Origin of the sequence: Paraprevotella xylaniphila YIT 11841 (assembly GCF_000205165.1) — a bacterium.
GTDB classification, from domain to species: Bacteria; Bacteroidota; Bacteroidia; order Bacteroidales; family Bacteroidaceae; genus Paraprevotella; species Paraprevotella xylaniphila.
The window spans coordinates 1-57,671 of record NZ_GL883883.1 but is presented as its reverse complement, the minus strand read 5'-3'; the positions used below and the strand labels follow the sequence as shown (position 1 = coordinate 57,671).

At 51.2% G+C, this 57,671-nt stretch carries 38 protein-coding genes and 1 tRNA gene (1 of these 39 running past the window's edge); 26 read left to right on the top strand and 13 right to left on the bottom strand.

What is annotated here, in order from left to right; translation table 11 throughout:
- Nucleotides 1-1,932: the 5' portion of a beta-L-arabinofuranosidase domain-containing protein gene (locus tag HMPREF9442_RS13005; RefSeq protein ID WP_008629432.1), read on the bottom strand. The gene continues 54 nt to the left of window position 1, outside the view; only the first 1,932 of its 1,986 coding nucleotides appear in the window; its start codon is at nt 1,930-1,932; its stop codon lies beyond the left edge, outside the window.
- Nucleotides 1,933-2,376: 444 nt separating this feature from the next.
- On the opposite strand from HMPREF9442_RS13005, the gene greA reads away from it, so the two are divergent.
- Both greA and HMPREF9442_RS12995 read left to right on the top strand, forming a co-directional pair.
- Nucleotides 2,377-2,844, top strand: coding sequence for a transcription elongation factor GreA (greA, locus tag HMPREF9442_RS13000; protein WP_008629428.1), 468 nt, complete (start codon nt 2,377-2,379; stop codon nt 2,842-2,844).
- Nucleotides 2,845-2,849: 5 nt separating this feature from the next.
- On the top strand, nt 2,850-3,257 hold the full coding sequence (locus HMPREF9442_RS12995; RefSeq protein WP_008629426.1) for an HIT family protein: 408 nt from the start codon (nt 2,850-2,852) through the stop codon (nt 3,255-3,257).
- Nucleotides 3,258-3,335: 78 nt separating this feature from the next.
- Here the strand turns inward: HMPREF9442_RS12995 and HMPREF9442_RS12990 are convergent, their stop codons facing one another.
- Both HMPREF9442_RS12990 and HMPREF9442_RS12985 read right to left on the bottom strand, forming a co-directional pair.
- A complete protein-coding gene (locus HMPREF9442_RS12990) occupies nt 3,336-4,421 on the bottom strand; it encodes a mannose-1-phosphate guanylyltransferase (protein ID WP_008629418.1) in 1,086 nt (361 codons plus the stop codon).
- Nucleotides 4,422-4,511: 90 nt separating this feature from the next.
- Nucleotides 4,512-5,186: a nitroreductase family protein gene (locus HMPREF9442_RS12985; RefSeq protein ID WP_008629417.1), complete on the bottom strand. Its 675-nt coding sequence runs from the start codon at nt 5,184-5,186 to the stop codon at nt 4,512-4,514.
- 203 nt (nt 5,187-5,389) lie between these two features.
- Between HMPREF9442_RS12985 and HMPREF9442_RS12980 the strand changes: the two genes are divergently transcribed.
- From HMPREF9442_RS12980 to HMPREF9442_RS12970, 3 genes are all read left to right on the top strand, one after another.
- Entirely contained in the window at nt 5,390-7,933 is a 2,544-nt protein-coding gene (locus HMPREF9442_RS12980; protein WP_008629416.1) for a glycoside hydrolase, read from the top strand.
- A gap of 84 nt (nt 7,934-8,017) precedes the next feature.
- Nucleotides 8,018-8,099: transfer RNA gene (locus tag HMPREF9442_RS12975), tRNA-Leu, on the top strand.
- A 170-nt stretch (nt 8,100-8,269) separates the two neighbouring features.
- Nucleotides 8,270-9,022 carry a DUF1349 domain-containing protein gene (locus HMPREF9442_RS12970; protein ID WP_040603151.1) on the top strand — a complete coding sequence of 251 codons (753 nt, stop codon included), beginning with the start codon at nt 8,270-8,272 and terminating at the stop codon, nt 9,020-9,022.
- Between the two features lie 567 nt (nt 9,023-9,589).
- On the opposite strand, the gene HMPREF9442_RS12965 is transcribed toward HMPREF9442_RS12970, so the two are convergent.
- The 5 genes from HMPREF9442_RS12965 to ruvB form a co-directional block, all read right to left on the bottom strand.
- On the bottom strand, nt 9,590-10,372 hold the full coding sequence (locus HMPREF9442_RS12965; protein WP_008629413.1) for a class I SAM-dependent methyltransferase: 783 nt from the start codon (nt 10,370-10,372) through the stop codon (nt 9,590-9,592).
- Between the two features lie 133 nt (nt 10,373-10,505).
- Nucleotides 10,506-11,399 carry a glycerophosphodiester phosphodiesterase family protein gene (locus tag HMPREF9442_RS12960; protein WP_008629412.1) on the bottom strand — a complete coding sequence of 298 codons (894 nt, stop codon included), beginning with the start codon at nt 11,397-11,399 and terminating at the stop codon, nt 10,506-10,508.
- A gap of 102 nt (nt 11,400-11,501) precedes the next feature.
- Nucleotides 11,502-11,879, bottom strand: a complete 378-nt coding sequence (gene crcB, locus HMPREF9442_RS12955; protein ID WP_008629411.1) for a fluoride efflux transporter CrcB — start codon at nt 11,877-11,879, stop codon at nt 11,502-11,504.
- Between the two features lie 13 nt (nt 11,880-11,892).
- On the bottom strand, nt 11,893-12,318 hold the full coding sequence (ybeY, locus tag HMPREF9442_RS12950) for an rRNA maturation RNase YbeY (RefSeq protein ID WP_008629410.1): 426 nt from the start codon (nt 12,316-12,318) through the stop codon (nt 11,893-11,895).
- Nucleotides 12,319-12,332: 14 nt separating this feature from the next.
- Nucleotides 12,333-13,367, bottom strand: a complete 1,035-nt coding sequence (gene ruvB / locus HMPREF9442_RS12945) for a Holliday junction branch migration DNA helicase RuvB (protein ID WP_008629409.1) — start codon at nt 13,365-13,367, stop codon at nt 12,333-12,335.
- A 94-nt stretch (nt 13,368-13,461) separates the two neighbouring features.
- Here ruvB and HMPREF9442_RS12940 point away from each other — a divergent pair, with 94 nt between their 5' ends.
- The 4 genes from HMPREF9442_RS12940 to HMPREF9442_RS12925 are packed head-to-tail and all read left to right on the top strand — an operon-like array spanning nt 13,462 to nt 19,805.
- Complete coding sequence (locus HMPREF9442_RS12940; protein ID WP_008629404.1) at nt 13,462-14,697, top strand: nucleoside recognition domain-containing protein; 1,236 nt, start codon at nt 13,462-13,464, stop codon at nt 14,695-14,697.
- Nucleotides 14,698-14,718: 21 nt separating this feature from the next.
- On the top strand, nt 14,719-16,221 hold the full coding sequence (locus tag HMPREF9442_RS12935; protein ID WP_008629402.1) for a lipopolysaccharide biosynthesis protein: 1,503 nt from the start codon (nt 14,719-14,721) through the stop codon (nt 16,219-16,221).
- A gap of 5 nt (nt 16,222-16,226) precedes the next feature.
- The gene (locus HMPREF9442_RS12930) at nt 16,227-17,621 is read left to right on the top strand and encodes a TIGR00341 family protein (RefSeq protein WP_008629400.1); all 1,395 of its coding nucleotides are present in this window, start codon (nt 16,227-16,229) and stop codon (nt 17,619-17,621) included.
- An 18-nt stretch (nt 17,622-17,639) separates the two neighbouring features.
- A complete protein-coding gene (locus tag HMPREF9442_RS12925) occupies nt 17,640-19,805 on the top strand; it encodes a S46 family peptidase (protein WP_008629399.1) in 2,166 nt (721 codons plus the stop codon).
- Nucleotides 19,806-19,884: 79 nt separating this feature from the next.
- Here HMPREF9442_RS12925 and HMPREF9442_RS12920 read toward each other — a convergent pair whose 3' ends face one another.
- The gene (locus HMPREF9442_RS12920) at nt 19,885-21,879 is read right to left on the bottom strand and encodes a DEAD/DEAH box helicase (RefSeq protein ID WP_008629397.1); all 1,995 of its coding nucleotides are present in this window, start codon (nt 21,877-21,879) and stop codon (nt 19,885-19,887) included.
- Nucleotides 21,880-22,094: 215 nt separating this feature from the next.
- Between HMPREF9442_RS12920 and HMPREF9442_RS12915 the strand changes: the two genes are divergently transcribed.
- The 3 genes from HMPREF9442_RS12915 to HMPREF9442_RS16820 all read left to right on the top strand — a co-directional run bounded on the left by HMPREF9442_RS12915 (nt 22,095) and on the right by HMPREF9442_RS16820 (nt 26,411).
- Complete coding sequence (locus HMPREF9442_RS12915; protein WP_008629395.1) at nt 22,095-23,027, top strand: carbohydrate kinase family protein; 933 nt, start codon at nt 22,095-22,097, stop codon at nt 23,025-23,027.
- 181 nt (nt 23,028-23,208) lie between these two features.
- Nucleotides 23,209-24,660 (top strand): conserved domain protein, encoded by a 1,452-nt coding sequence (locus HMPREF9442_RS16825; protein WP_008629393.1) that lies wholly within the window; start codon nt 23,209-23,211, stop codon nt 24,658-24,660.
- A complete protein-coding gene (locus HMPREF9442_RS16820) occupies nt 24,630-26,411 on the top strand; it encodes a hypothetical protein (protein WP_008629392.1) in 1,782 nt (593 codons plus the stop codon). Before HMPREF9442_RS16825 ends, HMPREF9442_RS16820 begins: the two co-directional genes overlap by 31 nt.
- 95 nt (nt 26,412-26,506) lie before the next feature.
- On the opposite strand, the gene HMPREF9442_RS12905 is transcribed toward HMPREF9442_RS16820, so the two are convergent.
- The 3 genes from HMPREF9442_RS12905 to HMPREF9442_RS12895 form a co-directional block, all read right to left on the bottom strand.
- Complete coding sequence (locus HMPREF9442_RS12905; protein WP_008629391.1) at nt 26,507-27,523, bottom strand: outer membrane beta-barrel protein; 1,017 nt, start codon at nt 27,521-27,523, stop codon at nt 26,507-26,509.
- A gap of 723 nt (nt 27,524-28,246) precedes the next feature.
- Nucleotides 28,247-28,780 carry an LOG family protein gene (locus HMPREF9442_RS12900; RefSeq protein ID WP_008629385.1) on the bottom strand — a complete coding sequence of 178 codons (534 nt, stop codon included), beginning with the start codon at nt 28,778-28,780 and terminating at the stop codon, nt 28,247-28,249.
- 32 nt (nt 28,781-28,812) lie between these two features.
- Nucleotides 28,813-29,793: a response regulator transcription factor gene (locus tag HMPREF9442_RS12895; protein WP_008629384.1), complete on the bottom strand. Its 981-nt coding sequence runs from the start codon at nt 29,791-29,793 to the stop codon at nt 28,813-28,815.
- Nucleotides 29,794-30,032: 239 nt separating this feature from the next.
- On the opposite strand from HMPREF9442_RS12895, the gene HMPREF9442_RS12890 reads away from it, so the two are divergent.
- The 9 genes from HMPREF9442_RS12890 to HMPREF9442_RS12850 all read left to right on the top strand — a co-directional run bounded on the left by HMPREF9442_RS12890 (nt 30,033) and on the right by HMPREF9442_RS12850 (nt 43,385).
- Nucleotides 30,033-31,334: a hypothetical protein gene (locus HMPREF9442_RS12890; protein ID WP_008629376.1), complete on the top strand. Its 1,302-nt coding sequence runs from the start codon at nt 30,033-30,035 to the stop codon at nt 31,332-31,334.
- Nucleotides 31,335-31,379: 45 nt separating this feature from the next.
- On the top strand, nt 31,380-32,573 hold the full coding sequence (locus HMPREF9442_RS12885; RefSeq protein ID WP_008629374.1) for an imelysin family protein: 1,194 nt from the start codon (nt 31,380-31,382) through the stop codon (nt 32,571-32,573).
- 109 nt (nt 32,574-32,682) lie between these two features.
- Nucleotides 32,683-34,125: a di-heme oxidoredictase family protein gene (locus HMPREF9442_RS12880; RefSeq protein ID WP_008629372.1), complete on the top strand. Its 1,443-nt coding sequence runs from the start codon at nt 32,683-32,685 to the stop codon at nt 34,123-34,125.
- A gap of 59 nt (nt 34,126-34,184) precedes the next feature.
- Nucleotides 34,185-35,396, top strand: a complete 1,212-nt coding sequence (locus HMPREF9442_RS12875; RefSeq protein ID WP_008629370.1) for a porin — start codon at nt 34,185-34,187, stop codon at nt 35,394-35,396.
- A 32-nt stretch (nt 35,397-35,428) separates the two neighbouring features.
- A complete protein-coding gene (locus HMPREF9442_RS12870; RefSeq protein WP_008629369.1) occupies nt 35,429-36,139 on the top strand; it encodes a hypothetical protein in 711 nt (236 codons plus the stop codon).
- A 7-nt stretch (nt 36,140-36,146) separates the two neighbouring features.
- Nucleotides 36,147-37,286 carry a Rid family hydrolase gene (locus HMPREF9442_RS12865; protein ID WP_040603150.1) on the top strand — a complete coding sequence of 380 codons (1,140 nt, stop codon included), beginning with the start codon at nt 36,147-36,149 and terminating at the stop codon, nt 37,284-37,286.
- Between the two features lie 29 nt (nt 37,287-37,315).
- Nucleotides 37,316-39,364, top strand: coding sequence for a cytochrome c biogenesis protein CcsA (locus HMPREF9442_RS12860; RefSeq protein ID WP_008629362.1), 2,049 nt, complete (start codon nt 37,316-37,318; stop codon nt 39,362-39,364).
- A gap of 80 nt (nt 39,365-39,444) precedes the next feature.
- A complete protein-coding gene (gene feoB / locus HMPREF9442_RS12855; RefSeq protein ID WP_008629360.1) occupies nt 39,445-41,832 on the top strand; it encodes a ferrous iron transport protein B in 2,388 nt (795 codons plus the stop codon).
- Between the two features lie 302 nt (nt 41,833-42,134).
- Nucleotides 42,135-43,385 (top strand): M16 family metallopeptidase, encoded by a 1,251-nt coding sequence (locus HMPREF9442_RS12850; protein WP_008629359.1) that lies wholly within the window; start codon nt 42,135-42,137, stop codon nt 43,383-43,385.
- A 174-nt stretch (nt 43,386-43,559) separates the two neighbouring features.
- Here HMPREF9442_RS12850 and HMPREF9442_RS12845 read toward each other — a convergent pair whose 3' ends face one another.
- Entirely contained in the window at nt 43,560-46,031 is a 2,472-nt protein-coding gene (locus tag HMPREF9442_RS12845) for a M6 family metalloprotease domain-containing protein (protein WP_253271114.1), read from the bottom strand.
- A gap of 559 nt (nt 46,032-46,590) precedes the next feature.
- On the opposite strand from HMPREF9442_RS12845, the gene HMPREF9442_RS12840 reads away from it, so the two are divergent.
- From HMPREF9442_RS12840 to HMPREF9442_RS12820, 5 genes are all read left to right on the top strand, one after another.
- On the top strand, nt 46,591-49,074 hold the full coding sequence (locus HMPREF9442_RS12840) for a leucine-rich repeat domain-containing protein (RefSeq protein WP_008629351.1): 2,484 nt from the start codon (nt 46,591-46,593) through the stop codon (nt 49,072-49,074).
- A gap of 97 nt (nt 49,075-49,171) precedes the next feature.
- Nucleotides 49,172-51,778, top strand: coding sequence for a zinc-dependent metalloprotease (locus HMPREF9442_RS12835; RefSeq protein ID WP_008629349.1), 2,607 nt, complete (start codon nt 49,172-49,174; stop codon nt 51,776-51,778).
- 12 nt (nt 51,779-51,790) lie between these two features.
- Nucleotides 51,791-54,871: a SusC/RagA family TonB-linked outer membrane protein gene (locus HMPREF9442_RS12830; RefSeq protein WP_008629347.1), complete on the top strand. Its 3,081-nt coding sequence runs from the start codon at nt 51,791-51,793 to the stop codon at nt 54,869-54,871.
- A gap of 25 nt (nt 54,872-54,896) precedes the next feature.
- Entirely contained in the window at nt 54,897-56,657 is a 1,761-nt protein-coding gene (locus HMPREF9442_RS12825; protein WP_008629345.1) for a RagB/SusD family nutrient uptake outer membrane protein, read from the top strand.
- Nucleotides 56,658-56,697: 40 nt separating this feature from the next.
- Nucleotides 56,698-57,588 (top strand): T9SS type A sorting domain-containing protein, encoded by an 891-nt coding sequence (locus HMPREF9442_RS12820; RefSeq protein ID WP_008629343.1) that lies wholly within the window; start codon nt 56,698-56,700, stop codon nt 57,586-57,588.
- Nucleotides 57,589-57,671 lie beyond the last annotated feature (83 nt).

Sequence of the window (57,671 nt, the reverse complement as noted above, 5' to 3'; positions counted from 1 at the left end):
TTTCTGTCCGGACGGACGGAACCATTGCCCGATGTCAACAAACGGTGTGAGCAAGACTTCCACTTCACTTCCTTTATACAATGCTTTCGTACGATAAACAGGTCCTACCATATTGGCATAAGGCTTATCCACCACAGATGGCTTAACGCTTACATTCAATCGTATATCCTTTGCCAAGTCCACATCATCGTTACAAAGTTGTTTGTTCCACACCATATCCAAGCAATAAACCATAGGACCACGTAGAAAAGCGTATGGAATTCTGTCCGTCGGTTCTTCTTTATACATAATCTCTCCCCTGGGAAGTGTATAAGTAGTGTATTTGCTATGGTGTTCACGCATCACCCACCTTTCCTCCATAGGAAAGACAATACTAACCTTGTCCCCTTTAGACCATTTACGGGATATTTTTAAATAAGTCCCCGGTTCCACGCCTATCACATTTTTCCCATTTACAGATACCCGAGGAGCCTTACACCAACTGGGAATACGCAGATTCAACACCCTGTCAACAGCCTTCTCTGAAAGGACGGTCAACTCCATATTCTCCGCCTCCGGATAATTACCGGAAATCTGAAAAGCGAAATCCTTTCCTATATAATGGGACGGCAGATACTGGTTCACAAAAAACTCCTTACCTCTTTCCGCATACATAAAAGTGGGCAACATGGAAATGATACGGTGCCCGCTTGCCGTACAGCAGTCAGGACCGTGAAAATAACTAGCGGGCTTCGTTCCGTTCGGGGCTGTATGGTAACGGCAAGTACCAGTCTCGCAATCTTGAGCGGCAAATACATGATTCATCATCAAACGTTCCATTGCATCCGCATATTTAGACTCCCCGGTCAGTTCCAATAACATCTGCGTAAGTTGCATCCATGACATTGTGGCACAAGTCTCAACCACATTCCCCGATACCGGTTTTACATAGCCGTGTTCATAATGTTCAGCCACGCTGACTCCACCGGTAATATACATTTGGCGCTTGTGGATATCCTCCCACGCTCCCTCTACTTTACGGAACAAAGACTTGTCGCCTGTAATACGATATAGGCGAAGAAAACCCATAAAATTCATTTGGAACGTATGTGAATGCACGTAAGGCTGAAGTTCGTCAACCCCCAATGTGCCGTCTGCCACAGAATCCAATCGGGAAAAAGCATCCCAACCGCTCCATTTGTCAATGTTGCCAACGACCCATTTGCTCCAATCCAAATATTTCTTCTTTCCGGTCAGTTCATATAACCGTGCGACAGGGTCACAAAGCAATGTTCCTTCCCATGAATAATGTACTCCATGCCCTGCAAAATCAGACAAGGCATCCACCCGTTTGCGCTTATTCTCCGGTGCCCACAAATCCGAAGGCCAAAATTCCAACTTATCGGGACCAAAATATTTCAAAAAATAATCTGCCAACTTTTCAACAGCGACCAGTGCCTCTTCATCTCCAGTCTGTTCGTATACTGTCATAAAGGCATGAAAAACAAAGTATAATTCATAGGCATCCATACCCCTGACAGGTCTTTTGCCAGAACGATAACTCCGGGCCGTAGCTCCCAAATAACCATTATCTTCCTGTGAGTCAATAATACGTTTCAATACAGCATGAGCCTTCGATAACAGTTCATCATCACCACCCTGAATAGCCGACAAATAGGCGGATTCAATCCATTTGCCATGTTGTTCGGCTTTTGTCCAGTCCCACTGGATATGCTGTCGTTCCACGATAAAATCCACATATCTGTTTATAGGAAAATTCTTCAGATAAATATCACGGTTCAACTTCATGCGTCCTCCATAGAAACCTGTTATATTCTTCACAGAAGAAACGGGAACCGGATTCTCCAATAACACGACTTTGTCATGACTTCTGGCGTTAAGTTTCGTCATCAAACAGACTAATACTAAAACTGCATAAATTTTCATATTCATATTTTCTAATAATGAATTGTTTTATGGTTAATATGTTTTCTTTCCACCATATTGAATTTCTTCGGTGGTTTTCATTTACCGGCAATTCCACTTCTCATCCGACAATACATCATAATGCTAATTTTCTTAGCCATTTGCACTGATTAATGTATTCTTGGTTCTGTACCACAAAGATAAGGGTATAGCAAGGAAAGCAAGGAGCAGAATCGTGCAAAAAAGAGCCAAAAATCATTCATAACCTGTTTTTAATACTTTTTTCCCCATCCCCATTCCCGGCAAAATAGAAAAAAATGCAAAAATCTTTGTGATTCAGATTTTAAAGCTTAACTTTGCATCGAATCATTAAAGGAAAAGGCAAAAGGGTTCCGGCTGATTAAGGCCGGAATTCTTTTGTTTTTATCTTTTCAAGTAAAAACGCATAATAATAATTAAGGAGGAATAATTATGGCTTATATGTCACAAGAGGGCTACGACAAACTGGTGGCCCAACTCAAAGAAATGGAAACCATCGAACGTCCGGCAGCTTCGGCAGCCATCGCAGAGGCACGCGACAAGGGTGACCTGAGTGAAAACTCGGAATACGATGCCGCCAAAGAGCATCAGGCTATGTTGGAAATGAAAATCAACCAGCTGAAAGCAGTCATCGGGGATGCCAAAATCATCGACACCTCGAAACTGAAAGCCGACACAGTACAAATCCTGTCCAAGGTAGAAATGCGCAATGTGAAGAACAACATGAAGATGACATACACCATCGTGTCTGAAACGGAAGCCAACCTGAAAGAAGGCAAAATCTCTGTGCAGACCCCCATCGCGCAAGGCTTGTTAGGCAAGAAAGTAGGCGACGTGGCAGAAATCAAAATCCCGCACGGCACCGTACAACTGGAAATCACGAACATTTCATTTGAATAACCGCCATGGCTACCATATTCAGTAAAATCGTAGCCGGAGAGATTCCGAGCTATAAATGCGCAGAGAACGACCGTTTCTATGCTTTCCTCGACATCAATCCTTTGGTGAAGGGCCATACGTTGGTCATTCCCAAACGCGAAGTGGATTACATCTTCGACTTGTCAGACGAAGAAATCGGTGCGATGCAAGTCTTTGCCAAGCACGTAGCAGAGGCCATCAAAAAGGCTTTTCCTTGCATCAAAGTAGGACAAGCCGTTTTGGGACTGGAAGTACCCCATGCGCACATCCACTTGATTCCCATGCAGAACGAAAAGGACATGCTTTTCAGTAACCCTAAACTGACGTTCACGGATGAGGAGTTCAAGGCCATTGCCAAAGCTATCTCGGATAACTACATGGCAGGTATTCGATAACACAAAACACACGACAAAATAAAGGCGCGGCTTCGTGAGAAACCGCGCTTTTATTATACCTTATATATAATAAGAAAGCTAAATAAACTCTTCTCCCAACTTCATCTGGGCATCTGTCATCATACGCCTTAATGCCGCACTGTCATCCTTGGGGCAAATCATCAGCACATCGCCTTTTTCTGCCACGACAAAGCCCTTCAATCCATCAATAACGGCTATCCTTCCCTTAGGCAAACAAATGACATTCCCTTCACTGTTGTACAGCAAGGCTTCGGTATTAAGCAACACGTTGTCCTGCCGGTCGTGCTGCGTATCATTGTGCAGGGAGCACCATGAGCCCAAATCCGCCCATCCGAAGTCGCACACCTGTACATAGACATTCTCGCTCTTTTCCAAAATACTATAATCCAATGAAAGGTTCGGCAAGGTATCGAAATGGGCCGGCACGCGACAGAAATCATCTTCGTCAATGGCATCGATGGCCTCCGTCAGGCTGTCCCGATAGTCTGGCACCAAATCATGAATCGCCTTCATCATGGTACGGACGTTGTACAGATATAACCCTGTATTCCAGTAAAACTCCCCGCTTTCCATGAATACACGGGCAAAATCCAACGCGGGCTTCTCCGTAAAGGACTTCACACGGGCAAACGCCCCTTCCTCCATATTCTCATGGGCTTGGATATACCCGTACCCGGTATCGGGACGGGTCGGCTTTACTCCCATGGTCAGCAGACAATCCGAATGCCCCACGAAGTCCAATCCTTTCAGCACGTCATCATCGAAGTTTTTCTCCTCCAGAATCAACTGGTCGGCGGGAGAGACTATCACATTGGCGTGCGGACAAAGGTGACTGATACACGTCGTAGCCCACGCCACGCTCGGCAAGGTGTTCCGCCGGATAGGTTCTTTCAATATTCTGTCTTGTGCCACATCCGGCAACTGTTCCCTTACCAAATCCGCATAATGCTCGTTGGTCACGATAAAAATATGCTTGGTATCGATAATCTTGCGAAAACGGTCGTAGGTCTGTTGCAATAAAGTACGCCCCGTTCCGAACCAGTCGAGAAACTGTTTGGGCAACTCTTTACGACTTACAGGCCACAAACGACTGCCGATGCCGCCGGCCAATATCACACAATAATTCTGGTCTTTTGCTTCCATAATTCAAAGGCTAGTGTAAACTGTCGCTAAGTTAACCCTTTTCACGAACAAACTCGAAAAAGGAATTTTAAAATCACTTAAATACACAGTTTATTCCACAAACTTAACCTTCTCCGCATCTCTCGGTTTGGCAGCGGGAGACTCGTCTGGATAACCCACAGCAATGGCATACAGCAGAACATAATCTTCCGGGAGTTGCAAACGTTCCAGATAAGAAGCGGCCTCCTGATTGCCTGTCATGAAAGCAATCGGACCGCCAAGGCAACAAGTTCCGAGTCCTAAAGACTGTGCTGCCAACACCATGTTTTCACCTAAAAGCCCGCAGTCCAACTGGCCGCTTCCGTCCTTCGGGGATGCGATGAATATCACGGCGGGAGCATTCCGGAACATATTCTTAAAACCGGGTTCTTCGGCCGCCTTCGGATTGGCTTTTTTGAAAACCTCTGTGATTCCATCGATATAATCGGCATTGTCCACCACACGCACCTGCCAAGGCTGACGGTTCATCCCGCTAGGCGCATTGATACCGCAATTCACAATGGTCTCCAACTTCTCGCGTTCCACCGGTTGGTCTTTGTACTTACGGATACTGCGCCGGGACATTATGGCCTCGACCACCGCATTTCCTTGCTCTGTATCCACACTATCGGACATAACCGTCTCCGTCTTTCCACCCGAAGATGTACAAGCCCCCAACAGGGCCAGGCCTAACCCGAATGTGCCGCACAAGCACACACCGAAAGCAAAATTCTTCAATGTATTCATACGCTTCTTCTTTTGATAAATAATAAATAAGTAGTCTTCGCAAAACTAATAAAAAACGTCTTCAAAGCCAACTTTTTCCTCATAATCTTCCGGTAAGAAGCCATAAATACTTTCAGCTATAAACTTTTATCCCCCATTTGCTTGTTATTCTTGCAGAATCGTCGTACTTTTACCCCATCAACCTGATTTCAAATTCAAAACAGATGAAGAACAGACTTTACACTTATCTGGCCGGTTGGATATTTCTGTGGTTGCCGGCCCTGCTTTTGGCACAAACCATCAACAGTCCCACGGCATTTTTCCTCATGCACTCCAGTGGAAACCATGTGGCCAAAGATGCCCAAGGAGGAGCGGTATTGGAAGCCGCAGATGCCCCGTCGCCCCAAAAACTTACATTCATCCCCGACGGCAACGGATATTATGCCTTGCAATCGGACGACGGACAAGGTTATCTGTCACTGAGCGGACAATGGAACACGTCCTTCACAACCGACCCCTCATCGGCAAAAGCCTTGTATGCCATAGAGAACTCCGGAAAGTTCTTCATCAAGCTGCGCTGCAAATACAACAACAAATATTTAGGAACGGACGGGACGACAGCGTCGTCAGCCGTGTATTCGGACAAAGACGGGACGGACACCCGGCACCTGTGGTACCTTACGACCGACGTGCATCAGGCTCCGCCTGCCGACACCTCAGTCTACGTCATCAACCCGGCCGTTACCCGCCAACAGTTCGAGGGATGGGGCATCTCGCTCTGCTGGTGGGCTAACATGTGCGGGAAGTGGAGCGACGAGAAGATAGACGAACTTGTGGATTGGCTGGTCAGCCCGGACGGACTGGACTACCGTATTTTCCGCTACAACATCGGTGGGGGAGACGACCCGCAAAACCGGAACTGCACGCCGCACCACATGGGAAGCGGAAAAGGCCTGCGTGCGGAAATGGAAGGCTTCAAAGACAGCCCGGACGGTGAATACATTTGGAACCGTGATGCCACACAACGTAAAATCATGCTGAAAATCAAAGAGAAGCGTCCGGATGCCATATTCGAGGCCTTCAGCAATTCCTGTCCCTACTACATGACTTACAGCGGATGTTGTGCGGGTAATACTGATGCGTCTGCCGACAACCTGAAACCGGAATACTATGAAGCATTCGCCCATTATCTGGTAGACGTGTGCCGACATTATAAAGAGGAATACGGCATAGAGTTCCGTACGCTTTCGCCTTTCAACGAACCGATGACGAGTTATTGGGGAGCCAACGGAGGACAAGAAGGATGCCATTTCGACATTGCCTCGCAAGTGGCTTTCCTCAAAGTGTTGCACCCCATCCTGAAAGCCTCCGGCCTGAACACCGTCATCTCGGCCTCGGAAGAAACCGATGCCGCACAGTCGGTCAGGGACTTTGAAGGTTATCAGGCCGCCGGAGTGCTGCCCCTCGTCGGACAATGGAACACGCACACCTACTCGGCCACCACGCAGGCACGCAGCCAAATCAGTGCCCTCTGCAAGGAACAGGGCATCCGTCTATGGATGAGCGAAGTAGGCAGCGGCGGAAGCGGTATTGCCGGAAACCTGAACCTGGCACAGAAACTGATGGACGACATACGTTACATTATGCCTGTGGCGTGGGTGGACTGGCAATACGTGGAGGAGGGCAACGACCAATGGTGCCTGGTGCAAGGCGACTTCACGAAACAGACCTACCACAAGGTGAAGAACTATTCCATCCGCCAACACTTCAGTAAATTCATCCGTCCGGGCTACACATTCCTCACGTCGTTGAACGGACAGACACTGGCAGCCCGCAACCCGGAAGGCGACAGCCTCATCATAGTGGCCATCAATCCGAACGCCTTACCCGTCGTGCATCGTGCCGATTTAAGTTTTTACGAATCCATAAGCAACGGGCTGACGGCACTCCGTAGCTCGGAGACCGAGGATTTGTCCCCAACGGCCGATTACACACTCGAAGACCGCATACTGACCTACAAGCTCCCAGCCTACAGCATCATCACGTTCGTCATCCCCGTGGAAGAAAGCGCGGATGCCGACAACGCCATACGCCCCGGCCTTCCTTACTGGATATGCCCCCGTAACGCAGCCGACCAAGCCCTGCAGGCATCCGGCGGCAAGGTGACTTTACAACCTCTGTCATACACTCCGGAACAAACTTGGAAACTGCAACCGGACGGAAACGGATATACCTTTACCAACGGCAACGGTGATATCCTGACCGACCACTCGCCGGACTATGCGTTAGGATATGAAACTTCTCCCCAAGCCGGACAAAGCTTTACCCTCACTCCCATCGACCGGCTCTTTTATAAAATCATGACAGAAGACGGGTCGAAGGCTTTCGACTTGGAAGGCGAACATCATACGGCCGGCACAACAGTCGGTCTGTGGGAATACGGTTCCGCTCCGACTGCCTGCCACCGCCAATGGTTCTTTATGCGCCAACCGGACAGCGGAAACCCGGATGCCGTTCCGGGCATCTCCTTTCCCGATGATACATCCCGGCCCCTTTTCCGTCTCACTTGCGAACCGGGAAACATACTCCGGGCAGACAAACTTTCGGATACCCCTTGCAGGCTCGGCATCTATGCCCCTTCAGGAGGCTGCATTTACCAGACCTTACTTCAGGACGAGACCCTACGAGTCCCGCTCCATCCGGGCATCTACATCGTCAGTGGCATAAGCCGCTCTACCCGCTTCCATCAAACGATTTTCATAAAATAATGCCGGAATAAGAAAAAAATCCGGCTAAAGTTTTGCAAATATAAAAAAAACGCCTACCTTTGCACTCGCAATCAAGAGAGATGCGCCCAGATGGCGGAATAGGTAGACGCGCTGGTCTCAAACACCAGTGGGGCAACCCATCCCGGTTCGATCCCGGGTCTGGGTACAAAGAAAAAGTCAAACGATTTTTATTATCGTTTGACTTTTTTCGTTTTTTCAGGAGAATTCCCCCAAAAACATCCTGTTTTCATTTTGCCGGAAAGTAAAAACGACGTATTTTTGAACCGGAAACCTTCAAAAGGCATTCAAAACAACCCCAATATAATCATACCATTTATGAGAAAAGCATTTATCCTCCCGGCACTTATCGTTACCGGACTGGCTGCGCAAAGCTGCCAACAAAAGAATCAGGAAAAAAACATGGTGGAAGAGGTCACGGCTGACACGACGGCAGTTTCCGCCAAAGTAGCTTCCTGCGATGTCCGCATGGATGGCATCACTTTCACGGGTGCACTCAACGGGGCAGACACTTGCGTCACCGTGAAAGACGGACGTGCAATAGAATTCCGTTGTACGGAGAAACTCGACTTCTTTTGCGACCCCAACGGCGGACAGTTGAGCAACACCACCCTGCCTATCCTGCTCACGGAAGTGGACAACAGCCAACCTTTCACGCTCACGGCCAAAGTGACGCCGGGATTCACCACGGAGGGGACGTACAACGCGGCCGACCTTTTCGTGTATGCCAACGACACGTTGTGGCAGAAGTTCGCTTTTGAACAGGACGAGCGCGGAAACCACCGTATCGTCACGGTGCGCACCCAGGGGACTTCCGACGACAACAACCATGAACGGCTCACCGTACCTTCCGTCTATCTGAAGATTTCGTCGGACACGCGCACAATAGCCAGTTATTATTCCCTTGACCAAAAAGAATGGCAGATGGTGCGGCTCTATAAAAACTACTATCCCGGCAAGATATGGGTAGGCATCGCCAGCCAATGCCCCCAGAAGGGCGAATGTACAAGCCTTTTCGAGGAAGTCTCGCTGCAACAGACTGCCGTGAGCGACTTCCGTATGGGAGAATGACAAGGCAACCGTTTTCATTCTGTCACCGTTCGCCGTGACCGACATGGCAAAAAGTCAGCCCAAACAGCTTCTTACGGAATCTTCCCAAAGCGGAAACGGGCAGGATAGGAACGCATGGCTGCATAAATATTCACTTCAAACGGCATATATGCGGAAAAATATCGCATATATGCCGTTTTTTCTCATGAGAATAAAAAATCATTCGGCTGAAAGAAAAAAATCATTCTCAGCAGATTGAAAAAATGAAATGACGAAAAACGGGAAAAAACCTCTCCCAATCCGTTTTCCAAACACCACAAAACGTATTTTTTCCTCTATTTGAACCTCTCCGACTTGTCTAAACAGACTGTCAAAAAGTAAGGCCTAACCCACCGACGCCGACAGGCCGTCCCGAACCATACAGGCAATTCCAGACATGCCGTTCTTTTATGACAGTCCAACGCCTTTTCAGCTATCTTCGTGCATGCCCGCCGAAGCCCGAGATTGCGATATTTCAAGTCACTCCCCGACCCTACGCCAAATACGCGAGCCACGCACAGGCCGGAATGACATTTTGACAAACGGCATTCACCCTCTTTCGGGCTGCACGAGATAGAAACAACTTGTACTGAAAAAATTACGCACGTATGGCAGGACGGAAAGCGCACCATGGAGCTTACGGGGCTTCAGGCCGAATTTCGTCTCGTAATGCGGATTGATGAAATAGAGTTGCCGGTCTACGACCCGATAGCCGGTGGCATACAATGCCGCCTGAAACTTCTCTATGGGGCAACGTGTGCGCTTGATGTTCATCAGTTCGCGGATGGTCGGCCCGTCTTCACCGGCTGCGGCCAACACGCCCTTATAGAGTGGAAAAGGCAGAAGATGAAGGAACGGGAAATGAGACACCACCTTGCTGTGCGCTATTTGCTGGTGGCCGCCGAAAGGCATTTGCCATGCCGGAAAGGCCATAAACACCACGCCGCCCGGCGCAAGATAGCGTTTCAGGCCTTTCAGGAAACCGGCCTTGTCGTTGATATGCTCTATCACATCGTGCACCAATATCAGGGAGAATTTATGCTCCAGTTCCGTCAATTTGAAAATGTCGGACGCGACAAAAGTACCTTCCGCCCCTCTCTCGGCAAAAAACTTACGGGCCTCGGCAACACGTCCGGCAGCAATGTCCACTCCTGTCACCGAACAACCCAACTTCGCGAACGAGAACAGGTTACCCCCTTCGCCACAACCCACTTCCAACACCTCTTGCGGAAGTTCAGGGAAGCATTTACGGATATAAGGAATATAATATTTCTCTGTCGTACGGGCCTGCTCGTCAAAATAACGTTCGCGGTCGGAATGGCGCTCTTGCATGTTAAATTCTCATTTTATTTTCGCCAAAGTTAATAAAAAACTATTATATTAAAGAGGCTGTCCGGATAAAATCTTCCAGACAACCTCTTTTTCCATCTTACCGTTCAGGCTCCACGGCGGGAACCGGACTGGTTCAAAGGTTCCTTCTCCCTTTCTTCTTCAAATATTCAATCAACTCTTCCGGACGGTCGGTCTGTATGACAGAGGCCCCACGGTCGAGCACCCAGCCCCAGTGGGCATCGGGGTCGGACAGGGCTTTCCCGTCTTCATGGCCGCCGCACAGGCTCGCCCACAACGTATTGATCCAGACACGGCAATCCGATGCGGCTATCACCGGCAAGTAGGACAACTTGGCAAAACGGTCTGTCTTGAAAATAACCTCCACGGCCTGTGGGCGGAATGCGGAAAGGAACGAAGCGACGTAGGGTATCGCGCCCTCACCATCGAGATCCACCACGGGCATATAAAGAATGTCCTTGTAGCCGGAAAGCTGCCGTTCCACCTCCTCTACCGTGCCGCGCCCCTTCAGCACCACATGGTCTTCCGTACCCGTCTTGCGGATAATCGGTGCAATCTCGGACAGGTAATCTCCGCCCTTGTCGATGTTCACCAGCACCGTCCCCTTGCAAGCCGTCAGGGCTTCCTCCAGCGTGGGTATGGTCTCGTCCGAAAGACTTCCGTCCGCCCGGCGCAGGCGGAAACGCTTCAGTTCCTCCACCGTGTAGTCTGCCACGTTGCCTTTACCATCCGTCATACGGTCGATGTTCCCGTCGTGCATCAGCACGAAACCGCCGTCCTTCGTCCGCTGGATGTCAATCTCCACCATGTCCACCCCCATGTCTGCTGCCCCTTTGATGGCCGCCACGGAGTTCTCGGGCGCATGCCGCCAGTCGCCCCTGTGGGCCACGACGAATACATAATCGGAGCGGCTGTCTTGCAGTTCCGCCCTCAACCGGCTGATATGCCCGTCAGCCTGTACGCACAGTGCCAGACACCACAGCCCAACCGTAAAAAGAATCTTTTTCATTTCCCTTTCATGTTTAACCGGAGTAAAAGTAGTCCTTTCCGTGGGAAACGCCGGAAAAGATTTACGTCTAAGATTGACAATCTTGTGTCTCCAGAGGGAAAATCAGAAAACACGCACCAGAAAATGGCCGAACCACACGGCCAACAGCCCCAAGGCAAAGCTCAACACCGCGTATGCGGCAAACGACCAGAACTTGTCTGAAAGGATAAGGATGTAGTTCTCGTGTACGAACGTGGAAAAGGTGGTAAACCCTCCGCAAAAGCCCACCGTGAGGAACAAACGCCACTCGGGGGACAAGACATCCGCCCGCTCAAACCAACCGTACAACAAGCCGATGAACAGGCAACCCGCCACATTGACGACCATCGTTCCCAACGGGAGATGAGTAAAATTGCCCGCCGAGACCCACCGGGTCAGCCCGTAGCGGGCCATGCCGCCCACGAAACTACCGGCTCCGACGCACAACAAGGTCTTCCACATTTGCCTCCTCCCGTCATTGGGCCAATGAAGAACGCAAAGCCAAAGCCTTGTCTTCGGCCGCCTCCATGATTTCACGTTCGCCCGGCCCCTTGTCGTTAATGCCGCAAAGGTGCAGGATACCGTGTATGATGACACGGTGCAGTTCCTCTTCGTAGGTTGCCCCCACCTGCTCGGCGTTGGTCCGCACCGTGTCGAGGCTGATGAAGAGGTCGCCCGAAATCACGTCACCTTCGCAATAATCAAACGTGATGATGTCCGTGTAATAATCGTGCCCGAGATACTGGCGGTTCACCTCCAGAATCTTCTCGTCGTCCACGAAGATATAGGCAATCTCGCCTACCCTTTTGCCGTAACTCGCAGCCACGGCTTTCACCCAGGCCGTGTTTTCGCGTTTCTTGATGGAGGGCATCTTCACGCCGTCCGTATTGTAAGTAACCATCTCTTTCCTATGTTTTAATCGTCAAACAAACTGCCTTGCAACTCCGTCGTGAAACGGCTGCGCCCCAAATGCTTGTAAGCCATGTCCGTCACCTCCCGTCCGCGCGGCGTGCGCTTGATGAACCCTTCTTTAATCAGGAAAGGCTCATACACCTCTTCCACCGTCCCCGCATCTTCCCCGATGGCCGTGGCGATGGTCGTAATGCCAACCGGCCCGCCCTTGAACTTATCAATAATGGTAAGCAGAATCTTGTTGTCTATCTCGTCCAGTCCGTAGCGGTCGATATTCAGAGCTTCCAATGCATAACGTGCAATGGCCATGTCCACCCGTCCCGTGCCGCGCACCTGGGCAAAATCGCGCACACGCCGCAAAAGCGCATTGGCGATACGGGGGGTTCCACGGCTGCGTCCGGCAATCTCCATGGCAGCATCGTGCTCGATGGGTACGGAAAGAATGTGCGCCGAACGTTCCACGATGCGCGAAAGCACCTCAGCGTCATAATACTCCAGATGCAGGTTGATGCCGAAACGGGCACGGAGGGGAGCGGTAAGCAGGCCGCTGCGCGTAGTGGCACCCACCAACGTGAAGGGATTCAAATCGAGTTGTATGCTGCGCGCCGACGGGCCTTTGTCTATCATGATGTCTATCCGGTAGTCCTCCATGGCGGAATAAAGATATTCCTCCACTACGGGACTAAGCCGATGGATTTCGTCGATAAAGAGCACGTCGTTCGGCTCCAGCGAAGTCAGGATACCGGCCAAATCGCCCGGCTTGTCCAGTACAGGGCCGGACGTGACCTTGAAACCCACGCCCAGTTCGTTGGCTATGATGTTGCTCAACGTGGTCTTCCCCAATCCCGGAGGACCGTGCAACAAAGTATGGTCGAGGGGCTCGCCCCTGTACTTGGCAGCCTCGACGAAAACTTTCAGGTTTTCCACCACCTTCAACTGTCCGCTGAAATCCCCGAACTGGAGCGGACGCAAGGCATTCTCGAACTCGCGCTCGGCAGACGAGTTTGAGGAACGGCGTATGTCGAAATCTTCTTCCATTGTGCGGCAAAGATAGCATCTTTTCCGCACAAAACGGGCATGCGTCCCATTTTTTATGTAACTTTGCCTTTCAATCATGTAACGAGAGATTTCTATGGTTCTGAATTACATCTGGGTGGCATTCTTCGGCATCGCATTCCTCATCGCGGCAGGGAAGTTGGTATTCGCAGGCGATGCCGGCGTGTTTCCGGCCATCATGGACTCCACGTTCAGTTCCGCCAAGACGGCTTTCGAGATTTCCCTCGGCCTGACCGGCGTGCTCTCGCTTTGGATGGGCATCATGAAAATAGGGGAACGGGGCGGAGTGGTCAATATATTGGCACGCGGCCTCAGCCCGCTCTTCTGCAAGCTCTTCCCGGACATTCCCAAGAACCATCCCGTCATCGGAAACATTTTCATGAACATCTCTGCCAATATGTTGGGACTGGACAATGCGGCCACGCCCTTGGGACTGAAAGCCATGGAAAGCCTTCAGGAACTGAACCCGAAAAAAGACACAGCTAGCAACCCGATGATCATGTTCCTCGTGCTGAACACTTCGGGACTGACCATCATCCCTGTCAGCATCATGGTTTACCGGACCCAAATGGGAGCGGCACAGCCCACGGACGTGTTCATCCCGATTCTGTTGGCGACCTTTGCCTCCACGCTGACGGGTATCATCGTCACCTGCCTTTATCAACGCATCAACCTGCTAGACAGGGTGGTCGTACTGGCATTGGGAGGGGCCTGTCTGGCCGTGGCCGGCATCGTGTATGGCTTCAGCCGGTTGGACAAAGAAGAAATGAACTTGTGGAGCACGACTATCGCCAACGTGTTGCTGTTCTGCATCATCATTGCTTTCATGGCTGCCGGTGTCAGAAAACGCGTTAACGTGTACGACGCTTTTATCGAAGGAGCAAAAGACGGTTTTACCACAGCCGTACGCATCATTCCCTATTTAGTCGCCATCTTAGTGGGCATCGGGGTATTCCGTGCTTCGGGTGCCATGGACTTGTTGACAGACGGCATCGCCGCTGTCGTCAAAGCCTGCGGCGGCGATGCAGGCTTTGTCGGTGCCTTGCCTACCGCACTGATGAAACCGCTGAGCGGCAGCGGGGCGCGCGGCATGATGGTGGATGCCATGGAAACCTATGGCGCCGACTCCTTCGTGGGGCGGTTGAGCTGTATTTTCCAAGGCGCGACAGACACCACCTTTTATATATTGGCCGTTTACTTCGGCAGCGTGGGCATCACCCGCACGCGGCATGCCGTGGCTTGCGGCCTGTTGGCCGATTTGGCAGGTATAGTGTCCGCCATCGGTGTGGCTTATCTCTTTTTCGGGGCATAATAGAAACAAAACGGACGAAATATGGCAGAATTGAAATCGGTGGCCAAAGACACCGCCATCTACGGACTAAGCAGCATCATCGGAAGATTCCTGAACTATTTGCTGGTTCCGCTCTATACGGCCAAGATGACCGTAGAAAGCGGAGGCTATGGCATCGTGACCAACATTTATGCCTACGTGGCGCTTTTGATGGTCATCCTCACGTTCGGCATGGAAACCACGCTGTTCCGTTTTGCCAACAAAGAGGGGGAAAACCCGCAAACCGTCTATAGCACGACACTCACCATGGTAGGTGGCCTGTCTCTGTTGTTTGCCTTGCTCGTACTCTCTTTCCTTAATCCGATAGCTTCTGCCATGGGGTATGCCGAACACCCGGAATACGTGGGTGTCATGGCGGTCACGGTAGCCTTGGATGCCTTTCAATCTATTCCTTTCGCATGGCTGCGCTACCAACACCGTCCCATCAAGTTTTTTGCGTTGAAGATGCTGTTCATCGTGCTCAACATCACGTTGAACATCCTTTATTTCGTCGTGCTTCCGGCATTGTACGTCCGCCACGCATGGGTGGGCGCAATCTATGACCCGTCTGTCGGACCGGGATATGCCTTCATCCTGAACCTTGCCTGTACATCGTTCATCACCTTCTTTTTCATTCCCGAACTGACAGGATTCAAATATCGGTTCGACACCCGGCTAATGAAACGCATGTTGGGCTACAGTTGGCCCATCCTGATTCTTGGCATTGCAGGCATCCTGAACCAGACGGCCGACAAAATCATCTTCCCGTTGGTGTACGGTGACGCAGAAACGGCCAAGTCCGAACTAGGCATCTACGGTGCCTGCGTGAAGATTGCCATGATAATGGCCATGATTACCCAAGCCTTCCGCTATGCTTACGAGCCGTTCGTGTTCGGCAAGGCTAAGGACAAGAACAGTGGGGAGACCTATGCCTCAGCCATGAAATTCTTCATCATCTTCACCCTTCTGGCATACCTCTGCGTCATCGGCTACATGGACATCCTGAAACGCATCATAGCACCCGATTATTGGCCTGGCTTACGTGTTGTCCCCATTGTCATGGCTGCCGAAATCATGATGGGGATATACTTCAACCTTTCGTTTTGGTATAAGCTCATCGACAAGACGATTTGGGGGGCCTGGTTCTCGACTGCCGGTTGTTTGGTCCTCTTTGCAGTCAACATCGTCTTTATCCCGACATACAGCTACATGGCTTGTGCCTGGGGCGGTTTCGCCGGATACGCCACAGCCATGCTCCTGTCCTACATCGTGGGACAGAAGAAAAATCCCGTCCGCTATCCGTTGAAATCCATCGGCATCTACGTACTGATTGCCGGGGGCTTCTACGCCATCATGGCCGGTACGCCCGAAGAATGGCCCGTATGGACACGGTTGGGCATCAACACGGTGCTCATCCTGCTCTTCGTCGGACATATCCTGAAACACGACCTACCGGTACGAAGCCTACCGGTCATCGGCAAATATTTTCGTAAACCTCAAAAATAAAAGCAATGGAAAACAAGACAAAAAAGGAACGAGGTTACCTCAACCTGTTCATTCGTAGGTTGCTGAGCTTACGTAACGACAAAGCTCCCGAAGAAGAAACGATAGCTTCCATCAAGGCCAGCGTGGAATTCCGGGGTGCCAATCTATGGATTCTGATTTTTGCCATCTTCGTGGCTTCTTTAGGGCTGAACACCAACTCGGCCGCCGTCATCATCGGTGCCATGTTGATTTCACCTCTCATGGGACCTATCATGGGCATGGGATTAGGCGTAGGTATCAATGATTTCGAATTGCTCAAAAGGGCGTTCCGAAGTTTCGCCACGGCCACCATTTTCAGCGTACTCACTGCCACGTTCTATTTTGCCATCACCCCGATAGATGAAGCCCAGTCGGAACTTTTGGCCCGCACCTCGCCCACCATTTACGATGTGCTCATCGCCTTATTCGGCGGATTGGCCGGCATCGTGGCCTTGTGCAGCACCGGGCAACGAGGCGGTAACGTAATCCCAGGCGTAGCCATAGCCACAGCCATCATGCCTCCCCTTTGTACCACAGGCTTCGGCATAGCCACCGGAAACTGGATTTACGCCGCCGGAGCTTTCTATCTCTATCTGATTAACTCCATATTCATAAGCCTTGCCACTTTCATCGGAGTCAACATCTTCGACTTCAAGAAGAAGGTGTTCGTGGACAAACAACGGGAAAAAAGAGTGAAACACATCATCGTCACCATCGCTGTATTGACGATGTTACCCTCAACCTTGCTGACTTACATGTTGGTACGTGAAAACTTTTTCACTAGCAAAGCCAACAACTTCGTGGCACAAGTCGTCACATCGGAACAAACTCAGGTAATAGCCAAAGAAGTGGACTATCATACCAAAGAAATCCGCCTCGTGACCATCGGTGAAGAAATCCCCGAAAAAGAATTAACCCGAATGAAAAGCCAAATGGAAAATTTCGGACTGGAAGATGCCAAACTATCCATTGTACAAGGAACAAAAAATCTTAGTGCCAGCGAACTGAAGACCATGCTGAATGATCCGGCAAGCAGGCAAGCCGACAAAAACGCGCAACTCTTAGCCAACGAACAACAACGTGCGGACAAACTGCAAAAAGAACTGGACGTTTACAAAAAGACCGAATTACAGGCTCAGTCCATCAGCGCGGAAATGGCTACGCTCTTTCCAGAAGCGGCTCGTGTCAGCATTGCCCGCACTTTCTCCTATGCTGTTAGTGACAGCCTGCAAAAGGATTCACTGACCTTAGTCAGCCTCACCCTAAAAAAGAAACTGAATACCGAGACGCGCGAGAAGATGGAAGAATGGCTGAAAACCAGACTTAAAACACCCGACATGAAACTCATCGTCGGGACTAAAATAGAAAATAACGACAAATAACCCTATTAACAAATAAACATGAAGAAAAAGTTTTTAACGTTACTCGCTTTCGTTTGTGGCCTCAACGGTATGAAGGCCGACGAGGGCATGTGGATGCTCAGCCACATTTCACCCAAAAGCATGAAGGTCATGAAAGATTTGGGACTGCAAATGAGCGAAAAGGAATTGTATAATACGAAAGGGACCTCGCTGAAAGACGCTGTGGTAAGTTTTGGCGGTTTCTGTTCCGGTGTCGTTGTCTCACCGGATGGTTTGGTCTTTACAAACCACCACTGTGGCTTCGGCAACATACAGGCTTTGGCCACACCTGAAAACGACATCCTGAAGAATGGATTCGTGGCCCGCACCCAAGCGGAAGAACTTCCGGCAAAAGGTCTCTATGTACAGATACTGCAAAGGACGGAAGACATCACTAAACGGGTAAACAAAGCTTTGGACAAATACTACAAGGAACATGCCGCCGAGATGGCCACATTGGGTGAAAATGCCAAGGAAAAAATGCGTTGGAACGGTGTGGATTCCATCTGCCTGGCCATAGAAAACGAATATGCGAAAAAATACCCGGAGTTGGTTTGCGAAGTCAGTCCTTATTACACGGGAAACGCTTTCTACGTCAACGTATATAAACAATACGATGACATCCGCCTTGTGTTCGCGCCGCCTCAAAGCTTAGGCAAGTTCGGCGGTGAAACGGACAATTGGATGTGGCCGCGCCAAACCTGTGACTTCAGTGTCTTCCGCATTTATGCCGATAAGGATAACCAACCTGCCGGATACAATGCGGACAACCGCCCGTTGAAAGCCGAACGTTATGCTAAAGTATCTTTGGATGGTTTCAAAAAAGGAGACTACTGTATGACCATCGGCTATCCCGGACGTACTAACCGTTATCTCTCTTCTTACGGAATCGTGGAACGCATGGAGAATACCAACGAATCCCGAATCAATGTACGCGGCTTAAAGCAAAGTATATGGAAGAAATGGATGGACAGTGATCCGAAAATCCGTTTGCAGTACGCTTCCAAATATGCCAACAGTTCCAACTATTGGAAAAACAGCATCGGCATGAACAAGGCCCTTAAAGAGTTGAAAGTCGTAGAACAGAAGAAAAAACAAGAACAACAAATCAACGAATGGGCACAAAAAAGCAAAAAAAGACAGGAAAACTTTGGTAACTTGGCTCCCGAACTCGAAAAAGCGTACGCAGCCCGCAAAGACGGTAACCGTGCCATCGCGTTCCTCAACGAGTCTTTCCTTGGAGGTCCCGACTTGCTGCGTATCGCCATGTACTTCAACAACCTGCAAAGCGCAGGAGAAGAAACGGGAAAGGAAACGTGGAAAAACCGTCTGCGTCAACAATACAAGGACTGGAACAAAGAGGTCGACAAGGAAACGATGACGGCCTTGATGGACAACTACGCCAAACAAGTAAAACCCGAATATCTGCCGGACTTCTATCAGACGATAGAAAAGGAATACGATAACGACATCCGCGCCTACGTGGATGCCATGTTCAAACAGTCGGTCCTGACCGACACAAACTGTGTCAACCTGACGCTGACCCAAGAACAAAAAGATAATGACATGGCACTGAAATGCCTGAAGAGCGTGATGGAACTTGGCGGAAAGGTATCTGACGGAATCAGCCAGTACAACATGGATGTGGCAGAAAAGGAAAGACTGCTTTGCGAAGCCATACTTGAAATGGAAATGGACCAACCGCATTATTCGGATGCGAACTCGACCATGCGCCTGAGTTACGGCTTCGTAGACGACTACACCAGTGCTGCCGGACACCAGAACTACTTTACTACCATGCCGAGCCTGTTGGATAAAGTCGCACAAAGCGACAAAATCGACGAATATAAGGTGGAACCGGAAGTAAAGGTCCTGTTTGAAAAAGGCGACTTCGGCCCTTACAAAGACAAGGAAAGCGGCGAAATGCAGCTCTGTTTCCTGACGAACAATGACATCACCGGCGGAAATTCCGGTAGCCCGATGTTCAACGGCAAAGGCGAACTTATCGGACTGGCTTTCGACGGCAACTGGGATGCCTTGAGTAGCGACATTACTTTCACACAGGATTTGACCCGTTGCATCGGTGTGGACATCCGTTATGTACTCTACATCATCGACCGATGGGGAGGAGCCGAACGTCTCATCCAAGAAATAGGTGCACGATAAAAAACAAAGAAACGGCAAGCAATAATGCAAGACTCCCGGTTTGCATATCTGTAGCAAACCGGGAGTCTTGCATTATTGCTTATTTTTTCGGGAAGCGGCGTGCCCATCCTTCTTCCGAGAAGTCCGGCTCATCACCTACCAAGTCCTTTCCTCCTTGCGGCAAATCTTTTCCGCCTTGTGGTTGAAAGAACTGTTTCCAATCATCTTTCGTATATTTCTTACCACGTGGTTCGGTGTAACCCCGTTCCTCACGAGACGGCTTGGCTGCTTTCCGTGCATTATCCTTATTGGCAACATCCTTGTCCTTCTTGCCTTTCCTTTTGCCGGACATGGCCTCCTCATAGGTTTTTCCTCCACCGCGTCTCTTGCGGTCGCGACCACCCTTTGCGTCCCCACCGCCCCGACCGCCACGGCCGGACCGACGGTTCGACTTACCATCTCCGGCCTCGTGAGCCTCTCCGGTAGCCACTTCCACGTTGACTTTACGTCCCTTCACCTGCACACCGGAAAGCCCGTGCAACACGCGGTCGGCCTCACCGTCGGGCACCTCAAAGAAAGAAAAGCTCTTCATCAGGTCGATACGCCCGACTTCTACCTTGCCTTGCACATGGTCGTTCACCAGTTTCATCACCTCTTTGGCATAGAAACCGTCCACCTTACCCACGTTAAGGAACAACCGGGTGTATCCCTCTTCGGGCTTGCGCCCGCCGCGTTGGCCTTTCTTGCCGCCTTTCTCCCCACGTCCCGTCGGTTCGCTGATTTCAGGCGCGTTGGCATAGTATTGCAGGAAACGTCCGAACTCCCGGCTCACCACACGCTTGATGAGGTCTTCCTTGTCGAGCCATTCCAACTTGCGGTACACTTCGGGCAGGAACTGTTCGATTTCCTCCTCATCCACTTCCACACGCTCGATGTCATCTATTACCTTATATAATTGTTTGGCGCAGATTTCCTTGCCACTGGGCATCTCTCCCTTCACAAACTCCTTGCCGATAACCTTTTCTATCTCGCGGATTTTGGAACGTTCGCGCGTGTGAACGATACAAATGCTCGTCCCTTTCTTGCCTGCACGCCCCGTACGCCCGCTGCGGTGCGTGTAATTCTCGATGTCGTCCGGCATACCGTAATTGATGACGTGCGTCAAGTCTTCCACGTCGAGTCCTCGCGCCGCCACGTCGGTAGCCACGAGGAACTGTACGCGGTGTTGGCGGAATTTCTGCATCGTCAGGTCACGTTGTTGCTGCGAAAGATCCCCGTGCAACGAGTCGGCATTGTACCCATCCTGTATCAATTTATCTGCCACTTCCTGCGTTTCCAAACGCGTGCGACAGAAAATAATGGCATAAATCTTGGGATAATAGTCCACGATGCGTTTCAATGCCAGATATTTGTCCTTGGCATGCACCATGTAATACACATGGTTCACCGTTTCTGCTCCTTCATTACGCGAACCTACCACGATTTCCTTGGCATCGCGCAAGTATTTCTTCGAGATACGCTCTATCTCACGGCTCATCGTGGCAGAGAAGAGTAATGTGTTGTGATTTTCGGGCACTCCGGCCAGAATCTTGTCGATACTCTCCGTGAACCCCATGGAAAGCATCTCGTCAGCCTCGTCCAACACCACGTTTTCCACATGCTCCAACGAAGCTGCCTTGCGCTCCATCAGGTCGATCAGACGGCCCGGCGTAGCCACAATGACCTGTACGCCCTTCCTCAGCGTACGGATTTGCGGTTCGATGTTCGCACCGCCGTACACCGGCAACACGCGCACACCGGGCAAGTACTTGGAGTAGTTCTCCAAATCATCCGCTATCTGCAAACAAAGTTCTCGGGTGGGACTTAAGATCAAAGCCTGCGTTTCGTTCCGGCTAGCATCCACTTTCTGCAAAACAGGAAGGCCGTAAGCCGCCGTCTTCCCTGTACCGGTCTGCGCCAGTGCCACAACATCGTTATTCACTCCCAGTAAATAAGGAATCACTTCCTCCTGTACCGGCATCGGGTGTTCATACCCCATTTCCTCAATAGCTTGTCTGATTTCCGCAGAAACACCAAGCTCCTCAAAAGTTTTCAATACGTTAATTATTAAATTAGTACACCAAAGGCAGCGCACGGCGCATACTACATACAAAAACAACCCTTCAGTGTATCATCACGCCTGAAAACCGCCTTCCCTAAAAATTAGGTGCGCAAAGATACGACAAATCTTCGTTTTTTTCACTTTTTTCTACGACTTATTCCACTTTTTTATCGTATGTTTGCATTCACTTGTTTCTAAACTAGACATTCATGCGCAAAGTCATTGGGATGGGCGAAACCATCATGGACATCATTTTCCACGGGGAACAACCCACGGCAGCTGTACCGGGAGGCTCGTCGTTCAACAGTATTATCTCCATCGGACGGGCAGGCATCCCGGCTGTTTTCGTCGGCGAAACGGGACACGATGAAGTGGGACGGCGTATCGCGGATTTCTTGAACGCCAACCATGTGGATGCCAGTTTCCTGCGGATGCGCGACGATATCCAGTCTGCCGTGTCGTTGGCTTTCCTCGATGAACGGAACGATGCCCATTACATGTTCTACAAACAACCGCCACGTACGTTGAAGGGCTTCATCCACCCCACGGTGGAGGCCGATGACATCGTGCAGTTCGGTTCCTACTATGCACTCAATCCGCACATCCGCCCGCAGGTCAAGGCTTTTTTGGAATACGCGCACGGACAAGGTGCCATCTTGTATTACGACCTGAATTTCCGACGCACATACCAAGACCGCATAAAGGAACTGCTTCCGGCCATCCATGAAAATTTCCGGTTAGCCACTGTGGTACGCGGTTCGGCCGACGACTTTGAGGTTATGTACGGCCTACGCGACGCGGAAGAAATTTACCACCGCCATATCGCGCCCTACTGCCCGTTGTTCCTCTATACCTGCGGTGCGGAAAACATCATGCTGTGCACCCCAAAAGGGAGTTCCCGTTTTCCGGTACCACCCGTGCGCACGGTAAGCACCATCGGAGCCGGTGACAACTTCAATGCCGGATTCATTTACGGATTGATACGCTATGGCATCCGCCGTACCGGTTTGCCAGACCTTTCCGAAGCACAGTGGGAACACGCCGTGACATGCGGCATCCGGTTTGCAGCCAACGCCTGTGCCAGCATACATAATTCCATCGACGAAGACTTCGGACGGCAAATGGCCCGAAAGATGCCATAACGGCAAAAAGAGGTCTCCGGAACAAGATAAATCAACATAGTTACCATCATTTTCAACATAATTGACATGCCTTAGACATTTTAAAAGCTAATTTTGCGTACAATATTGAGACTTTATTCAAACCTGTTCCAACAATCACACCAGGAAACAGGACATTATTATTAACTTAAATTTCTGTGGAATGAAAAACAGATTCTTCCATCTCTTGATGATTGGGACTTTGGCTTGTTGGAGCCCCCAACCGATTTTCGCACAAACGGATGTGACGGAAACCTATTTGAAAAACCCAAGTTTTGAAAACCAGTTCACGGATTGGGAAAACAGCGGCATGCAAAGCCAGACCAACACCTCTTTCCAGTTAAAAGAGGGTAACACGTACGTGGAACGATGGACAGGACAAGGCGGCCAAGTGGCCGACTGCCATGTCAGCCAAACTCTGACTACGCTGAAGAACGGAGTCTACAAGTTGACTGCGGCTGCGCAAAACATCCAACAAAACAGCCCTGCCACACAAAGTGGAGCGTATGTCTTTGCCGGCAACGCACAAGTAGCCGTCGGAGCCGCTAACGATTACTCCCTTGAATTCACGGTCATCGAAGGACAAGCCACCATAGGTTTCAAGACCGAGAACGCCACAGGCAACTGGGTTGCCTGTGACAATTTCCGGCTTTACGCACTCAATAACGATTTGGCTGAAATCCAAGAGGAATTGCAACGCCGCATTGAAAAAGGCCAGGCACTGGTATCCGAAAAGATGCAAAAAGACGTGCTCAAGGAATTGAACGCGGCACTCGAAGCCGCACGTCAGGAACTAAACAGCACTACGGACGACAATATGGCTCCCGTAGCCATTCGCCTGCGCCAAGCCACCGAAGCCGCGCAAACCTCCATCCACGCCTATCAGGAATTGCAAGCCGCTATAGACAAGTCACTTGAGGCTTACGGTGACGGAACCCTGAACGGGGCGGCTGAATTCCACGCCGTTATCCAAGAAGCGCAAGCCTTAGCTGAAAACTTGGATGCAAACGCGGAAGATTTAGCAACAGCCGTTGAAAAATTAGGGACAGCCCTTTTGGCTTTCCGAATAGCTAACCCAACCGGTGACACGCCTGCCGTCGTGACCGACACGCGGTATGCACGCGGTTCCACCATGGCATTCGGACGGAGTACCATCACAGGGGTGCCTGAAACAGAACTTGTAGAACATGGTTTCTGTTGGAGTACGGAACCTGAGCCTACCATATTGGACAACCGGACCACCGAATATATAGAGAACAACGGACACATCTACGTATTGAGGAACCTGACCCCTTCTACCATTTATTACATACGGGCGTATGCCTTGACCAAAGGGTACGCCGTGGGTTACGGCGATGCCATCAAAGTCATCACCATACCAAAAGGAACCATTACGTGGTCCTACAACAACGGGGGAGATGCCGAATCCAATGCACGCATCAACGCAGCCGTAGGTTCCGCCGTAGAGTACTGGAACAACCTGACCAGCATACAAGGATTGCATTTAAGCGTCAATTTCGGGTCGGGCACTCCCACGGCAGACTGCAGGGCCCCAACGCCAGTTACCAACGCACAGGTACCATCATGCACGAAATGGGACATGCCATCGGTGTAGGGCAACACGCCATTTGGTGGGACGGCAACATGAGAGCCAACGGTGACCGGGGCGACTGGTTGGGAGACCGCGCCAATGAAGTACTGCGCTTCTGGGACAACAACCCCTCAGCTGTCATGACGGGAGACAACACCCACATGTGGCCTTACGGCATCAACGGTGCACACGAGGATACAGGCAGCGAAGCACTTTATATCGCAAACGGCCTGATTACGCAAGGACTCGGAGAAGACGGATTGCCACCCACCGGAGGATTCTCTACCCCCGCTTACGTGTTCGAACAGGAGGACAACGTAAAGTACTACCTCAAGAACGAGGACGAGGATGCCGGCCTATATTCCTCCTATCTGGTGGCCAACCCTAACACGACGACCGTCAAGTGCGAGGAAATGACAGCTGCCGAAGCCGAAGCCGATGACAACGCGGCATGGTATATCACTTTCGACCCGAAAACCTCTTATTACTCGCTCCAAAACGTGGGGACAGGCAAGTATCTGACCTATAACGCTTCAAGAAAGAAATTCCTCACCAAGGAAAAAGACCTTCCCGCCGTAGACGAGAAATTCCATTTCATGAAAGGGCGCATCGACGTCAACATCGGCACCGAAGGCCATGCCCTCACGACACGGGGATATTGGATCATACATCCGGAAAAGGTGCTCAACCCGAATTGCATGGGTTCCAATGCCGGAGGAAGAATCGTCACGGAAGCATTCAATATCAGCAATTCGTCCAAGGAGCAACGCTGGGTCATACTCTCCGGCGAAGGGCTTCAGGCATTCGACCAGGCTATCAAGGACGAACGCAAGGCCGAACTCGAGGAAATGTTGGCACATATCAAGGCATTGGCAGAAACCCCACACACGGAAGACGCAAGCGGAACGGATGCCGCGCTACAAACCAAACTCTCGGAAATAGAGGAAAAAGCCAACCAGGCTGAAACCACCACCGAAGCCATCGCCACACTGACCGAAGAAGCCTTGGCTGCCGGTATGGCATTTCTGGCCGAAGCCACCCCCAAAAGTGTGGAGCACCCCTTCGACATCACATTCCTCATGTCTGATGCCAGCCTCAAGGACGGGGAAGGATGGTCCACCAAACCGGCCATCTCTTTCTCCTGCGGGGAATTCTTCGAGAAAACATTCGACTTCAACCAGACCCTCACGGCACTACCGGCAGGAACTTACCAGTTTAAGGGACAAGCATTCCAACGCCCGGGAAATACAGAAGACGTGTACAAAGCTTTCACCGCAGGACAGGACAATGTCAACGTAGTCATCTATGCAGGCGACGAAGAAGCCAAAATACAAAACATCGCCGCTGAGGCACAAACCAAAAAACTGGGCGGAAGCGAAACGGCTGTAGGCTCCAACCCCACCCGTTACGTGCCGAACAACATGCAAGCCGCCAGCTTTTATTTCGCAGCCGAACTTTACGATAACGGAGTCGTGACGCAATTGGATGAGGATGATTCCAAAATGAAAGTCGGCATGCGGTGCGAGGAAGTGCAGGCCGCTTACTGGACCATTTTCGACAACTTCCGCCTGTACTATTACGGCACCATGTCGCCCGACCAGGTGACTAGCATTCGGCAGACCGTGGCCGACAAGGCACAGTTGGACGGACCTTTCGCCACTCCAGCAGACGTGTACAGCCTCAGCGGAATCCGCGTACGCCAACAGGCCACTTCGCTTGACGGACTGCCACAAGGCATCTACATCGTAAACGGATACAAACTCATTGTAAGGTAGTAAGGCCAAAAGATGCAGGCATAAAAATCTCCCGGTTACGCAACATACGTGACCGGGAGATTCTTTATGTCCTCCCGCAAAAAAGACATAAAGACCTAAAAATAAAATCGCAGTCCGCCTGTCACGAAGAAATGGAAACAACCGTCCAGCCCTTCGTGTTTCCCAGAATCGCCTAGTTCGCCCAAGCCGTCATCGGAGAAGAACTCCCTTGCAAAGTCTTTACCGGGAAACCAACCCAGTACGTACCCTCCGTTCACCCCAACACCGACGTGCTCGGCCAGACGGTATTCCAGTCCCAACTGGAAGTGCCCGCCCCAACCGTCCAGACCGTAATCCAACCGCGAGTTCCCGCGCACCTTTTCGCGCGAAAAGAATGCCCCCAAGCCCAAACCGGTCTTCACAGACCAATAATCACTGAAAAACAGCCGGGCTACAAATTCCGGCCCGATATAGAAGAAGTTCATGTGGAACCGTTCGTCTGCCAACTCCAACGGCGACTCGATTCCATAAGCCCGGGAATGGTAGGCCGAGAAGAACAGGCCACCGCCAAGCCCCCTCTGCCCCACCCAGTCCCATCCGGCCTGCACCTCCGTGCCCCGGCGCGGATGTCCCCATACGCCCACCCCTCCGGGCGTGCGCAACTCACTGGTAAGGAAACCTCCCCCTGCATTCAGGTAAAGCGTGCTCGTGCCGTCTTTCTCTTCATCCTTCACGACCTCATGGCCCGTATCCGTCCAAAAACGATTCGCGGCAAGCCCGCCCAACGCCAGGTCCACTTCCAGACGCGTACCCGGGAAACGTAACATGTAACCATCCATCCTGCACGACCGTCCCATGAAAGACGAAGATTTTTCCTTCACGGCAAAGGCGTTGCCACCCACCTTGGCCGTCTCCACCTTGACCATGGTCTCAACATCGCTTTCCGTACCCTTCTCCACAGAGGCACGCCCCAACACCTCGGCCACGGAAGGCAAGGTATCCTTTGCCTCGAAAAGCCGTACGTCGTATGCCCGCGTGACGGGATAAGACTTCACCACTTCCGTCATCACTTTCGGACTACATCCCGCGATGAAAAAAGACACACACCCAAAAACAAAAAACGTATTCTTCATTGCATTTTGTTTAACCGTTATACATTAGCATGATTCTCCCCTTGGAAGAAACGGACAGAAACGATTCCCTATAAATCTCCCCAAAGGCCGAAAGCCAATGCCCAAATTTATCATTTTTATTTTTAAGAAACAACATCATACCGCACTTTTAGGCCAAACGGTAACAAAATGTCAGCCTTTCTTTGTAAAAAGGGAATGAAAAAAATGAATTCCGGAAGCAACCGGAAAGACTTTTTGCATATTTATGCGCATATTTCACTGATTTCCACCTAAAAGACTGCATATATGCAAATCAATCACAGGCGAACGATTTTTCGTTTGGCTGAAAGCGAAAAATCGTTCTCCGCATAACTTTCCGAACCTCACCGCAGAAAAGGGGAAAGAACCCGCGTGAACGGAAAAAAGAGGTCTCGGAAAAGCGGATTTTTCATCTATTTGCCCTGCCTCAGCCTACATAAAATCCCTGCCACATCTCCATGAAAATCCGCATGATGCTTACCCATATCCTCACGGTATGCCATACCACGGCTTTCCCTGTCCTCCGGAAAGAAAGCAAAAAAAGGAAACGGGTGACATTACGTCAAAAGGGAAACCGCCATGGTTGGCGTATTCGCGGGCAAAGCCTTGGCCGGAACGATATGAGCCATTCTCAGAAAGCCGGATTTGACACTTTGGCAAAAGCCAGTCCGGCCTTTTACATCCTTACCATGGGCTTCAAAAAAACTACGCCAAGACGGCCTGGAGCTCTCCCCACGAACGTGCCACGGCAAGGTATTGCCCCAAGGGAACATTGACGAAGCCTCGCCGGTCCATCTCCTGCAACACCGCAACCAACCCGTCCCAAAATCCGTCTAAAGCAAACAAAACCACTTTCTTCCGGTGATAACCGATACTATTCGCAGCCATCACGGTGAACACCTCGTCCAACGTCCCGATACCGCCCGGCAAGGCCACCAACACGTCGCTACGTTCCACCATGATGGCCTTACGGTCGCTCAAATCATGACACGGCACCACCTCGTCCACATAACGGCTCACGCGCCGGCGCGTTTCCAAGACAGACGGTACAATGCCCACCACATGCCCACCGGCATCTTTCACTCCGCGTGCGGCGCTCTCCATCAGACCGGAATCGGCTCCGCCATACACCAATGTCAGGCCGCGCTCTCCCACGAAGCGGCCAAAAGCCCCGGCCAAGTCATAATAGCTTGCCTCAAGCCGGTCCGAAGCGGCACAAAAGAGTCCGATATGTTCCATGTCTACCTAATTTAAAGAAAAGGCATTCACCCTTACAGTTTCACATCTTCCAAGTTAATCAGCCCGTTTACAATCGCATAAATGGTCAACCCTGCGGGAGAATGAATCTGGAGTTTACGGCTAATGTTGCGGCGATGCGTCATCACGGTGTTGACCGATATATACAACTGCTCGGCAATTTCTTTGTTCGACATGCCTTTCACCACGCAAACGATAACTTCTTTCTCCCGGTCGCTCAACGCATCATTCGCGCTATCCTCCCCGTCCTGTTCCTCTGTCTGGGGATTTTCCTCGCGGGCCTGTTCCTGGCGTTCGTCTTCCAACCGCACCACGGCTTCCAGAAACAAGGTGTCCTCCAAATGGCAATGGCTGAACAGGTCTTCTTCCGTCATGAAAAGGTCTATCAACACGTCGTTGAGCAACTGCGCGTTGCTATCCGTGGGATAGTACTTGATGATGATGCTTTTCAGTTCGGACAGGCTTTTTTCGAGCTGCGCGTGGTTGTCGTGATGCTGATGGGACAGCTTGTGGATGTTCACGTCCGGACTGGTTTTCACGCCCTTCATCAAATCGGTCACATACGTATGGATATGCTTGTCTTCGTAATCCATGTGGCGCCCGACTTCCGAAGCGAACTCGTCGTAAAACTTCAGGATGAGAAATGCAATCTGGTTGCGTGCCGAACAGTCTATCGCTTCTATCAATTTGCGCCGGATGGCCGGCAAACGGAACTTCACAAAGTAATCATGGGAACGGCGAAGGTAGTTCATCAATGCCGTGAGCGACAAAGACTCCACAATATCGGACAGATTCGACGTCCGCCCGTTGGAACGTATGAAATTCACCACTGCCAAAAAAGTGGGGGCATCTACTCCCGCCGCCAAACAGGTTTCGCTCACCGTATGGTCGCCAAACCCTAACGTAAGCCCGAACCGACTAATCACCTGCAAGATGCGGTAATCATCGCAAATGATATCTCCCATACGGTCGGTCTCTTTATATTTTTCAGACATGATACCTTAAATCGTTAAACTTCTTGCAAAGAACGGAAAAAAAAACGACCCTGACAATCGCTATAGTTGAGTATTATCAAAAAATATTAGGTAAAAAACACCTCATGTAGGTATGCCGCCCTAATCCCCCCTTAAATGAAATTGCCCATTTTTGTGTATTGTTGTTTTTTAACCAACCCGGTAACTTTGCAGCGTCAAAACAAACAAAAGGGTAAAAAGATAGAAAAAACAATAATAAGATGAACCAACAGAAAAATCTGCTGACCGCCGCATTGGCCGTCCTGACAGCCTTTAGTAGTGTTTCGGCCCAAGGAGGCGAAGACGGCGGCAGCACTTACGAGAAATTCCGCGTGGGCGGATATGGAGAGATGGTAGCCAACTTCAAGGATTACGGCATCAACCGTTATTGGGGCAACAAGATGGGAAATACCCAAACGCACCGTAACACCATTTCCATTCCCCGCTTCGTGGTCGCTTTCGATTATAAGTTCACCCCCAAATGGGTATTAGGAGCTGAAATCGAATTTGAAAGCGGAGGAACGGGAGCAGCCTACGAACTGGAAAACAGCGAAAACGGCGATTACGAAACGGAAATAGAAAAAGGTGGCGAAGTGGCTTTGGAACAGTTCCACATCACGCGCCTCATCCTTCCGGAAATCAACGTGCGGGCAGGCCACTTGATCGTGCCAGTCGGCTTGACCAATTCCCACCACGAGCCTGTCAATTTCTTCGGAACGAGCCGCCCGGAAGGGGAAACGAAAATCATCCCCTCCACTTGGCATGAAACGGGTCTTGAATTGTTCGGTACGCTAGGTAAGGGATGGGCTACGTTCGACTACCAGGCTATGGTAGTGACCGGCCTCAACGCCAATGGTTTCGACCGGAAGACGTGGGCCGGAAGCGGCAAGACCAGCATCTTCGAGTACGACAACTTCACCTCACCGGCCTACGTGGCACGTGTGGATTACCGTGGAGTACCGGGCCTGCGCGTGGGAGGTTCATGGTATTTCTGCAACAATATAGGTGCCAATGCAGACAAGCCCACGACTTACACGAGTTACGGCGATATCCCGGTAAGGATATATACGGTGGATGCACAGTACATCAACCGCTTCCTGACATTCCGTGGAAATTGTATCTTCGGCAATCTCGGCAAGAGCGACAAGCTGAGCCAAGCCAACCTGAATTTAGGAAACAACAGCCCTTATACCCGTGCCGTCCCTATCGCCAAGAAGGCAGTGAGCTACGGCACAGAGTTGGGCTTGAACTTACAGGGCATAGCAGGCACTCCCAAATGCCCTGCCCTCTACCCGTTCGCCCGATATGAATACTACAACCCACAGGAAGAAGTAATCGCCCGTCAAGGAGCCGATGACCGAGAAAAAGTAAGCATGTGGACAGCCGGCCTGAACTGGAAGGCCCTGCCGAACCTGGTGTTCAAAGCAGACTACACGACCCGTAAAATCGGCAGCGGCAAATACAACAGCGAAAATGAATTTGCCATTGGCGTGGCCTATGTAGGTTGGTTCTGGAGCAAATAACAAGAGACTATATCATTTCAAATCATATCAAAAAAAATCAAAGTCATGAAAAAGAAATTTTTCTATTCAGCCTTATTCCTGATGGGAATGGCCTTTACAAGTCTCACAACCGCTTCTTGCAGCGACGACGATGGCAACAATGGCGGTCCGAAGCCTGACGAAAAGTTCGACGCTGCCGCAAATTTGAACTATACTCCGGAAAACGCCGCCAGTTGGCGCAACTACTCACTCCAAGTAGCCAAGCTGTTGCAGAAGGATGCCACGACCCTCTATGACAGTTGGGAGACTTCGTTCCAAGGCGGAGAAGCTTTCAAAAAGACTTTCATAGAACACAACGGCGGTACTTACACTTCCGCATTGAGCTGTATCGAACAGATTATCGACAAGTGCGTGGAAATCACGGACGAGGTGGGCAACTCCAAAATCGGCGACCCCTACAACAAATGGACGGCCGGACAGCAGACCGAGGCCCTTTACGCCGTGGAATCTTGGTATAGCTTCCATTCACGCGACGACTACTCCAATAACATCCGTTCCATCCGTAACTCTTACTTCAACAGCATGGACAGCACGGTTAGCCAGTACTCATTGTATAACTTGGTACAAAAAATCAATCCTGCGTTGAACACGAAGATTGCCAACGAAATCGAAAGTACTAAGAATGCTATCCTTGCCATCCCGCAACCGTTCCGTAACAATATCGGTGATGCAAAGGTACCTGTGGCACAATCGGCTTGTGTCGCCTTAGGGATAACGCTCACCCAAGAATTAAAAGGTGCCATTCAGGCAGCATACGCAAACGGAACCATTACCGACGCGGAAATGGACAGCGTAGTCAACGGCTTTGTGAACAAGGTGGTGTTGCCTACTTATAAGGACTTGAAAGAAAAGAACACCGCCCTCTGCGCTGCCGTCCAGAACTTCTACAACAATCCGAGTGATGCCACTTTCGAGACAGCCTGCGATGCTTGGTTAGTCGCACGTACTCCGTGGGAACAGAGCGAAGCTTTCTTGTTCGGTCCGGTAGACATCCTCGGTCTTGACCCGAACATGGACAGTTGGCCTTTGGACCAGGTTGCCATCGTCAACATATTGGAGTCTGGCAATTTCGACGACCTGAACTGGGAAGACGGTGACACGGAAGAAGAAATCACAGCCTCACAAGAGGTAAGAGGCTTCCACACCTTGGAGTTCCTGCTGTTCAAGGATGGTAACCCGCGTACCGTTGCCGCACAGTAAACCCAACTCATAACCGCACTGTATAAGTGTAAAAGTGGAGACAGTCCTCACAACGGTTGTCTTCACTTATGTGGTATAAAAAAGACTTATAAAAAACAGACATATCACAATGAACCATACTGTAAAATATTTAGCCCTGTTCTCCTTAGCCTTTAGCCTCGCCGCTTGTGACGACGACGGATTGGACGTGAGGGACATGGAAATCCCGCAAGGTTACGCCCTTTCGGCCGGAATCTCTACCATTTTCCTCAACAGTTCCGTGGCCTATGACACGCAGGCCAACTGGATTGATGCCGACCCCGATTATGCCATGCGCTTCCGCGACGGCGACGGGCTGTACGACGACACGCGTACCATCTCGGGAGGTCTTGGTCCGGTCTATGCAGGATATTCCTGCGGAAGCTGCCACCGCAATGCCGGGCGCACGAAACCGGAGTTATGGAACGGTGGAGGCAGCTTCGGCGAAGGGGGAAGCGGCTCTTACGGTTTCTCTTCCATGTTGGTGTACATCAGCCGCAAGAACGGCGCATTTTTCCAGAACTACGGACGCGTACTTCATGACCAAGCCATTTACGGTGTTAAACCGGAAGGCAAGCTGAACGTCAAATGGCATTACGAAAAAGGGGCATTCCCCGACGGAGAGCCCTACGAACTGTGCTATCCCGAATACAGCATCAGCGAATGGTATGCCGACAGCATCGCGCCCGAAGACTTGTTCTGCACTGTCAGAATCCCGTTGCGCCATGTCGGCATGGGGCCGATGATGGCCATCGACCGCCACGAAATAGAACAACTGGCTGCGAAGAGCAATTACCCGGAATACGGTATCAGCGGACGCGCCAACTATATCACGGAAAAAGGGAAACTGCAATTAGGGCTAAGCGGCAACAAAGCACAGCATGCCGACCTGACCGTGGAGCTTGGCTTCAGCAGTGACTTGGGCGTCACGAACAGCCGCTATCCGGAAGAAATCTGCGAAGGACAGCTCCAGATGCAGGACGGAAGCATGATGGGACTGACATACGACCAGTTGGACATCAGCGCGGAAGAAATGGAGGATGTGGACTTATACATGCAGGGGCTTGGCGTACCGGCCCGTCGCGACGTAGATGACCCGACGGTAAAACGCGGGGAAGAGATGTTCTACCAAGCCAAATGCCACTTATGCCATACCGTCACGCTGCATACCCAACCCCGTGGTTCCACCTTGTTGTTAGGTACGCAACTGACATGGTTGGGCAGCCAGACCATCCACCCTTACTCCGATTTCCTGCTTCACGACATGGGAAGCGAAATCATGGGTGTAGGATTGAACGACAATTACGTAAGCGGGCTGGCTCGCGGCAATGAGTGGCGCACCACCCCGCTTTGGGGTATCGGGCTACAGGAAAAGGTCAACGGTCACACTTACTTCTTGCACGACGGACGCGCCCGTAACTTTACCGAAGCCATTTTGTGGCACGGCGGAGAAGGGGAAGCCTCGAAAAACCTGTTCAAACAGATGAAGAAAGAAGACCGTGCGGCACTCATCCGATTCCTGCAATCCTTATAACAAGACGACGAAAGCCTCTTGACAGAACAAGCATCAAACAAAGAAAAAAACAGAAAACAATGAAAAAAATATTTGCGATGACCCTATTGGCGGCTCTCCCTCTGGCCGCCATGGCACAATATGAAGAGGGCAGCGAAAACGGCGTGGTGTCCCTGGCCGGACGCGAAGGGTTCTCCATCCAGACGAAGAAAGCCGACTTTGTGTTCAAACCTTACCTGTTGGTGCAGACTGCCGCACACATCAACTGGTACGACGACGAAGGGTTGGACAAGGCTTACAACCAAGACAACTTGGCCAATTCAGGGTTTGCCGTGCCGTACGCCGTACTCGGATTCACAGGAAAGGCGTGGGGCAAGGTTTCGTTTAACCTCTCCATCAATGCGGCTGCCAGTGGAGGAGCCATCCTTCAGCAGGCATGGATCGACGTGGCTATGAAAGAAGCTTTTGCCGTACGTATCGGTAAATTCAAGACACCCTTTTCCCACGGTTACCTGACGACGTTGGGCGAAACCATGATGCCTACACTCCCGACTTCGTTGACTGCGGCTGTCATCATGCCTTATTCGTTGAACGCCGTCACACCGAACATCGGGACGGGATTCGACCTCGGCGTGGAAATCCACGGTTTTGCGGCCAATAAGTTCGGATATGAAATAGGAATCTTCAACGGTACCGGCGCATCGGTCAACACGGCTACGAAAACCATCAGCGATGACTGGCACATCCCGTCCCTGCTCTATGCCGGACGTTTCACTTTCATGCCGAAGGGTATCATGCCCGCCACGCAGGGTAACCCCGACCGTCTGCACGAAGACAAATGGATGTTAGGCGCAAGTGCCAACCTGAATGTGGAAAGCGAGAGCGAAAGTACCAACGACACCCGCGCCGGACTGGAGTTTGCCATGCTGAAGAACAAGCTTTACATCGGAGCCGAAGCCTACTACATGCACGTGGGATTCACCGACCGGCAAAAGATAGACAAAACTTACGATTTCTTGGGCGGCTACGTCCAAGGCGGTTATTTCGTGGCTCCCCGCATACAGGTTGCCGCACGTTACGACTTCTTTAACCGCAACGGCGTAGACACGAATGGTTTCCTCAACATGCCGGCCGTAGGATGCAATTATTTCTTCAAGAACTGCAACTTGAAACTGCAAGCTATGTATCAGTTCATCGGACGCACCGGACACGACACGCAACTCGACCGTGATAACGACGACCTTGGGCTGGCCAAGCACTCAGGCACCATACAGTTGCAATACTCTTTCTAATATTCGTTAATTCAGCCGATAAAGAATTTACAATGAAAAAAAACTATGGTATATTTGTTCTCCTGTCTGTAGCAATGGGACTCACCGCCTGCGACGACGGCTCCATCCCACGGAAGGAACACACGGCTACGCATACCGGTTTTACGGCCAAACTGACCGGTCACATCACCGGTGCGGACAGTTGGCCGGAATATTACCAACTTGTGTTGGCCGGGTTCGGAGACAGCGAATACGCGACCACGCAAGTGCTCGTCAGCCCCGACGCGAACAGCAACGTGAGCCTCACCCTGCCTAACATCGGGAGCGAGGTGAAAACCATCGAGCTATGTGTGACCAACCGGTTGCGCAAACGCGTCCTGACGTATCAAAGCCTGGATGCGGCCTCGATTTCGGGAGACACACTCTACATGGAAGCCGGACAGGTGGATGCCCACATGTATGCGGCCATACAAGAGAACATATTCGACAAGACTTGCGCACAGTGCCACGGGGGAAGTACCTCTCCTGCAGCCGGACTTTACCTGACGGCCGACAAGAGCCATGCCAACCTTGTAAACCAACCCTCCACAGAGGTTGCCGGTGGCATACGTGTCATTCCGGGCAACGCCGAGGAAAGCATCTTGCATAAGGTAATCAATCCGGGCAATGAACTCGGCTTAGGTTTCAGCCACGAGAATATGATAACATCATCAACCGACCTGCGGCTCATAGACGAATGGATTAATGCAGGTGCCAAAAAATAGAAATAACATGGATAAAAGCAAAGTATATTGGGAAGATTTGGGCGTAACTGCGGAAATATCCGCCTTTGCCCCACAAGGTAAAATAGAAGAGTTCCACGCCATGCTGCATGTGGAGCCGAAAGCCGAACTCTTCGACGGCCAACTCAAACGAATCTACGAAGGAGAAAAACGGCTGTTACAGTTGCCACAGGTCATGGGTGCCGATGTCATCCTGAAACGGTACTTCCTTAGCGATTCGACCAACCAACAGCCTTTGATGAAGCAAGAAGCGGACTGTTCCGTGTCCGTCATCCAACAGCCACCGCTTGACGGCAGCAAGGTGGCCGTGTGGCTATATCTGCAAAAAGGCAGTAAAGTAGCCAATGTAAACGGTGTCATCGTAGCGGAACACAACGGTTACCGCCATTTATGGAAGATGGGCATGCACGAACACAAGGGCGACTCGGCCTGGCAAACAGAATCCCTGCTCATCAGTTACGAGGAGACTTTACAAAGCTTCAACGCCACGTTGGCAGGCAACTGTATCCGTACGTGGTTTTTCGTACGCGATGTAGACACCCAATACGCCGGCATGGTGAAAGCACGTAAGGAAAACTTCGCCGAGCAAGGACTCACCGAACGGACCCACTACATCAGCAGCACGGGCATCGGCGGACTGCCTGCGGATACACGGGCTTTGGTACAGATGGGAACGTATGCCCTTACGGGGTTTGAGCCCTCACAGCAACGCTATTTGTACGCCCCCACCCACCTGAACCCTACTTACGAATACGGAGTAACCTTCGAGCGAGGTACCGTCATGGAATACGGCGACCGTGCCCATGTGTTCATCAGCGGCACGGCCAGCATCAACAACAAAGGGGAGGTGGTGCATGTGGGCAACATCGTGAAACAAGCCGAACGCATGTGGGAAAATGTAGGAGTCCTGCTTGAAGAAGGCGGCGCATCTTTCGATGATGTCATGCAAATCATCGTTTACCTGCGCGATATCTGCGACTACCAGACCGTGAAAGAGATGTTCGACCGACGATTCCCCGACATGCCGAAAGTCATCACTTTGGCACCGGTATGCCGGCCTACATGGCTTATCGAAATGGAGTGTATTGCCGTGAAAAAGCGTTGCAACGAAAAGTATCGCGACTTTTAAGGACTTATCCGGTATATTCTCCCTACATCATGAAGCCTGTCCCCTTTATACTACTCTTTTTGGCTGCCGCAGGCATCGGTATATCCACGTTTGTGGAAGATGCCCACGACATGCCTTTTGTCCAAACCTACGTTTACGGCACTTGGTGGTTCAAACTGTTATGGACCACCGTAGTGGTCACTTCGGCCGCACTTTTCGCACACCGTAAAACGTGGAAGAACCTTCCGCTTCTCATCCTTCACCTCAGTTTCGGCGTGATATTCGCCGGAGCGCTCACCACCGCCTTTACCGGACATAAAGGCATACTGCACTTGCGTAAAGGCCAGCCTACAGGAGAATATGTCAACGAACGGAAACAGGTGGCACGCCTGCCTTTCATGATGCGTTTGGACAGCTTCCGTATAGCATATTATCCGGGCACGGAAGCTCCTGCCGACTACGTGAGCCAAATCTCCTGCCAGCATATCGACGGCGACATCTTTGCCCGCCCGGTTGTTTCCATGAACCGGATTTTTTCTGCACAAGGGTACCGTTTTTACCAGTCTTCCTACGATGAAGATTTGGAAGGCAGTTGGCTTTCGGTAAACTATGACCCTTGGGGGACGGGCATCACCTATGCCGGTTTCTGCCTGATGGGGTTAGGTTGCCTGCTCCTGCTGTGCGCCCGGGGCGGAGGCTTCCGCCGTCTGTTAAGGCATCCGCTGATCCGGAAAGGCGGACTGTTCCTAATAGCCTTGTTTTGGGGCTGTCAACTGAAAGCCGACCCGGCCTTGCCCGTAGTCAAGCGGGTACAAGCCGACAGTCTGGCTATCCAACAAGTGGTCTACAACGACCGCGTCTCCCCGTTCAACACACTTGCACGGGATTTCGTACAAAAAATATACGGACGACCATCCTTCCACGGAATCACTCCGGAACAGGTGGTGAGCAGTTGGATGCTCTACCCCGAAGAATGGAACCGCACCCCCATTATCCGTATCAAAAATCAGGAGTTGCGCACCGCTTTAGGCCTTAAAGAAGAATATGCCTCGCTCAATCATTTGTTCGACGGGACACAATACAAGCTACAGCCTTTATGGCAACGCGAACAAGGTAACCGGAGCAAACTGGCCCAGGCCATACAGGAAACGGACGAAAAAGTAGGACTCATCCTCATGCTCCGGCAGGGCACGCTCATCCGTCCGCTACCGCCCGACGTTCCACATCTCAGTACCCAGGAAGTCAACGCCGAACTGTGGTACAACCGTATTCCCTTCAGCAAAATCCTGTTCATGGTCAACCTCACTTTAGGCTTTGCCGCCTTCGGATTATTCATGTTCAGGATGCTGACAGGCCGTAAGGAGAAAGCCGTAAGCCGACGGGTATGGGGCACAGCCCTCTGCCTCACCACCCTGTTCCATGCCACAGGATACGCCTTGCGCGGTTACATCAGAGGCGGTTTCCCCCTGAGCAACGGATACGAAACGATGCAGTTCGTCGCTCTGGCAGTCCTCCTGACCGCCTGTCTGCTTCAACGGAGGTTCCCTTTCACCCGGCCTTTCGGTTTCCTGCTTTCCGGATTCACTCTGCTCGTGGCCTACTTGGGTGAGATGAACCCGCAAATTACGCCCCTCATGCCGGTATTGGCATCCCCGTGGCTGAGTTGGCACGTATCGCTCATCATGATTTCATACGGCCTTTTTGCTTTCACCTTTCTGAACGGCATCCTGGCATTGTGTCTTATAGGGAAACAAAAAAACACGGCTTCGCCGATTACAGGAGAACAAATCGAACAACTCACCTTGTTGAGCCGCCTTTTGTTATATCCGGGCACCTTCCTGTTGGGCATAGGCATTGTGTTGGGAGCCGTATGGGCCAACGTGTCGTGGGGCAGTTACTGGTCGTGGGATCCGAAAGAAGTGTGGGCACTTGCGGCGTTCATCATTTACGGCATCTCTTTCCACCGTAACAGTCTGCCCTGTTTCCAACGTCCATGGGTATTCCATGGCTATATGGTCTTTGCCTTCGCCGTAGTCCTGATGACCTACTTCGGAGTCAATTATCTGCTTGGCGGCATGCACAGCTATGCCAATTCTTAATAAAATCACCACTATCAGGTATTGCACAAGCCGGAAAATGCAAGTAATTTTGCACGCTGTATAATTATATATAAGTAGTAATGATGAGATTATCGGATGTCAACACGAACGAAACCGTGGTGATATCGCACATAGAAGGCAGCGGAGCCTTCAGAGCCCGCTTGAGCGAAATGGGGTTTGTTACGGGGAAAAAAGTCAAGAAGTTGTTTTGTTCTCCCGTGGGGAATCCTATCGTCTTTGAATTGATGGGTGGGCAAATCGCACTCCGGAAAAGCGAAGCGGAAAAAATTCAAGTCACCGTTCCGGGAGAAGCGGATGCTTCATCTCCGGTGCAGGAAACGGATGCCCCAACCCCGTCCACAGGCATCCCCACAGACCTCCCGAATCGAAAGCTCCGTTCAGACCGGCATCAACGAAGAAACGGAACCGTCGTGCCGCCATCCCCCCACACGGGATGCCCCAGTTGCGGTCCTTCCAGACGTCGCATCACCACCGACACGCCGACCGAAGCCGGAGTGATTACGATAGCTTTAGTCGGTAATCCGAATTGCGGCAAGACCTCACTTTTCAATGCAGCCTCGGGGGGGCACGAACGTACCGGTAACTACAGCGGAGTGACCGTCAGCAGTGTCGTGGGAGAAATGGTCTTCGAGGGACGGAAAATCCGTCTGGTAGACCTGCCGGGAACCTACTCTATCCGTGCTTTTAGTCCGGAAGAGGCGTATGTGGCGCACGAACTGGAAAGCGGCCGGATAGATGCCGTCATCAATGTGCTCGACACAACCAATCTGGAACGGAATCTGTTGCTCACCATGCAACTAAAGGAACGGAACCTGCCGCTCGTCGGAGCCTTGAATATGTATGATGAGTTTGAAGAAAGCCAAAGTACACTCGACATCGAAGAACTGAGCCGTCGTTTGGATATGCCTCTCTACCCTACCGTAGCCCGTAAGCGCATCGGTATCGATGCCCTGCTGAAAAAAGCCATCGAACTGGCCGACCAACATATTGCACTTCACCGTGCAGGCATACAAGGACATACCCACGAGGCCGCCTGCTGCAACGATCCGGAGCACTGTACCCACTGTAGCGGAAAAGGAGCTCATCCGGAAGATATGGACGCAGACAACGGAAGCGACACGGCCTGTCCGTGCCCCGAACGCGAACACGAAGATGTGGAACGCTATTCCCATATCGGACAAATACTCGACGGCATTTACATTAAAAAACACGGACGCAGTCATCAGGTCACCACAACGTTAGACCGACTGCTGGCCAACCGCTGGATTGCCTATCCGTTGTTCGTGGCCATCATGTGGTTCATCTTTTGGGTCACGTTCACCATCGGACAATATCCCATGGACTGGATAGACAACGGTGTGGCATGGCTCACCGCCCTTTGCGAGAGCCAGATGCCCGAAGGCACGCTGCAAGCTTTGGTTTGCGACGGCATATTAGGCGGTGTGGGCAGCGTCATTGTCTTCTTGCCCAACATCCTGATTCTTTATTTCTTCATCTCCATATTGGAAGATTCGGGCTATCTGGCACGTGCCGCCATGTTGGCCGACCCGTTGTTCGACCGGCTGGGACTGCACGGCAAATCCTTCATCCCCATGCTGATGGGTTACGGATGCAACGTGCCGGCCGTCATGGCTACCCGTACGATAGAAAATCCCAAAAGCCGTATGATTACCATGTTGGTCACTCCGATGATTTCATGCAGCGCACGCATTCCGGTGTATGTGGTCTTTGCCGGGGCATTCTTTCCACAAAACGCTTCCACCGTCATGCTCTGCCTTTACATGTTCGGAACAGGAATGGCCTTGTTTGTCGCATGGGTATTCAGCAAGATTTTCATGCGCCAATACGAAAGCCATTTCGTCATGGAACTCCCTCCTTACCGCCTGCCCAGTTCGCGCGGTGTCTGCCGCCATACGTGGGAGAAAGGACGCCAATACTTACGTAAGATGGGAGGCATCATCTTGGTGGCCAGCATCGTGATTTGGGCTTTAGGACATTTCCCCACGGGCAACGGTGAGCTGACGGAAGCCGAACAACAGGAACAATCTTACATGGGCCGGATAGGCCATGCCATCGAACCGGCCATCCGTCCGTTAGGTTATGATTGGCGCATGGGCGTAGGTATCATAGCCGGTGTCGGTGCAAAAGAACTGATGGTCAGCACACTGGGAGTTCTGTACAACTGCGCGGCCGAAGACGCGGAACCGGAAACCACCGAAGACGCTTCGCAGACCCGTCTGGCACAAATACTGAGCCAACACACCGCACCCGAAGCCGCATTGAGTTACATGGTCTTCGCCCTGCTTTATTTCCCTTGCCTGGCCACGATTGCAGCCGTCAAAGGAGAAAGCGGCACATGGAAGTGGGCCATTTTTACGGCGGCATACACCACCGTACTGGCCTACGTGACGGCTTTTGCCGTCTACCGCATGGCACTGTTCTTTTAAGCAAAACATAAAACTTTCCGGCAAGGGGAAAGCCCAAAGGCACTTTCCCCTTGCCGATAGTAAATACCGGACGGACAACTGCGGACAGCAAACGGAATAAAAGGAAAATCGCGATTAAGCGAGCGCAGACCGAGCTTGCTCGAAGTCTGCCGAGTGGGAGCGATTTATGCAAATAACGGCCTGTTTCCTTTTCCTTTCCCGTGGTTTGCAGTACCTTTGTGCGGCTAAACACAAAACATAACGACATGGCAACAACATCTCCTGCTTCGGCTGTTCCCTATACCCATACCCTTCCCTGCGGCATGCGCGTCATCTGTGCACCGTCGGCCACGGACGTGGTATATTGCGGCATCGCCGTCGATGCCGGCACGCGTGACGAACTGCCGGACGAAAACGGATTGGCACATTTTTGCGAGCACCTGACTTTCAAAGGGACGCACCGACGCCGCTCGTGGCATATCCTGAACCGCATGGAAAGCGTGGGAGGAGACTTGAACGCCTATACGGGCAAAGAGGAAACCATTTACTATACGGCTTTCCTGAAAGAACACTTCGCACGTGCCGTGGACCTGTTGGCCGACATCGTGTTGGGCAGCACCTATCCCCAAACGGAGATGAACAAAGAAGTGGAGGTGGTCATCGACGAAATAGAAAGCTACAACGATTCGCCTTCTGAATTGATTTTCGATGATTTCGAAAACCTTATCTTTTGCGGGCACCCCTTGGGACGTAACATCCTGGGCGAAGCCGGACGCCTGCGCGGATTCCGCAGCGAGGACATCCAACGTTTCGCCCGGCGGCTGTACCGTCCCGACCGGATGGTCTTCTTCGTCTACGGACGCATAGAACCGGCACAGGCCTGCCGGGAAATCACCAAAGCCCTGAAACGGGTGGCCTCCTCCTTGCCCGAAAACCATCCTTTCCAAACGCTTCTCCAAGCAGACGCTTCCCCTGCGCGGCCTGACGGGAACGATGCCGGACGCACGGCTGTACCGGAATACCGCCCCCAGACCGTCACGCTGCACAAAGACACCCATCAGGCGCACGTCATGATAGGCGCACGGGCTTACAGTGCCCGCGACCCGCGCCACCTGAGCCTCTACCTGCTGAACAATATCTTAGGAGGCCCGGGCATGAACTCACGCCTCAACCTGAGCCTGCGCGAGAAGCACGGCCTTGTATATACGGTGGAAAGCGTCATGACCACTTACACCGACACCGGCTTGTGGAGCGTATATTTCGGCTGCGACCCTCACGACGTGGCGCGTTGCCGCCGCCTCGTGCTGAAAGAACTGCGACGATTGGCCGAAGCCCCGTTGGCACCCCATGCGTTGGAAGCCGCCAAACGGCAAATCAAGGGCCAGATAGGCATCTCTTACGACAGCTTTGAGAACGTGGCGTTAGCCATGGGAAAAACGTTCCTGCATTATGACCGGGCACGCGACCTGAACCGTCTATACCAAAAGATAGACGAGCTGACGGCAGAAGGCCTCCATGCCGTGGCACAAGAGCTTTTCCGTCCCGAAAACTTGACATTCCTCATCTACCAATAACCCGTTCAGGAGGCGCGGAAATCACTGTCAGCACAAACGAAAATCAATCTGCGCCAAATGATTTTTCAATCTCAGTCGATTGATTTTTCATTTGGCGCAGATTGATTTTCCACTTTCCGGAAGGTCGTCAACACTCTTCCGAAACGGGCTTCAGGACAGACTTAACCTACTCTTTTACTTCAAGATAACCTTTCGCACGACAGGCGTTCCGTCCCCATCGGTCTCGCAGACTACAAGATAGAGGCCACGGCTCATCCCGGGCACATCAAAAATATATACATTCCCGTCAGGACGGGCAAGGGCTGCCTGCATGCCTTCCGCTGTCACGAGACGCACTTGGCGCAACGGAACAGACGACCGTACCATAACGCGCCCTTGTGCCGTCCAGACTGCCACGTCCGGCATCGCCCCTACCTTTTCCACGCCGGAAGGGTCATACACCAATATGACTGCTTCCGAATCAGAAGTCTCGCCGAAACTTCCGGTAGCCCGCACGGTATAGATATTTTCACCAACAAGCGGCACGGCATCCGTAAAGTTCACGTCAGATGTCTCGCCCAATTTGACACCGTTGCGATATACGGCATAACCCTCCACCAAGGTTTCCGAAGGAGCGGAATAAATCTCCACGTCATCGATTTGCCACCAATAAGACAATCCCACATCGTTCGTATCGTAGGCATGGAAAGCCACGCGCATGCGGTCGGACTGATAAGCGGAGAGGTCGATGGTGATTTTCACATATTGGTTCAGCACATCGCAGTCCTTGATTAAGTCGTACACCGGTGCCCATGTTTCCCCTCCGTCGGTACTCACTTCCACATAATAGTATTGGTCCTTGATGTCCTTCTGCGGAGCAATGGACTTGCTCCAGAATGACAATTCACGGCCATAAGCGAACACTGGAGAAATAAGGCGTTCGTCCTGATGCTTATCCTCCCAAGCACTCTTCATGTACATGGAATAATTTCCGCTGTAAGGCATGTAATTCTTGGCAGCCTCCTGCCACGTCCATCCCCTGTCACCGGCGTTCTTTATCGTCCAACCATTCGGATTGGCCGTATCTTCAAAACCGTCCGACAACACGGGAGCCCCCTCTTGCGGAGCCGTCCATGCCAGTTCCACCTTCCCGTCCTCCGTCACACGGGCGGACAACCCGGACGGGGGCAGGATGACATTGGACTGTTGATGTACGGTCAATATGGTTTTCAGCCCGGCATCCGAAGGCGAGGTGAAGGCCAATTCTGCCTTGCGCGTCTGCGCAGTGGCATTTTCAGACAGGGTTTCCAAAGTGACAGTAGTCTTTCCCGCCTCTCCCTGCTGCGGCGACAGTTTCAACCAATCGGGTAAGCCGGACACAGTCCAGTCCACATCAGCCTCCACCGAAAACTCGAGCTTGTCGCCCGCCGTGCCGCCAAACGTCACAGCTTCTTCGGACAGTTTGATCTGATGTCCCAGGTTCTCCAGATTGAACGAAAGGGTCTCGCCGCACGACGAGATATTCGTCAATGCGAAACGTGCCACCGTACCGTCGCTGTAAAAGGGCTTCACTTCTGCGTCTCCCCCGAAAGCCGTACGCCCGCTCTCCTCGCTGAAAGCCGCCTTTTCTATGTCCCCGTCGGCCGTCACCGTACCGCCTGGCCGGAAAACGTATACTTCGTCCAGACGGGTTGTCCCGTTATAGTTCACGTTACCGCCCGTATAAGCCGGATTGATGCGGTAAACCAACAAGCCGGATTCCGGCAGGCCGCCGTCAAACGTGCTGCCCTCCCTGCGGCGGTATTCCACCACAAAATATTCTTCGGAACCGACGGGCTTGATTTTATAAGCCACATTCTCTTTCTTCTCTCCCCCGACCGGGTTCAACACGTATGTGCCCGGTTCCGAAATCTCAGGAATCTCGTCCAACCAACCGCAATAGCGATACTTCGTGTAAGCCGACATCTGTTGGGGCACAAGAAGATTGTCCGACATCAAGTCCCAGACTCCGACGGGATTTAAATTGTCATTCACGTGATATAGGTCATACGTACCGAGAGAATGCGACATTTCGTGGCAAATCACTCCGGTGTTCAACGGTATGGGTTCCAACGAAGCCCAACCGTTCGCATCATCGAACACCATCAGGTAACCGACCAGTTTCTTACCTTTTATATATATGGCCTTTTCATCGGGCAAAGCCAGGTCGGAACGGTGGGGCCACAATAAATACTTGTTACTGAGGTCCGAACGTCCGCTCAGCACGATACACATGTTATCCACGATGCCGTCGCCGTCCGCATCCAACGGTGAGTCCTCCGGAAGCGCATCGGAAAGCCAGGCCGCCACTTCGCGGATAAGGGCTTGTTCCCGCGCCGCTTTGTCCACCTCGTCCTCATAACCTATGTCGTTGATTTCCCCTTTCGGCTTGTAATATCCCCGCTCCCTGTTGGCACGATAAGAAATGACCTTTCCGTCCACCGCCTTCGGATAAAAACTGCTTTTCCAAGAAAGCTGCCCGTAAGAAGCCTCACGAAAATAGCTGTATACGGAATTCGCCCCTGACGTAGCGTCATTAAACAACTGTTCATACATCGAAAAAGGATGCTCGAACATCTCGTCGTTATCCTCATCCAAGAAACGTACGAAACAAACTAAATTACTCAAATTTCCCTTGTTCTTCCCGGCTTGAACTGGAATAACACACAATATCCCCAAGAACAGGAGAAAAAAACTACAAGAATAAACTTTCACCATAACCCTTCGGCATTTGATTGATACTATGCGCAAAGATATTCATTTTTCCATACGACGCCGAGATTTACTTTCTTTTTTTCCATTCTTGGATGTAAAAACAGCTTTAAAATTCCTCATTTGCGTAAATCGGATACATTCCGAACAGTTCTACTCCTACACCATACAAGTTGGCTAAGGGTACATTGAAAACATATCTCTTAATAAGAGAGCGATGTTTCATTTACACCTGGCAGTCACACTTACAAAATGAAGAGTCAAATGCTTATTTGATGAACTTAATTATAGTCTTTGTTATATGAAAACATGCATTTTGTTTTGTGGGTTTCATCCTTTTGCTTATCTTTGAGGGTGTTATAGAGTTGCATAATTATGCAATCGCTCTCTTATTAAGAGAGCAACCGGTTCGCAGGAAGAATAAAAACGGACAAAAAGAGACTAAAAACTATTTCCTAATTAAAAACAAACGTCTATGAAGAAGTATCTACTCTCTATCCTATTCGCCATGTTCGGCATCGTCACTTATGCACAAACCGAACCGGCCATCACGTTAACCGTTGAAATCGACGGTAATGCACGCAATTTGGTCTTTGCCATGACAGAAACCGGTCATAAACTGCAAATCGACTGGGGAGACGGAAAACTCGTGGAAACAGAAGAAATTGCCGTAGCAGACGAATACGGTGCGACTACTACCGTAACCGGTACGCCCACCGGGGAAGGTATCATCAAAATCTATGGCAACGGCATCACTGTATTCGGCTGCGACTCACACCTGGAGGGAGCACATGTAACAGCCATTAACACATCGGCTGCCACCGACTTGAAAGAACTGAACGTGTATACCAACGCACTGAAGACATTGGACCTCAGCCAAAACACGAAGTTGGAAAAGCTGAACTGCTACAACAACGACTTGGAAACACTCGACCTCACGGCAAACAAGAAACTGACACGCCTGGATGCCAAAGACACGCCCTTGGCCAAAATTGACTTGACCCAAAACAAGGAACTGAGCTATTTGTCGCTCAACAACTGCCCGATAGAAGCCATCGACTTGTCGAACAACACGAAACTGTCGAGCCTGTACCTGCTGAACTGCAAACTCACAGACATCGACCTGAGCAAAAACACGGCTCTTACTTATGTCAACTTGAACAACAACCAACTGACCTCTTTGGATGTGACAGCAAGCGAGGCTTTAGGCACCTTGTTCTGCATGGGCAACCAATTGACGGAACTTAAGGCCGACAATGTGACCAAAAGCGTGAACTGTAGCAAAAACAACTTCACGTTGGCCACCTTGCCCGCACTGCCTTGCAAGACTTACACTTATGCCCCGCAAAACGCCTTGCAAATCATGAAACGAATATGGCAGGGTGAGAAAATCGACCTTTCCGCACAAGACAACCTTACCGGACTGACTACCGAAGCACAAAAAACCACATTCGTATGGAAAACAGGCGACACCGAACTGCAGGCGGGCACGGACTACACAATGGAAAATGATGTATTCACGTTCCTGAAAGCTTTCGACGAACCTGTTTACTGTGAAATGACCACAGAGGCCTTCCCTAAATTTTCAGGCACAAATACTTTTAAGACCGCACAGACTACCATTGAAACCGAGCCGGAACTTTACTTGACGCTTACCGCTGACGTGGACGGCAATGAACGTAACCTCACATTCGCATCCACAACGGAAGCCAACCGCATCATGGTGGATTGGGGCAACGGACAGCGTATGACAACGGACACCATCGCATTGGCAGACGAATATGGTACGACTACCACCGTGACCGGTACACCTGCCGGAGAAGGCCACATCAAAATCTATGCCCGCGAAATCTCTGTCTTCGGCTGCGATTCACGTGTGGACGGCGCACAAGTGACTGCCGTCAACACATCGGCCGCCACCGACTTGAAAGAACTGAACGTGTATACCAACGCACTGAAGACATTGGACCTCAGCCAAAACACGAAGTTGGAAAAGCTGAACTGCTACAACAACGACTTGGAAACGCTCGACCTCACGGCCAATACGAAATTGACCCGCTTGGATGCCAAAGACACGCCCTTGACCCAAATAAACTTAACTCAAAATACGGAATTGGATTACTTGTCGCTCAACAACTGCCCGATAGAAGCCATCGACTTGTCGAACAACACGAAACTGTCGAGCCTGTACCTGCTGAACTGCAAACTCACAGACATCGACCTGAGCAAAAACACGGCTCTTACCTATGTCAACCTGAACAACAACCAACTCACTTCGTTGGATGTGACGGCAAGCGAGGCTTTAGGCACCTTGTTCTGCATAGGCAACAAATTGACGGAACTCAAAGCCGACAACGTGACCAAAAGCGTGAACTGCAGCAAGAACAACTTCACGTTGGCTACCCTTCCCGCACTGCCTTGCAAGACATTCACCTATGCCCCGCAAAACGCCTTGCAGATTGCAGCGGAAGTAAAAGCGGACGAAACCGTAGACCTCTCGGCACAAAACCATATTACCGGACTGGCAGAGAGCCCACAAACGACCACTTACACGTGGATGACCGAGGACGGCACGGCACTCGTAGCCGGAACTGACTATACCGAAGAAGACGGCGTGTTCACCTTCCTGACGAAGCAAGATTCGCCCGTGTACTGCGAAATGACGACTGAAGCTTTCCCGAAATTCAGCGGTTCAAATACGTTCAAGACCACAACCACACTCGTGGAAGGCGGAAGCAATATAGAAGGCACTCGCCACAATGCCCCTGCCATTACGGCCACACGCGGCAACGTGCTAGTAACAGGATTGACAAACGGTTGCGAAGTGAAGGTTTACAACCTGTCCGGACAGGCCATTGCCATACAGGCTGCAAGCGGAAATGCAGTGAACTTCAGCCTCGAACCGGGCTTGTATATTGTAAAAGCCAATCACATCTCATGTAAAGTAAACGCCCAATAATATAGCACATATACTGGAGAGGAGGGTAAGACGAGTTCTCATCCTCCTCTCTTATCTTCTGCTGTCTACAAATCAATCACTCAAAAATAAGACGATTATGAGAAAAAGTACAGGAATAACTCTCGCCTTGTTGGCCACTCTGGCTGTCTGCCAACCAACCGAAGCCAAAAGAAAGAGCAAAAAGAACAAGAATGCAATAACGGCATTGGTAAAAGACTCCGTCAATGCCGATTATAAAAAAGTGACCAAAAACGCCGCCGTACAGAAAGGCTTGTTCACCACCTTATACAATGCCAAAGAAGGAAAACTTTACTTCGAAATCCCGGACTCCGCTTTCGGGCGTACCTATATCCTGGCCAACCGCGTAGCGGCTACGAGCAACACACGGGATTTCGTAGCCGGACAGATTGCCACACAGCCGCTATTAATCCGCTTCAGCAAGGACGAACGGAACGTGTACATACACCAAATACAAAGCAGCGACATCGTAGCGGGGACAGACCCCATAGAATCGGCTTTCGACAAGAACTTTTATGACCCCGTGCTGAAAGGGTTCAAAATCGCGGCCCAAAACGGAAAGAACGTGGTAATCGACGTTACGGCTTTCTTCGGTGCCAACGAAAAAGCCATCAGTCCTATCAAGACCGATAATCCGTTAAGCAAACTGCTCGGAGGAGGCAACTCACTCAAAGGAACTTTCGTACCGGATGCTTCTGGCATCGTCAGTTCGAAATGTTTCCCGGAAAACATCGAAATCAAAAGCCGCCTTTCATTCACCCTCACCCCGCTCGGCCAACCTTACTCGGTCATCATGCACCGTTCGCTCTTTGCATTGCCCGACGACCCGATGCCGATGCGCCTGCAAGACAACCGCGTAGGTTTCTTCTACTCCGACAAAAGCATATATACTTCGGAACAAGACCGCCTCATCCGGCGCACGTTCATCCATCGTTGGCGTTTGGAACCGAAGAAAGAGGACTTGGACAAATACTTCCAAGGCGAACTGGTGGAACCGCAGAAGCCCATCGTGTTCTACGTAGATTCCGCTTTCCCCGAAAAGTGGCGCACGGCCATCCATCAGGGCATCGAAGACTGGAATACGGCTTTTGAAGCCGCCGGTTTCAAGAACGCCATCAAAGCTGTGGATTATCCTAAAAACGACCCGGACTTCGACCCTGACGACATGCGCTACAGCTGCTTCAAATATGCTGCGACATCCACGGCCAACGCCATGGGGCCCAGCCATGTGGACCCGCGTACGGGCGAAATCCTTACCGGTGACGTCATCTGGTACCACAACATCATTTCCCTTCTCCACAACTGGCGTTTCGTGCAGACGGGAGCGGTAGACCCAAGAGTACGTTGCCAGGTATTCGACGACGACGTGATGCGCGAATCCATCCGTTATGCAGCCGCCCACGAAATCGGCCACACGCTCGGACTCATGCACAATATGGGGGCCAGCTACTCTTTCCCCGTAGATTCGTTACGCAACCCTTCTTTTACGCAGAAGTACGGCACGACACCGAGTATCATGGACTATGCCCGCAATAACTTCGTCGCCCAACCGGGTGATGTCGAACGGGGTGTAAAACTGACACCGCCCGTATTGGGCGTGTACGACATCCACGCCATCAACTGGGGCTACCGTTTGATTCCCGGTGCCTCAACTCCCGAAGCCGAAAAACCGACATTGGACCAGTGGATAGCCGAAAAGGCAGGAGACCCCATGTATGAATTCGGAGCACAACAGCTTTTCGGCACCGTAGACCCGACCGACCAAACGGAGGACTTGGGCGATGACCATATCAAAGCCGGCAACTATGGCATCAGCAACCTCAAGATTCTAATGCAAAACCTTGAAACATGGAACATGGAACGCGGCGAACGCTACGACGAGATGGAAAACATGTACCGCGAAATCGTCAACCAATACAGCCGTTACCTGCGCCACGTCATGCCTTATATCGGGGGTATCCGTTACGAAGAGATACGGCAAGGAGACGGCAAGGAGACGGCCAAACACTATATCGACCGCAACCGGCAGCGTGAAGCCATGCTTTGGCTATTGGACCAAGCCCGCACTTACAACGAATGGTTGACAGTGAAAGAACTGATTGGTAAATTTGAAATCAACATGAACGTGAACGACAAATTGCAAACCATGATTGTCAGCTCGCTCATCAACTCGGCCACACTTTACCGTATCCAAGAAGGCGGTCTCATGGATCCGGCAAACAACTACCGCCTCGACGAATATCTGGACGAGGTCACCACGGCCCTCTTCAAGGCCCCGACCGGAGGCCGTTTGTCTGATGCCGAACAAAATTTGCAAGCCGCAGCCATCTCCGTCATGCTGAAAAATACGGGACTGGCCCCTACGACAAAAGCCTCGACAAGCCTCGTTGGCTACACGGATGTTGCCCCAAACCCAACCACCGGACAGGAAACTGCACAAGAAGATGCTTTCGATGAAATGGCTTCAAACTTCCCTTGCTCTTGCGGCATGAGCCACGGCAACGAGTTTGCCCGCATCAACTTCGGACTGCCCACGCTGACCAAGGAACAAATCGGCGCTCTCATGACCGGACGCTTGCGCAAAGTGCTCAACCTTTACAAGTCGCGCCGCGCCGCTGCAACCGGTTCCACTAAAGATTTCTACGATTATCAGATCCTGCTCATCGAGCGGACATTTGCCAATTAAACGCATTACACCATGGGAAAAAGAATAACTGCGCTGTTCATCGGCGCCTTGTGCCTGGCCGGGGGACTGGCGGCACAAACCCCACAACCCATATTGAAAGGCAAGGTGATAGACCGCGGAGGCGAGACTGTCATCGGAGCCCACGTCAAATGGAAGAATGCACAGGGAGGAGCCGTAACCGACCTGGACGGTAACTTCTCCATTCCGGAAACTGGGACGGAACTGGTCATCTCATTCCTCGGATACAAAACCCAGACCATCAAAATCAAACCCGGACAGAAAAACCTTGTAGTCACGTTGGAAGACGACGCACAGGACCTGGACGAACTCGTCGTAGTGGGATACGGCACGCAAAAGAAAGCTTCGCTCACCGGCTCCATCGAGACCATCAAGAGCAAAGACCTGCTGAGCCTGCCGACGGCCAACCTCGATGAAGCCCTTTACGGGCAAGTGGCCGGCCTGCAAGTCATGCAAACCACCGGTGACCCGAGCAGTGCCAAGGAAGCTAACCTGCATATCCGGGGTATCAATAATTCTCCTTTGCTTGTCATCGACGGCGTGCCGCGTTTTGGTACGACCACCAGCGACGGGGAAATGCGCTTGTCCGACCTGAATCCTGACGACATAGAGAGCATCTCTATCCTGAAAGATGCCGCTGCCGCTGCCGTATACGGTGCCCGCGCCGCCAACGGGGTGATTTTAGTACAGACCAAACGGGCATCCGGCAACCAAAAAGTGTCGGTCAACTACCGAGGGCAGATGAATATCCAGCAAGCCACGCAATTGCCGGACTTCCTTGACGCTTACGAATACGCCAAACTCTACAACCGTGCCGTGGAGAACACGCCGGGAACCACCAATACGGCCTATACTCCCGAACAGTTGGAAATGATACGCACGCACTCCAATCCGAACGTGTACGGCGATGAAAACTTGTTGGATTACCTGGACAATGTGGGGTATACCACTACGCACAGCGTATCGGCCAACGGAGGTAACCAATACGTGAAATACTACATCTCGGGCGGATATACCCATTCCAAAGGTTTATACAGCGGAGTCAACCGCGACCGTTTCAACTATTCGGCCAAACTGGATGCTACCCTGACCAAAGGCTTGGTGCTCTCGCTCGACCTCACCGGTTCGCGCTCCAATAGCAAGAATTCCAGTTATACGACCATCGACAACGCTTATAATTTCTCGCCGTTGCAGGTTTTGCGTTTTGACAATGGTTATCTGGCCAGTGCTGATGGCAGCAACCCGCTCATCAACGTGGAAGGTCTTGGCGGCTACATCAAAGACACGGGAAAGATGAACACCATCACGGCCAACTTGCGTTGGGAGCTGCCTTGGGTGAAAGGCCTCTCCGTCTATGCCCGGGCTACGTTCGACAACAATACCCGCATAGAGAAAACCTTCAATAAGCCTGTTACGCTCTACACTTACGACCAACAGACAGGACAGTTCGATACCGACCCGAACACGGTCTACCCGACCGCCAAAGTCTCCATCGAACAAATCGACCGTTTTGTAGACAACCAACTTTATGAAGCCGGAATAAATTACAACCGTACATTTGCCGCCAAACACGACGTAGGTGCCATGCTCGTAGCCAACTACCAACAGACGCACAACCAATACATGACGGGCGAAAACCAAAACGCCAGCATCTATCCGGAGACCATCGGGACAGCCGTGACCGCACGCCTGTTGGGCAGCGAGACGTACAACCAACGTGCGTCCCTCATCGGACGACTGAACTACGGCTATGACTACCGTTACTTTGTGGAAGCTAGCTTCCGTGTGGACGGTTCCACTTATTTCCACCCCGATCACCGGTGGGGCTTCTTCCCTTCGGTATCGGCCTCGTGGGTGCTGTCTAACGAAACGTTCTTCAAAAACTGGAAACAAAAGGTGCTCTCCAATGTCAAGTTCCGGGCTTCCACAGGTCTGCTCGGCGATGACGGACTGGTCGGAGAGTACTCTTACCTGCTCACTTATATAGAGTCTACAAGAGAGGGTTATAACATCGGGGGGAATTACCGTCCGGGCATCATCATGTCTACAGGCAATTATCCCAATCCCGAACTGACGTGGGGAAAGTCGCACGACTATAACATCGCTGCAGACCTGGGTTTCTGGGACAACCGCTTCGGCCTGACCTTCGAACACTATTGGCGTTACGAAACGGATAAAATCACAGCAGCCCCGTCTTATCTCTACCCACCTTCGACCGGTGTGGACGGCAACGTGCCCAACATGAACTTCAGCAAACTGAAAGCCTGGGGTTGGGACTTGACATTGACCCACCGCAACACCGTCGGCAAGGTGAAGTACAACGTAGACCTGACACTGGCCAAGAGTCAGGACAAATATCTGGATTTCGGCGATGAGTCGAGCGTTACTCCTAACCTGCGCCGTGTGGGACGCAGCAGCATGGTATGGTCGATGTATGAAGCCGAAGGCCTGTTCCAGTCGCAAGAAGAGATTGACAACTGGCCGCTCGATCAAGACGGACAAGGCAATGCCACACTGGCCCCCGGCGACATCAAGTACAAAGACCAGGACGGAAACCACGTACTCGACACCAAAGACTTGGTTTACGTGAAAAACTCTTCCAACCCGGACTTTAATTTCAGCCTGCGCCTCGGTGCAAGTTACAAAGGATTTTTCGTCAACGTCATGTTCCAAGGCGCCACAGGTTACCAACAGAACATCAAGGAACTTTACACCACGAACAGCGGAAGCTTACAGCGGTTCCAGAAATACCACCTGACGGACACCTGGACACCGGACAATCCCGGTGCCTCACTGCCGCGCATCAAATTTGCCACGGCTAATGACAACAACCGTAAAGAGTCTACTTTCTGGGTAAGAGACTGTGACTTCCTGCGCCTGAAATCCCTGTCATTGGGCTACGCCCTGCAACCGGCCGTGCTGAAGAAACTCAAGTTGACGTCGGCCAGCATTGCCTTGCAAGGCAGTAACCTGGTCACTTGGTCTTCACTCAGCGACTTGGGGATGGACCCGGAATCGTTGCGCGGCTATCCTATCCAACGTTCTTACGGAATCACCTTGAATTTAGGTTTCTAAGTCTAACTTCTTAAAACGAATTGTTATGCTTCTCAAAAAATATATCCTCTGCGGATTGTTTGCCGCCAGCCTTACCGCTTTCACGGGCTGCGACGACCTGTTCCGCGACACACCCGTAGACAAGATGTCGGAAAAAGACATCTGGAAGAACCCCATGCTTTTGGACGAATATGTCTTGCCATGGTACCGGAACATGAACTCCGGCTTCTCTACTTACGTTCCCACAACCATCTCTTTGGTCAAAAGTGCTTCGCGTTACTACATGCCCTGGTTCGGCGATCAGATAGTGCCCTCCAAGAACGACTATTACAATGCCGGTTACGGTGATTTACTGAAAAGCAACACCAAAGAAATCACTAACTGGGCACAAGTACAATGGTCGAACTACTATACACAGATACAGTCCGTAAACCGCTTGTTTGTCAACCAAGGCGAGATTGCCGAAGGTAGCCAAAAACAGCGTATATTGGGCGAGGCACATTTCTTCCGCGCCTACTATTATTATATGCTCTGGAGGCAGTTCGGCGGGGTAATGCTCATCCAAGAGCCTCTCGACCCGTTGAATGACAGCCGGAAATATCCGCGGGCCTCATACGAAGAAATGGTACGGGCCATCGTGGACGACGCCCGGGCTGCCGCCACCGTCCTCCCTTTGGAATATGATGCTACGGACGAAGGGCGCATCACCCAAGGAGCAGCTCTCATGTTGGTGGCTAAAACATTCCAATGGGCTTCGAGCGACGTATTTCAGAATCAGGAAAAAACGTATCTGGGCTTCAGCGACGACCGTTCTCACGACATGCTCGACTCGGCACGGGTAGCCTACGAAACCCTCATGGGCCTGCAGCACTACGACTTGATACAGATAGCCGGAACGGATGAGGAAAGTATCAAACAAGAATACCGGAACATATTCCTCACCAAGAACAGCAAGGAATCCATTCTTGAAGTACAGCACTCTGACGACGGCAATTACGACACGGGCTTCGGCCATAAACTGGATCGTGACGCCGCCGCTCCCCACTTTACGGGCACGACAGCCGCTTATACGCCCACGCAGAACCATGTGGATGAATATGGCATGCGTGCCGGCCTCACTTACGATGCACAGCACCCTTATGTGGGACGCGACTACCGCTTCTACGCCAATATCCTGTATGACGGCTCCACCTATAACGGGCATGTCATGGACATACACTACACACGCGAAGGCAACAACGAAATCCCGGGAGAGGACCTGACGGCCTACGGCACGTCCACCACAGCAGCCGTGACCCGCACGGGGTACTATATGGGCAAGTTCGTCAACGAAAAACAACAAATCAACAACGACGAAGCCTACGCCAGCAGCCAGAATTACATCATCTGGCGTTATGCGGAAGTATTGCTGGATTATGCAGAAGTAATGTTCCGGTTGGGCAACACAGAAGCGGCACGTACCCAGGTGAACGCCATCCGCCGCCGTGTACACATGGACGAGTTACCCTCGCTCACATGGGAGCAACTGGTGAATGAACGCCGCGTGGAACTGGCTTTTGAAGAAACTTCATATTGGGATTTTTTCCGTTGGGGCATAGCTGAGGAAAAGCTGAATGGAACGAGCAACCCGCTTAAAGCGATGAAAATCGTGAAACGTGGCGAAACAACCACTTATTCCATCAGCAACATGAACCGTTTCCCACAACGTGTACGCGTGTTCCAAAAGATGCAGTATTACCTTCCCATTCCTTGGGACGAGATACGCTACCACGGCATCGACCAAAATCCGGATTGGGTAGAAGTATAACATAGATATTAGTGATTGTTTAACTAAAAAGAGAAAGAAAATGAAAAAGATTATCAGTACCTTAATTTTAGGTTTGGCCTGTACCATCGGAGTACAGGCACAGGAGTACAACCTGTTTTATGATGTCGACGCAGACGGTTGGCTTTGGTTTGACTCCCAAGAAAAGATAGACAAGTATGTAGGCCTTTGCAACGAAGCGGACAATAAAATTGACCCGAATGGCAAAATCATTCAAATGGTACCGGCAGACATCGCTCCCGATTATCCTCCCACTTATGCCGACCCGTTCTGGGAAGGTGCCGGAGAAGGCGGTGAAATCGGCGCAGAAGGTTTCCGTACGGGAGCCATCGTCACAGCGGCCTCATCGGCTAGTATGAGTACAAACGGAGGAGGCTTTGCTGTCCTCATGCCCTCTTGCTCCACATACAGCATTTGTCTGTCCCGTGAAGGAAGTACATACGTACGTATGATGGGGTCTAAGGATATCAATACTGTATTCACCAACTATGATGTCATCAGTGCAGCTTATTCCACTGTATTCAAACCACTGTTTCGCGGAGGGATTTTCACTTGGACAGGCATAGAAAACCTGACGAACGGTAACGAAGGAGCCTATTCACTCAAAAGCAACCAACCGATTTATGCTTATTTCCAGTCGTTGACTGCCGACCCTATTTACATCCACGGCATCCGCGTGACCACTCCGACCAACAGCACGGTGGACATCAAGGAAACCGTAGCCCCGAAGTCCCGCATCTTCTTTGAGGGCAACCGCGTGGTGCTGAATGAAACAGCCGACATCAAGGTGTATAACGCCAATGGACTGCTGATGAACGCCGCCCATACCGACCGTATGGATCTGTCTAACATGCCCAAAGGCATCTATATCGTGAAAGCCGGTGACTCTGTCCGCAAATTAGCCGTGCAATAATCCGCAAACTTTCCGGACTCATGAATACAAAAGAAATCTCCGCTAAGCCACATTGAACTGCCCCCCAAAAGTTAGACACAAAA

What these genes read in the sequence shown, in the direction of transcription:
- HMPREF9442_RS12985 (WP_008629417.1), bottom strand. Translation starts at nt 5,186, where the DNA reads ATGAATACATTGAAGAATTTTGCTTTCGGTGTGTGCTTGTGCGGCACA.
- HMPREF9442_RS12940 (WP_008629404.1), top strand. Translation starts at nt 13,462, where the DNA reads ATGGTTCTGAATTACATCTGGGTGGCATTCTTCGGCATCGCATTCCTC.
- HMPREF9442_RS12875 (WP_008629370.1), top strand. Translation starts at nt 34,185, where the DNA reads ATGAAAAAAATATTTGCGATGACCCTATTGGCGGCTCTCCCTCTGGCC.
- HMPREF9442_RS12865 (WP_040603150.1), top strand. Translation starts at nt 36,147, where the DNA reads ATGGATAAAAGCAAAGTATATTGGGAAGATTTGGGCGTAACTGCGGAA.
- HMPREF9442_RS12825 (WP_008629345.1), top strand. Translation starts at nt 54,897, where the DNA reads ATGCTTCTCAAAAAATATATCCTCTGCGGATTGTTTGCCGCCAGCCTT.
- HMPREF9442_RS12840 (WP_008629351.1), top strand. Translation starts at nt 46,591, where the DNA reads ATGAAGAAGTATCTACTCTCTATCCTATTCGCCATGTTCGGCATCGTC.
- HMPREF9442_RS16825 (WP_008629393.1), top strand. Translation starts at nt 23,209, where the DNA reads ATGAAAAACAGATTCTTCCATCTCTTGATGATTGGGACTTTGGCTTGT.
- greA (WP_008629428.1), top strand. Translation starts at nt 2,377, where the DNA reads ATGGCTTATATGTCACAAGAGGGCTACGACAAACTGGTGGCCCAACTC.
- HMPREF9442_RS12885 (WP_008629374.1), top strand. Translation starts at nt 31,380, where the DNA reads ATGAAAAAGAAATTTTTCTATTCAGCCTTATTCCTGATGGGAATGGCC.
- HMPREF9442_RS12905 (WP_008629391.1), bottom strand. Translation starts at nt 27,523, where the DNA reads ATGAAGAATACGTTTTTTGTTTTTGGGTGTGTGTCTTTTTTCATCGCG.
- HMPREF9442_RS12970 (WP_040603151.1), top strand. Translation starts at nt 8,270, where the DNA reads ATGAGAAAAGCATTTATCCTCCCGGCACTTATCGTTACCGGACTGGCT.
- HMPREF9442_RS12880 (WP_008629372.1), top strand. Translation starts at nt 32,683, where the DNA reads ATGAACCATACTGTAAAATATTTAGCCCTGTTCTCCTTAGCCTTTAGC.
- HMPREF9442_RS12870 (WP_008629369.1), top strand. Translation starts at nt 35,429, where the DNA reads ATGAAAAAAAACTATGGTATATTTGTTCTCCTGTCTGTAGCAATGGGA.
- HMPREF9442_RS12960 (WP_008629412.1), bottom strand. Translation starts at nt 11,399, where the DNA reads ATGAAAAAGATTCTTTTTACGGTTGGGCTGTGGTGTCTGGCACTGTGC.
- HMPREF9442_RS12990 (WP_008629418.1), bottom strand. Translation starts at nt 4,421, where the DNA reads ATGGAAGCAAAAGACCAGAATTATTGTGTGATATTGGCCGGCGGCATC.
- HMPREF9442_RS12860 (WP_008629362.1), top strand. Translation starts at nt 37,316, where the DNA reads ATGAAGCCTGTCCCCTTTATACTACTCTTTTTGGCTGCCGCAGGCATC.
- HMPREF9442_RS12965 (WP_008629413.1), bottom strand. Translation starts at nt 10,372, where the DNA reads ATGCAAGAGCGCCATTCCGACCGCGAACGTTATTTTGACGAGCAGGCC.
- HMPREF9442_RS12925 (WP_008629399.1), top strand. Translation starts at nt 17,640, where the DNA reads ATGAAGAAAAAGTTTTTAACGTTACTCGCTTTCGTTTGTGGCCTCAAC.
- HMPREF9442_RS12835 (WP_008629349.1), top strand. Translation starts at nt 49,172, where the DNA reads ATGAGAAAAAGTACAGGAATAACTCTCGCCTTGTTGGCCACTCTGGCT.
- HMPREF9442_RS12890 (WP_008629376.1), top strand. Translation starts at nt 30,033, where the DNA reads ATGAACCAACAGAAAAATCTGCTGACCGCCGCATTGGCCGTCCTGACA.
- crcB (WP_008629411.1), bottom strand. Translation starts at nt 11,879, where the DNA reads ATGTGGAAGACCTTGTTGTGCGTCGGAGCCGGTAGTTTCGTGGGCGGC.
- feoB (WP_008629360.1), top strand. Translation starts at nt 39,445, where the DNA reads ATGATGAGATTATCGGATGTCAACACGAACGAAACCGTGGTGATATCG.
- HMPREF9442_RS16820 (WP_008629392.1), top strand. Translation starts at nt 24,630, where the DNA reads ATGCACGAAATGGGACATGCCATCGGTGTAGGGCAACACGCCATTTGG.
- HMPREF9442_RS12895 (WP_008629384.1), bottom strand. Translation starts at nt 29,793, where the DNA reads ATGTCTGAAAAATATAAAGAGACCGACCGTATGGGAGATATCATTTGC.
- HMPREF9442_RS12915 (WP_008629395.1), top strand. Translation starts at nt 22,095, where the DNA reads ATGCGCAAAGTCATTGGGATGGGCGAAACCATCATGGACATCATTTTC.
- HMPREF9442_RS12850 (WP_008629359.1), top strand. Translation starts at nt 42,135, where the DNA reads ATGCGCGTCATCTGTGCACCGTCGGCCACGGACGTGGTATATTGCGGC.
- HMPREF9442_RS12820 (WP_008629343.1), top strand. Translation starts at nt 56,698, where the DNA reads ATGAAAAAGATTATCAGTACCTTAATTTTAGGTTTGGCCTGTACCATC.
- HMPREF9442_RS12995 (WP_008629426.1), top strand. Translation starts at nt 2,850, where the DNA reads ATGGCTACCATATTCAGTAAAATCGTAGCCGGAGAGATTCCGAGCTAT.
- HMPREF9442_RS12900 (WP_008629385.1), bottom strand. Translation starts at nt 28,780, where the DNA reads ATGGAACATATCGGACTCTTTTGTGCCGCTTCGGACCGGCTTGAGGCA.
- HMPREF9442_RS12930 (WP_008629400.1), top strand. Translation starts at nt 16,227, where the DNA reads ATGGAAAACAAGACAAAAAAGGAACGAGGTTACCTCAACCTGTTCATT.
- HMPREF9442_RS12935 (WP_008629402.1), top strand. Translation starts at nt 14,719, where the DNA reads ATGGCAGAATTGAAATCGGTGGCCAAAGACACCGCCATCTACGGACTA.
- HMPREF9442_RS12830 (WP_008629347.1), top strand. Translation starts at nt 51,791, where the DNA reads ATGGGAAAAAGAATAACTGCGCTGTTCATCGGCGCCTTGTGCCTGGCC.
- HMPREF9442_RS12980 (WP_008629416.1), top strand. Translation starts at nt 5,390, where the DNA reads ATGAAGAACAGACTTTACACTTATCTGGCCGGTTGGATATTTCTGTGG.
- ruvB (WP_008629409.1), bottom strand. Translation starts at nt 13,367, where the DNA reads ATGGAAGAAGATTTCGACATACGCCGTTCCTCAAACTCGTCTGCCGAG.
- ybeY (WP_008629410.1), bottom strand. Translation starts at nt 12,318, where the DNA reads ATGGTTACTTACAATACGGACGGCGTGAAGATGCCCTCCATCAAGAAA.